Origin of the sequence: Streptomyces sp. NPDC012508 (assembly GCF_042902595.1) — a bacterium.
Lineage (GTDB): Bacteria > Actinomycetota > Actinomycetes > Streptomycetales > Streptomycetaceae > Streptomyces.
The window spans coordinates 621,507-677,676 of the sequence record NZ_JBIBEO010000004.1; the positions used below are offsets into that span (position 1 = coordinate 621,507).

The following is a 56,170-nucleotide window of genomic DNA, read 5'->3' on the forward strand; positions in this document are numbered from 1 at the left end:
ATGTGGACGACGGGGCCGATGGCCGAGCCCCGCACGCTCCTGGGGATCCCGGTGCCGGGTCCCGGCGGCCGGGTGCTGATCGGGGCCGAGGACCGGGAGTACGTGAGCGTCGACGGCGGCCGCAGCTTCCGTCCCTCTGGCGAGGGCACGGCCTTCACCCGTCGTACGCCTGCCGGGCTGCTCCGCCACAACGCCGGCTGTCTCTACGACATATCCGTCGACGGCGAGCGCTGGGCGGAGTTCGCTCTGGGGTGCGAGGGCGAGTCGTTCTGAGGATCGCGCCGGCTCAGTGGTGGAAGGAGGTGGCGGCGGCCTTGTTGTCGATCGACGGGCCGGACTGTCGCCGCAGTTCGGGCAGGACCCGGTTCAGGTCCTCGATGAACAGCGTCGCGAGATCGGCCGAGAAGCCGTTGCGGCAGACCACGCGCAGCACGGACAGGTCCTCCCGGTTGGCGGGGAAGGTGTAGGCCGGCACGAGCCAGCCGCGTTCCCGCATCCGGCGCGAGACGTCGAAGACGTCGAAGCTGCTGACGTCGGAGGCCGTGGTGAACGCGAAGACCGGCAGTTGGTCGCCGTAGGTGAGAAGGCGGAAGTCGCCCATCGCCTCGATCCGTTCGGAGAGTCCGCGGGCGACGTCCCGGGTGGTCTGCTGGACCGCCCGGTAGCCCTCGCGGCCGAGCCGAAGGAACGTGTAGTACTGCGCGACCACCTGGGCGCCCGGCCGGGAGAAGTTGAGGGCGAAGGTCGGCATGTCGCCGCCGAGGTAGTTGACCCGGAAGACGAGTTCCTCGGGGAGCTCGGCGGGGGAGCGCCACAGCGCCCAGCCGACGCCCGGGTAGACCAGGCCGTACTTGTGACCGGAGGTGTTGATCGAGGAGACCCGCGGCAGCCGGAAGTCCCAGACCAGATCCTCGTCCACGAAAGGGGCGACCATCGCGCCGGACGCGCCGTCGACGTGGACGGGGATGTCGAGGCCGGTCCGTTCCTGGAGGGCGTCGAGCGCGGCGCAGATGTCCGCGACCGGTTCGTAGGAGCCGTCGAAGGTCGACCCGAGGACGGCGACCACACCGATGGTGTTCTCGTCGCAGAGCTCGGCGGCCGACTGCGGGTCCAGATGGAAGCGGTCGCCCTCCATGGGGACGAGCCGGGCCTCGACCTCCCAGAAGTTGCAGAACTTCTCCCAGCAGACCTGGACGTTGATGCCCATCACCAGGTTGGGCCGGGCGCTGCCCGGATAACGGTCGGCGTTCTTCTTGGCCCAGCGGCGCTTGAGAGCCATGCCCGCGAGCATGCACGCCTCGCTGGAGCCGGTGGTGGAGCAGCCGACGGCGGTCGAGGGGTCCGGGGCGTTCCAGAGGTCGGCGAGCATGGCGACGCAGCGCCGCTCCAGTTCGGCGGTGCGCGGGTACTCGTCCTTGTCGATCATGTTCTTGTCGCGGCACTCGGCCATGAGGACGCCCGCCTGCGGTTCCATCCAGGTCGTGACGAAGGTGGCGAGGTTGAGGCGGGAGTTGCCGTCGAGCATCAGCTCGTCGTGGACCAGCTGATAGGCGCTCATGGGCGGCACAGGACCGTCGGGGAGCCGGTGGATCGGCGGCGCTTCGGTCATGCCACCGACCGGGTTGGCCTGACCGTAGAAGGGGTTGAGGGCGAGGTGCCGGTCGGGCTCGGGCTCGGCGTGACCCTTGTGCAGCGGCATGGGAATCCTTCCAGGGGTGTTCAGTGCAGTGCGTTGCCCGACTCGTCCAGTTCGAGCTGGGGGCGGCCGGTGACGACCAGCCAGGCGGGCAGGGAGGCCAGACAGAGCAGGGAGAGCATCGTGGGCGAGGAGGCGAGCACGGCGGCGACGAAGAGACTCAGCCAGCCCTGCCGGGTGGTCGCGAGCAGCACCCCGAGTACGCCGGAGGAGACGGCGACGGCCGGGTGGATCTCGGGGACGAGGGCCTGGGCGAGCATGCCGAACGCGCACCCGATGAAGACGGCGGGGAAGATCCGGCCGCCCACGAAGCCGCAGGAGGCGGCGACCAGCAGGGCGGCGAGCTTGACCACGGCCATCTTGGCCAGCTCGCCCGAGGACCAGCCGCCGATGTTCGCGGTGAGTTCCTTCATCTGCTCCAGGCCCTTGAACAGCGTCAGGGACCCGCCGAGCGCGCCCAGCAGACCGAGGACCAGACCGCCGGCCGGCAGCATCAGCATCGGGTGCTTCAGCCGGCGGAAGGCCCGGTGGACATAGGGGAGCCCGTAGCAGCAGAGGAGGCCGAAGACTGCCGCGGCGGTGGCTACGACCATCGAGGCGAGCAGATCGCTCCAGCCCGGCTCGGGCAGCGGCGGCAGCGACAGGTCGAAGCTGGGGTGCGCCAGGAGTGTCGTCGTCATCGCCCCGGCCCCGGCGGCCATCAGGGGGGCGAAGAGCCGGTCCCACAGCGAGCCGTGCCCCTCGCCCGGCTTGTGGACGAGGGCCTCGGAGATGACCAGCGCCGCGGCGACCGGGGTGCCGAAGAGGGCTCCGACGGTGCCGGCGGCGGCGAGTGCGACCCAGAACGCGCCCGGTACGGACGGTGCCGCCTTGCGGCCGAGCCAGTAGGCGAGCGCCCCGTTGGCCACGATGATCGGGTTCTCCGGGCCGAGGCTGACGCCGCCGGCCAGCGTGAGGGTGCCCGCGATCAGCAGCCCGGGGACGACCATCGGTGCCACCGGGGCGCTGTCGAGTCCACCCTCCGCCGGATCCCCGCCGGCGTGCCCGGGGACCTTCCAGATGACGAGCCCGACCACGATCCCGGTCGCGGTGAGCATGACGATCGTCCAGAGGGAGGAGAAGCCTCCGATGCCCAGGGCGTCCGGAAGGGAGTCCCACAGGACGTCCTTGAGCTCTTCGGAGAGCCACTCGATGGCGAGGAACAGCAGACTCGCGCCGACCCCGATCACCAAGGCGGGCAGGACCTGCGGCAGCAGCGCTCGTGCGGGCGTCCGGGGGACGGGGGGCGGGGGCGCGGACGACGGGTTATCGGTGGCCACCGCCCCACCATAGGGGCACAAAAGCCGCATAACACCCTGAGAGTTGAGGGTGTCGCGGTCCAGTCAGGCGCGAGGTGCGATCACCGCCGCGGTGCCGTACGCGCAGACCTCCGTCCCCACGTCCGCCGCCTCCGTCACGTCGAAACGGAACATCAGCACGGCGTTGGCACCGCGCGCCTTCGCCTGCTCCACCAGCCGTTCCATCGCCTGGTTGCGGGTCTCCACCAGAGTCTTCGTCAGACCCTTCAGCTCCCCGCCGATCATCGACTTCAGGCCGGCGCCGATCTGGCTGCCCAGATGCCGGGAGCGCACGGTCAGCCCGAAGACCTCACCGACGATCTGCTGGACCTCGTAGCCGGGAACGTCGTTCGTGGTGACGACCAGCACGTCGGCGTGCGGTCCCTGACCGCCTCCGTACTCCTCGATGCCCATACGCATCCACCTCCTGGCCACCAGCGTCGGCCCGGCCGCGCACCACCGCACCCCGAAGGGGGCCGGTGGGATGCCCTTGGAACCCGGAGCCGTAAGAATGCGTTGATACTTTGGGGCAGCCGTCCCCCCGCCCCCACCGAACCGCAGGAGCCCGGAACCCGTGAATACGCTTGCCCTCGGACCGAGCTGGCTGGACCCGGACTATCTCATTCAGACCTTCGGTCTGATCGGCGTCCTCGTCATCGTCTTCGCCGAATCCGGACTGCTCATCGGGTTCTTCCTGCCCGGCGACTCGCTGCTCTTCACCACCGGCCTGCTGGTCACCACCGGCAAGCTCGACACGCCCCTGTGGCTCGTCTGCACCCTCATCGTGGCCGCCGCCATCATCGGCGACCAGGTCGGCTACCTCTTCGGCCGCAAGGTCGGCCCCGCCCTCTTCAAGCGCCCCGACTCCAAGCTCTTCAAGCAGGAGAACGTGGAGAAGGCGCACGAGTTCTTCGAGAAGCACGGCCCCAAGTCGCTGATCCTGGCCCGCTTCGTGCCGATCGTGCGCACGTTCACGCCGATCATCGCCGGTGTGAGCCGGATGAACTACCGCTCGTTCATCACCTTCAACATCATCGGCGGTGTGCTGTGGGGCGCGGGCGTCACCCTGCTCGGCGCCTCCCTCGGCAAGATCGACTTCGTGCACGAGCACATCGAGATGATCCTCATCCTGATCGTCGCGATCTCCGTGGTCCCGATCGTGATCGAGTACCTCCGCGCCCGCTCCCAGTCCAAGAAGGCCAAGGCGGCCCAGGAGGACGAGACCGGCCACGACGGCCCCGGCACCCCGAACCCCCCGGGCGGCCGCGGCCGCCACGCGCGCCGATAACGGCCGGGGCCCGAAGCCCCGGGCCGACGAAGGCCGAGGCCCGAAACCCCGGGCCGACGAAGGCCGGGGCCCGAAACCCCGGGCCGACGAAGGCCGAGGCCCGAAACCCCGGGCCGATAGTGGCCGAGGACAGAAGCCCCCAGCCGATAGTGGCCGGGGCCAGAAGCCCCGCGCCCACGAAGGCCGGGTCAGAAGCCCCTCGTACGCTTCGCCGCGCGGCGGGCCGCCGCCGCGCGCGGAGCCTGCATGAAGAGGCGGGCCAGCTCGCCTCCCAGGTTCACCCCGATCGCGATCGCCAGGGCCAGGGCCGCCGCCTTCGCCAGGGAGGCGAAGCCCTGGTCCAGGTTGTTCTGGGCGATGCCCAGCACCCCGAAGTACGTCGCGGAACCCGGCAGCAGCGGCCCGATCGCCGCCGTCACGTACGGGAGCGACGAGGTGTGGTTGTAGCGGGCCGCCAGCTGCCCGAACAGACCCACAAGACCCGCCGCCACCGCCGTCGCCATCACCGCCGAGCCGCCGGCCGTCACCGCGATCGACGCGTAGATCACCCACGCCACCCCGCCGTTGAGCGTCGCGAAGAGCACCGTCTGCCGCGACTGCTGCAGCAGGATCGCGAACGTCGCACACAGCACCATCGACGCCAGGATCTGCACCACCGGCCGCTCGACCGGGTTGAGCACCCCGTCCGGGTTCAGCTGCGCGTCGAACTGCACCGCCAGATACAGCACCGACAGCACACCCACCACGATCGCCACGAAGAAGTACCCGACCTCCAGGAGCCGGGCCGAGGCCGTGATGTAGAAACCTGTCAGACCGTCCTGCACGGCTGCCACCAGCGCCCGTCCCGGGATCAGCGCGAACAGGCCACCCGTGATGACCGCGGAGGGCCGCAGATCCGCGTGGAGCAGCGTCAGCAGCACCCCCATCGCGGCCGGCGGCATCGCCGCCACCAGGAACTGGTAGAACTCCGGCAGCCCGCGCCCCGCGCAGAGCCACGCCAGCCGGTCGCCGAGCACCGCACCGAGCGCCGCCACCATGAAGACCGTGAACCCGCCGCCGAGCAGCACCGAGGCCGCGCCCGCCAGCACACCCGCCGCCGACGACAGCACCCATCCGGGGTACGGGTGCCGGTTGCGCCGGATCTCCGCCAGCCGCCGGTACGCCTCCTCCGGGGTGACCTCGTGCGCCTCCGTGTTGATGTCGGCGAGCAGCTGGTAGACCGCCTCCAGCCGGGTGTAGTCCGTGCCCCGGCGCCGTACGGTCCGGTTCGCCGTGACCGGGTCGTCCACCAGCGACGGCTGATGCGTGATCGACAGCAGCGTGAACGTCACCGTCGGCTCGCACCGGTCCAGACCGTAACTGCGGCAGATCGCGAACATCGCCGCCTCGACGTCCTCCGCGCCCTCCCCGCCCGCGAGCAGCAGCTCACCGATACGCAGGGTCAGGTCGAGCACACGGCCCACCGCGGGCCCCGCCTCGTCCTCCTTGCGTGCCGTCTCCGGCACCGGCCGCTCTCCGACCGGCAGCCGCAGCATCGTCCGCATCCGGTCCTGCCACGGCGCGTCCGCCGGCAGCCGCACCAGCGGCATGCCATGGGCGGGCGTGAAGGCGGGCGGCGCGTTCTTCGCGGAGTACGTCGACGGCGGCGCGAACGCCGAGCCCTCGGGCTCCGGGGGCGGCTCGGGAGCCAGCCCGTCGGGAACGGCGAACTCGGAGGTCGGATGCTCCTCCTCCGGCACCACCGGCTGCTCGACCCCAGCCGGCGGTGTGAAGGCGCTGCGCGCCTCGTCCGACTGCGGCTTCCGGTCCTCCGGGCCGTCCGCCTCCGCGACCACTGTCTTCGCCCTCACTCCCATTCGCGCCGTCTGCCCAGTATGGGCACGGGCATACGACAGCACGCGAGACGGGCGGCGCACCCGCACGAGGTGCACCGCCCGTCACAGCTTCAGCCAAGACCCACTCAGTGGGCGCCGCCCTGCGCCTCCAGGCGCTTGTAGGAGGCCTCGATCTCGGCCTCGGCCTCGGCGCGGCCCACCCAGTTGGCGCCCTCGACCGACTTGCCGGGCTCCAGGTCCTTGTAGACCTCGAAGAAGTGCTGGATCTCCAGACGGTCGAACTCCGACACGTGGTGGATGTCGCGCAGGTGCTCCACACGCGGGTCCGACGCGGGGACGCAGAGCAGCTTGTCGTCGCCGCCGGCCTCGTCCGTCATACGGAACATGCCGATGGCGCGGCACTTGATCAGGCAGCCCGGGAAGGTCGGCTCGTCAAGAATGACCAGCGCGTCCAGCGGGTCGCCGTCCTCGCCGAGGGTGTTCTCGACGAAGCCGTAGTCGGCCGGGTAGCTGGTCGAGGTGAAGAGGCGACGGTCCAGGCGGATACGACCCGTCTCGTGGTCGACCTCGTACTTGTTCCGCGACCCCTTCGGGATCTCGATGGTGACGTCGAACTCCACGGGTGGCTCCTCCTGAATCAACACATGTGAATGCCTGCGGCAACGCGCAGTGATTAAGTGTCCCTCACGCCTGTGTGTGATCGCGAAAGGGGCTGGTCAGCAATGCCGGAGCCGAGGACCTGGCAGCTCACGGCGTGCTCTGCCGTACTCGGTCTGGCCCTCTCCGCCGCAGCGGTGACCGCCGCCGGCCCGTGGGACAACGGTCAGCGTAAGGCCGAGCGCGCCCGAGCGGCCGCCGCGACCCCGACAGGTGGCGCACATCACGCGGAGCAGCGGCCCCCCGCCGGCCCCCCGCGCCGCCCCGCGCCCGCCCCCAGCGCCGCCGGGGTGCTCCGCGCGCTGGACACGCCCAGGGCCGCCCTGAGAGACGACCTCGCCGCCGTCCTCGTACCGCTCCTGGCCGACCCCGGCCTCGGACCGCTGCGCACCGCCTCGGTCGTCGACGCCACCACCGGCAAGCAGCTGTACGGGGAGGGCGCCACGACCCCGATGACCCCCGCCTCCACCATCAAGATCGCCACCTCGGTCGCCGCCCTGTCCGCCCTGGGCCCCGACCACCGCATCCCCACCACCGTCGTGGCCTCCCCCGACGGCCGCACCGTCACCCTCGTCGGCGGCGGCGACCCCACCCTCGACCGTGCCCGCCTCAAGGCCCTCGCCACCGCCACGGTCCGCGCCCTGAAGGGCCGGGGCGTCACCGTCGTACGGATCACCTACGACGCGAGCCTCTACCGCGGACCCGCCCGCCACCCCATCGGCCCCAACGAGAACATCGCCCCCGTCAGCGCCCTCATGCTCGACGAAGGGCGACTCGACAAATCCAAGGCCGGGCCCGCTCCCCGGGCCGCCGACCCGGCCCGCGACACCGCCACCGCCTTCGCCGAACTCCTCACCAAGGCCGGTACGAAGGTCCAGGGCGCCCCCGCCCCAGGCACCGCCCCCAAGACGGCCCAAGGCCCCGAGACGACCCGAGGCCCCAAGACGGCCCAAGGTCCCAAGACAGCGCAGGGCGGCCCCGAGACGGCCCGAAGCCCCGAGGCGGCGCAGGGCCCCGGGCCCGCCGACGGCCCCGACGCCGCACAGGACGCGAAGACCGCCCTCCTGGCCCGTACCGAGTCCGCCCCGCTCTCCGACCTCGTCGAGCGCACCCTCACCCACAGCGACAACGACCTCGCCGAGGCCCTCGCCCGCCAGACCGCCCTCGCCCGCAAGCAGCCCGCGAGCTTCGCCGGCGCCGGCAAGGCCGTCCGCGCCGAACTCACCACCCTCGGCCTGCCCACCACCGGCACCCGCTTCGCCGACGGCAGCGGCCTCTCCCGCGACAACCGGCTCTCCGCCGCCCTGCTCACCGGCCTCCTCACCCGAGCGGCCGACCCCGCCCGCCCCGCCCTGCGCCCCGTCCTCACCGGCCTGCCCGTCGGCGGCTTCAGCGGCACCCTCGAAGGCCGCTTCGACACCGGCCCCGCCACCACCGGCGCCGGACTCGTCCGCGCCAAGACCGGCACCCTGACGGGCGTCAACACCCTCGCCGGAACCGTCGTCACCGCCGACGGCCGACTCCTCGCCTTCGCCTTCCTCGCCGGCCGCACCCCCTCCCCGTACACCGCCCAACCCGCCCTCGACCGGCTCTCCGCCGCCCTCGCACCCCAGCGCTGATGGCGACCGAACACTCACCGAACGGGCGACGAGAACGTACGGTTGACGCATGACGAGCATCGGTGGTGCCGAGATGGTCGACTGGAATCTCGCGGTCGCGACCGCGACCCGACTGGTGAAGCCGGGGCCGGAGGTGAGCCGGGAAGAAGCCCGCGACGTCGTCGCGGAACTCCGCAGGCACGCCAAGGCCTCCGAAGAACACGTCAGGGCCTTCACCCGGATGATCCCCGAAGGCCACGAACCACGGGACACCCCCGTCCTCGTCGTGGACCGCGCCGGCTGGATCAAGGCCAACGTCGCCGGCTTCCGCGAACTGCTCTCCCCGCTCCTCGACAAAATGCAGGAACGGCGCTCCAACACCCCCGGCGGCGCCATGCTCGGCGCCGTCGGCGGCAAGGTCACCGGCGTCGAACTCGGCATGCTGCTGTCCTTCCTCGCCTCCCGCATCCTCGGCCAGTACGAGACCTTCGCCCCCGCCACCCGCGAGCTGCCCGCGGGCGAGAACGGCGGCGGCCGCCTCCTGCTCGTCGCGCCCAACATCGTCCACGTCGAACGCGAACTCGCCGTCGACCCCCACGACTTCCGCCTCTGGGTCTGCCTCCACGAAGAGACCCACCGCACCCAGTTCACCGCCGTCCCCTGGCTGCGCGACCACCTCCAGGGCGAGATCCAGTCATTCCTCGGCGCCACCGAGGTCGACCCCTCCACCGTCGTCGAACGGCTCCGCGAAGCCGCCCAGGCCCTCGCCGGCAGCCGCCCCGAAGGCGAGGAGGGCGAACCGAGCCCCTCCCTCGTCGAACTCGTCCAGACCCCCGAACAGCGCGAGATCCTCGGCCGCCTCACCGCCGTCATGTCCCTCCTCGAAGGACACGCCGACTACGTGATGGACGGCGTCGGCCCCGACGTCGTCCCCTCCGTCGCCGACATCCGCGAGAAGTTCCAGCAGCGCCGCGCCCGCGGCGCCTCACGCCTCGACCTCGCCCTGCGCAAGCTCCTCGGCCTCGACGCCAAACTGCGCCAGTACCGCGACGGAGAACGCTTCGTACGGGCCGTCGTCGACGAGGTCGGCATGGACGGCTTCAACCGCGTATGGACCTCCCCCAACACGCTCCCCACCAAGACCGAGATCGCCGCCCCCGCCGAGTGGATCGCGAGGGTGCACCGTAAGGCAGACTCGTGAGACGGGTGCGACGTACGACGGAAGAACACACCGCCAATCACCCATCCGAGGGACCGTAGACCAGGGGTGGGGCGTGCAATGCTCGGGTAACGGCCAGGTTCTGTCACCATCGACGCACTCTGAGTGACCGAACCCCCTCTTCCGACCGTTAAGACTCCGACCGAGGCACCCCACTCCTTCACGAAGGGCACCGGACATGGGTCCCCATCCTGCGGTCGCGGCGATACGCCTGGCGGTCCGCCGCGTACTCCACGACGTCCTCACCGAACACAGCACCGACTCCGCACACAGCACCGACTCCGCACACGGGATCGACGCCGCGCACGGCACCGGCCCCGCCGCGCCGACCACAGCCGACAAGCAGCCCCTCGTCCTCGTGGCCTGCTCCGGCGGCGCCGACTCCATGGCGCTCGCCTCCGCACTCGCCTTCGAGGCCCGCAAGCTCGCCGTCCGCGCCGGCGGCATCACGGTCGACCACGGCCTCCAGGACGGCTCCGCACAACGAGCCGCCGAGGTCGCCGGACGCATGTCCGCACTCGGCCTCCACCCCGTCGAAGCCGTCACCGTCACCGTCGGCCGCGAAGGCGGCCCCGAAGCCGCCGCCCGCGACGCCCGCTACGCCGCCCTCGACGCCGCCGCCGAACGCCACGGCGCCACCGCCGTCCTCCTCGGCCACACCCGCGACGACCAGGCCGAAACCGTCCTCCTCGGACTCGCCCGCGGCTCCGGCATCCGCTCCCTGTCCGGCATGGCCGCCGTCTCCGGCGCCGCCGGCCGCTACCGCCGCCCCTTCCTCGAGCTCGACCGGCAGACCGTCCGCAAGGCATGCGTCGCCCAAGAACTCGCCGTCTGGGACGACCCCCACAACGCGGACCCCGCCTACACCCGCTCACGACTCCGCCACGAAGGCCTCCCCGCCCTCGAGAAAGCCCTCGGCAAAGGCGTCGTCGAAGCCCTCGCCCGAACGGCCCAGCTCTCCCGCGACGACGCGGACGCCCTCGACTCCTGGGCCGCCGACGCCGAAACCGCCGTACGCGACGACGCCGGCCGACTCGAATGCGCCAAACTCTTCGGCCTCCCGCCCGCCGTACGCCGCCGCATCCTGCGACGCGCCATGATCGCCGAAGGCGCACCCGCCGGCTCCCTCTTCGCCCGCCACATCGAAGAAGTCGACCGGCTCATCACCGGCTGGCGCGGCCAGGGCGCCATCAATCTGCCCGGCCGCGTCGAGGCACGGCGGCAGGGTGGCAGACTGGTCATTCGGCAAGGCTGACGCAAGCTGCAACGAAAGTGACCCGGGTGAACGAGAAGGACATGGGCACCGACCTCAAGTCGGTGCTCATCACCAAGGAAGAGATCGACGCGAAGCTGGCCGAGCTGGCCGCGAAGATCGACGCGGAGTACGCGGGCAAGGACCTGCTCATCGTCGGAGTCCTCAAGGGCGCCGTGATGGTGATGGCGGACCTGGCGCGCGCGCTGTCCACCCCCGTCACCATGGACTGGATGGCCGTCTCCTCCTACGGCGCCGGCACCCAGTCCTCAGGCGTCGTCCGCATCCTCAAGGACCTCGACACCGACATCAAGGGCAAGCACGTCCTGATCGTCGAGGACATCATCGACTCCGGCCTGACGCTGTCCTGGCTGCTGTCCAACCTCGGCTCGCGCGAGCCCGCCTCCCTCGAGGTCTGCACCCTGCTCCGCAAGCCGGACGCCGCCAAGGTCGCGATCGACGTGAAGTGGATCGGCTTCGACATCCCCAACGAGTTCGTCGTCGGATACGGCCTCGACTACGCCGAGAAGTACCGCAACCTCCCCTTCGTCGGCACACTCGCACCGCACGTCTACGGCGGCTGAGGCACGGGAACCCGTACCGCCCTCCCGCCGTTGGAGCAAGGGAAGGCGGTCACGGGCCACCAGCCTGAGGTACCGTCCGAAGAACAGCTTTTTCTCATAGCAGCTCTCACAGCAGCATTTACCTACGGGCAGGAGGGACGGAGCGTTCTCGCTCCGTATGGATGGACGTGAAGCGATACTTCCGTGGGCCGGTCATGTGGATCGTGCTGGCCGTCCTCGCCGTGGTCGTGCTGATGCAGGTCGTCGGCTCGTCCGAGGGCTACAAGACGGTGGACACCAGCAGGGTCGTCCAGGCGATCAATGACAAGCAGGCCGACCAGGTCAAGCTGACGACCGGCGACGAGCAGGTCATCAAGGTCGAGCTCAAGAAGGGCGCCGACAAGGACAAGTACGGCGGCAGCACCAAGATCCAGGCCAGCTACATCGGTGACCAGGGCGCCAACCTGACCACCACGCTCCAGGAGCAGTCCGCCTCCGGCGACCTCGACAAGGGCTACACCGTCTCTCCCGAGCGGCAGAGCCCGTTCCTGTCGGTGCTGCTCTCGCTGCTCCCCTTCGTCCTCATCGTGGTCGTCTTCCTGTTCCTGATGAACCAGATGCAGGGCGGCGGCTCCCGAGTCATGAACTTCGGGAAGTCCAAGGCCAAGCTGATCACCAAGGACACCCCGAAGACCACCTTCGCCGACGTGGCGGGCTCCGACGAGGCCGTCGAGGAACTCCACGAGATCAAGGAATTCCTCCAGGAGCCGGCGAAATTCCAGGCCGTCGGCGCCAAGATCCCCAAGGGTGTGCTGCTCTACGGCCCGCCCGGAACCGGCAAGACCCTCCTCGCACGCGCCGTCGCGGGCGAGGCCGGTGTGCCGTTCTACTCGATCTCCGGCTCCGACTTCGTCGAGATGTTCGTCGGTGTCGGTGCCTCCCGTGTCCGCGACCTCTTCGAGCAGGCCAAGGCGAACGCCCCGGCGATCGTCTTCGTCGACGAGATCGACGCCGTCGGCCGACACCGCGGCGCAGGCCTCGGCGGTGGCCACGACGAGCGCGAGCAGACCCTCAACCAGCTCCTCGTCGAGATGGACGGCTTCGACGTGAAGGGCGGCGTCATCCTGATCGCCGCCACGAACCGGCCCGACATCCTCGACCCGGCGCTCCTGCGCCCCGGCCGCTTCGACCGGCAGATCGCCGTCGACCGCCCGGACATGCAGGGCCGACTGGAGATCCTCAAGGTCCACCAGAAGGGCAAGCCGGTCGCCCCGGACGTCGACCTGGGCGCAGTGGCCCGACGCACGCCGGGCTTCACCGGTGCCGATCTCTCCAACGTCCTCAACGAGGCGGCGCTCCTCACCGCCCGCTCGGACAAGAAGCTGATCGACAACCACTCCCTGGACGAGGCGATCGACCGCGTGGTCGCGGGCCCGCAGAAGCGGACCCGGATCATGTCGGACAAGGAGAAGAAGATCACCGCGTACCACGAGGGCGGCCACGCCCTGGTCGCGGCGGCCTCGCCGAACTCCGACCCGGTCCACAAGATCACCATCTTGTCCCGCGGCCGGGCCCTCGGCTACACGATGGTGCTCCCGGACGAGGACAAGTACTCGACCACCCGCAACGAGATGCTCGACCAGCTGGCCTACATGCTGGGCGGGCGCGCGGCCGAGGAGCTCGTCTTCCACGACCCCACCACGGGCGCGGCGAACGACATCGAAAAGGCCACGACCACCGCTCGCGCGATGGTCACGCAGTACGGCATGACCGAGCGGCTCGGAGCGATCAAGTTCGGCGGCGACAACACCGAACCGTTCCTCGGCCGCGAGATGGCGCACCAGCGCGACTACTCGGAAGAGGTCGCCGCGCTGGTCGACGAAGAGGTCAAGAAGCTCATCGAGACCGCGCACAACGAGGCGTGGGAGATCCTCGTCGAGAACCGGGACGTCCTCGACAACCTGGTCCTGCAGCTCCTCGAGAAGGAGACGCTGGGCAAGGAGGAGATCGCCGAGATCTTCGCCCCGATCGTCAAGCGCCCGGCCCGCCCGGCCTGGACCGGCTCGTCCCGCCGCACGCCCTCGACCCGCCCGCCGGTGCTCTCCCCCAAGGAGCTGGCACTGACGAACGGCGCGAACGGCTCGTCGGCGACGACGGCGACGGTGGAGACCACCAAGGCCATCGAGGTCGCCCCGGAGGAGACCCCGGAGTCCTGACCCCGGCCCCCCGGAATGGAAGCCGCGCCCCCACAGGTTTTAGCCTGTGGGGGCGCGGCTCATTTTCGCGCACAACAGTCAGACGGAACGAGGCACAGATGACCGACCCGGTGACACTGGACGGCGAGGGCACGATCGGCGAGTTCGACGAGAAGCGCGCCGAGAACGCCGTACGAGAGCTCCTCATCGCGGTCGGCGAGGACCCGGACCGCGAGGGCTTGCGGGAGACGCCGGCGCGCGTGGCGCGGGCGTACAGGGAGCTTTTCGCGGGGCTGTGGATGAAGCCCGAAGAGGTCCTGACGACGACGTTCGACCTGGGCCATGACGAGATGGTCCTTGTGAAGGACATCGAAGTGATGGCGACCTGTGAGCATCACCTCCTCCCATTTCATGGCGTAGCTCACATCGGTTACATTCCGGCTGAATCGGGCAAGATCACAGGGCTGTCCAAGCTGGCGCGTCTCGTCGATGTCTTCGCCCGGCGTCCGCAGGTGCAGGAGCGTCTGACGACGCAGATCGCAGACTCCCTCATGGAGATCCTGGAGGCTCGTGGCGCGATCGTCGTCATCGAGGCCGAGCACATGTGCATGTCCCTGCGTGGAGTCCGCAAGCCGGGCGCGAAGACGACGACCTCGGCGGTGCGCGGGCAACTTCGTGACGCTACTACACGAGCCGAAGCTATGTCCCTGATATTGGCTCGCTAGTAGCGAGCTGTCCGCCTTGCTCCATACCGTCCCCGATCAGTGGAGTTGATCGCTGATCAAGGGGGATCGGTATGGGGTACGGGCTTTCCAGCAAGCAGCTGGTGAACCTGGTTGACGGCTGCGTCCAGGCGAAGAACGTGGCTCCCGGCAGCGCGATGTGGACGCTGGACGGTGACCGGACGGTGCAGACCACCGTCGTGGGCGTCACCGCGGTCAAGGGGCGCGATGCCGTCGAGGTGGTCACGGACCATACGGCCTTCGTGGCGAGCCCCGACCTGCTGCTAGCCACGCCGGAGGGGTGGACGCGCGCCGCAGAGACGGCGGGTACGACGGTCGCCTGGACGCATGCGCGGAAGCTGTGCCGGGAACAACTGACGATCAAGCCGGGGTACGAGTTCGGCTACTTCGTGGGCGCGACCTGTGCCGACGGGACAGTCGGCAAGAACTACGTGTCCTTGATCGTGAACGAGGAGGACTTCGCGGCGCGGTACGCGACCGCGCTGACGGCCTGCACGGGGCTTCCTGCCCACCTTGAGGCGGTGACCCGGCCGTCCGGCTATCTGAAGCGGGATCTGCCCGGCTTCCGTGTGCGGGTGGTCTCGTCGTACCTCTCCGACGCCCTGCGGCACTACGTGGGCGGGGACGCCCATCACATGCGGCAGCGCTTTCCGCGGGTGGTTCTGCGGGACATGGAGACGTTCAACGGCTTCCTCGACGGATACATCGACGGTGATGGCTGCCGTATCAAACATTGGGCCGGCCGAATGATCCTGAGCGCCAACGTTCCTTTCCTGGCCGAGATCGCTCCCATCATCGGAGCACGGTTCACGCCGGCACGGACGGGGGCTTCCCGGCTCTGTGTGTCGGACCGCTGGGCGAGCCGGGGCACTTTCCGCCCCGAGCACCACCGCGTCGACCCGCCCGAATCGTCCTGGATCCAGGTCCGCGAGGTGCGCCCCCGCCCCGCCCTCGGCACGAAGCCCTTCACGTTCTACAGCTACCGACTCGAACCCCACCCCACCTTCCTGGTGAACGGCCATCTGGTGCGGGAGCCCTGGTAAGCCCTGATGTCAGCGGCGGCCGTTAACCTGCGGGCATGATCGATACGACCGGTGATGAGCGCCGCTTTCCGACCGCCCTCGCCGAGGTGGCCCGTACGGAGTTCGACTACGACGAGGGCGAGGGCATCGACTTCGAGCCGTACGACGCGTTCGACTCCGCCGAGGAGACCACCGACTGGCTGCGGCACTGGACCGGCAACCACGAGCTGGACGGCGGTGCCTACCGCGTCTTCGGGCAGGACGGGACCGGCGGGCTCGCCGCGATCTGGTGTACGCGGCCGGGGCGGCCCCTTGTGGAGCAGCCCGTGGTGTTCATGGGGTCCGAGGGCGAGCGGGGGGTGGTCGCCGGGAACCTGTCCGACTTCCTCTGGGTGCTGGCCGATGGGTTCGGGCCGATGGAGGCCGCGCTGTACGTGGAGCGCGAGGCGCGGCCGGACCGGGCTCTGGCCGGGCTCGCGGAGCGGCACGCCACCACTCCGCGCCGGCCCGCCCGGGAGATCGTCGTCGGGGCCCGGGCGGAGTTCCCGGGCTTCTCCGACGGCATCGACGAGCTCTGTCGCTGAGCCTCAGGCCACCGGCGCGGTGCCCTTGCCGTTGTGGTTGTCGTCTTCCGGGAGTTTGCAGACTCGTTCCAGGAAGAGCGCTGCCGCGATCACGCCGATGCCGGCCAGGACCGAGAAGCCGGCGTAGATCGCCTGGTCGCGGCGGGCCGGGATGTCCAGGGAGCCGAGGAGGAAGACGCCCGCGCCGCCGTACATGCCGGCGACCAGGGCGGCGACCAGGGCGCTCGCCTGGCCGAAGACCACGGCGCGGGCCGCCATGAGCGGTTCGACGCCCTTGGCGCCGGGGCGGCGCTCGCGCTGGGCCTTCAGGCGGGAGCGGATGGAGAGCGCGGTCGCGGTCAGGACGACCGCGATGGACGCGAGGACGATGGGTGCCGCGAGCGGCACGCTCGGCAGGGTGCCGACCGCGTCCCAGAGGCGCGCGGCGCCCCAGGACAGGATTCCGGCGACGATGAACAGTCCGGCGAGAACCTTGAGCCGCAGTTGTTTCACCGGGTGTCCTTCGTGTCGTCTCGCGGTCGGTCTTGCACGAGCCTAACGACTACTCGGGCAGACGGAGTTCCAGGTCGGCGCGTGGCATGACGCCGGTCCGGCCGACCATGGCGAGCAGGTCGGCGACCGTGCCGTGTCCGGGGAGCTGGGCGTCGGGGTCGACGTCGTGCCAGGGGGCGAGGACGAAGGCGCGCTGGTGGGCGCGGGGGTGGGGGAGGGTGAGGACGGGGTCGTCGGAGACCACGTCGGCGTACGCGACGATGTCGACGTCGATGGTGCGGGCGCCCCAGCGCTCCTCGCGGACCCGGTGGAAGGCTTCCTCGACGGCGTGCGCGCGCTCCAGGAGGGAGCTGGGCGGCAGGGTGGTCTTCACGAGGGCGACCGCGTTGAGGTAGGAGGGCTGGCTGCCGGGGTCGACGCCCCAGGGCTCCGTCTCGTAGACGGGGGAGACGGCCTTGACCCGGAGGCCGGGGGTGTCTTCGAGGGCGTCGACGGCGCCCTGGAGGGTCTCCAGGCGGTTGCCGAGGTTGGCGCCGAGGGCGATGACGGCCCACTTGGGGTTGGAGAGGGTCACGTCGGCGGCGTCGACCGTCTCGACGACGGAGGCCGGTACGGGCTGCACGGTGGGGTCGCTGTGCGTGGCTTTCATACTCGGCTCCGGGTGATGGTGATGGTCACGTCGTCGAAGGGGACCGTGATCGGTGCGTCCGGCTTGTGGACGACGACCTCGACCTCCTGGACGCCGGTGTGCTTGAGGCACTGCTCGGCGATCCGTTCGGCGAGGGTCTCGATCAGGTCCACGGGCTCGCCCTGGACGACGTCGACGACCTCTTCCGCGACGACGCCGTAGTGGACGGTCTTCGTCAGGTCGTCGTCGGCGGCCGCGGGGCGGGTGTCCAGGCCGAGGACGAGGTCGACGATGAAGGTCTGGCCTTCCTCGCGTTCCTTGGGGAAGACGCCGTGGTGTCCTCGGGCCTTGAGGCCGCGCAGCGCGACACGATCCACGCGAATCACTCCTGCTGTCGTAGTTCTTGTGGCCACGCAGCCGGGTGCGGACGGCCGGGTGTCCGATTCGAATCTACCTGCGAGCACCGACAGCGCTTGCCCATGGGGGTTCGGGGCGGCGGCCACAGGTGCTGGGAGCGGCCCCTACCCAGAGGGCCGGATTCCAATCCCCTGCGTCACCCGATCGGTCCCGGGATCCCGGTCAGGGGCTGGGTTCCTCGTCTTCTTCGTCGTCCGTTTCGGTGAGGACGGGAGAGCCGTGGTGGGACCAGATCTTCCAGCCTTCGAATGTGCGGCGGAACACATTGGTGGCGACGACGAGCTGGCCGACGAGGGGGCCGAGTTCGGCGCCGTCCTCGGCGGGGCCGCCGCTGAGGATGTTCTCTGTGCAGGTGACGACGGCCACGTCGCCGGCGAGGGAGACCTTGACGTCGGTGAGGAAGAACTGGATGTACTCGGTGTTCGCCATGATCAGCGCGTACGAGCGGAGGACCTCGCCGCGTCCGGAGAGGACGGGCCAGCCGGGGTGGACGCAGCTGATGGGGGTGGCGCCGTCGTCGAGCCAGAGGGTGGAGATCTCCTCGAAGTCGCCGCGTTCCATGGCCTCGTAGAAGGCGGTGTTGGCGGCCTCGACCGCTGCGGTGTCGGTCTGGTGGGTCACCGGGCTCCTTCGACGGCTCTGGCGACTCGGACGGCGTCGGCGGTGGCTCTGACCTCGTGGACGCGGACGGCCCAGGCGCCGTCGTGGGCGGCGATGGCGGAGACGGCGGCGGTGGCGGCGTCGCGTTCGCGGGCGGGGGGCGGGGTGGCGCCGTCGCGGGTGAGGACGTGGCCGAGGAAGCGCTTGCGCGAGGCGGCGACGAGCAGGGGGCGGCCGAGGGCGCGCAGTTCGGGGAGGTGGGCGACGAGGGCGAGGTCGTGGGGGGCGAGCTTGGCGAAGCCGAGGCCGGGGTCGATGACGATGCGCTCGGGCGGGATGCCGCCTTCGACGACGGCCTCCATGCGGTGGCGCAGTTCGGTGAGGACTTCGCCGACGACGTCGTCGTAGACGGCGAGGCTGTTCATGTCCTGGCTGAAGCCGCGCCAGTGCATGACGACGAAGGGGACCTCGGCGGCGGCGACGGCGGGGACCATGTCGGGGTCGGCGAGGCCGCCGCTGACGTCGTTGACGAGGGTGGCGCCCGCTGCGACGGCGGCTCGGGCGACGGAGGCGCGCATGGTGTCGACGGAGACGGTGACGCCTTCGGAGGCGAGGCCGCGGACGACGGGGACGACGCGGCGGAGTTCTTCCTCCTCGTCGACGCGGCTGGCGCCGGGGCGGGTGGATTCGCCGCCGACGTCGACGAGGTCGGCGCCTTCGGCGACGAGGTGGAGCCCGTGCTTGACGGCGGCGGTGGTGTCGAACCAGCGGCCACCGTCGGAGAAGGAGTCAGGCGTCACGTTGACGACGCCCATGACCGCGCAGCGGTCCCACTCCGGCAGGCCCAAGGGCGTGCCCCGACCGATCGACGTACTCATATGCCCAGCGTAGGGCCCGGGGCGTCGGTCGGGCCCCGCGGACCTGTCGGGATGGCCGGGTGGGGACCCCTGGGTGGGGCCGCGCGGGGTCACGCGGCGCTGATCTCCCGGTCGGTCCGGGGGGTGACGATGTGGGCGCAGGGGCGGGGTTCTGCGGCGGCCCTGCGGCGGGCGAAGGGGCGGGGGAGCTGGAGGTTCACGAAGCCTTCGGCCTGCATGGCGGCGAAGCCGATGCGGGGCAGGTCGCGGCTCTTGCGGTAGACGACGAAGCGGGGTTCCCAGCGGGGCCGGAACTTGGCGTTGAACTTGTACAGGGATTCGATCTGGAACCAGCGGGAGAGGAAGACGAGCAGTCCGCGCCAGAGCCTGAGGACGGGGCCGGCGCCGATCTTCTCGCCGCGGGCGAGGGCGGCGCGGAACATGGCGAAGTTGAGGGAGACGCGTTCGATGCCGAGGCGTGGGGAGTCCTGGAGGGCGGCGACGATGAGGAGCTCGTTCATGCCGGGGTCGGCGGAGCGGTCGCGGCGCATCAGCTCCAGGGACATCCCGTCGGGGCCCCAGGGGACGAAGTGGATGATTGCCTTCAGGTCGCCGTACGGGGAGGGGGAGCCGTCTTCGTCGATCTTGTGGGCGGTCGCTATGACGGCGTCTCCGTCGCCGGGGTCGCCGATGCGGCCCAGTGCCATGGAGAAGCCGCGTTCGGTGTCGGTGCCGCGCCAGTCGGCGGCGGCGCGGCGGACGCGGGCGAGTTCGCCGTCGCTGAGGTCACGGACGCGGCGGACCTTGGTGGTGTAGCCGTTGCGTTCGATCCGCTTCACCATCTGGCGCACGTTGCGCATGGCGCGCCCGGAGAGGGAGAAATCCGCGACATCCACCACCGCCTCGTCGCCGAGTTCGAGGGCGTCGAGTCCGGTCTCGCGGGTCCAGACCTCGCCGCCGGTCTCGGAGCAGCCCATGACGGCGGGGGTCCAGGAGTGGGCCTGGGCTTCGTCCATGAAGCGGTCGATGGCGCCGGGCCAGGCTTCGACGTCGCCGATGGGGTCGCCGCTGGCGAGCATGACGCCGGAGACGACGCGGTAGCAGACGGCGGCCTTGCCGCTGGGGGAGAAGACGACGCCCTTGTCGCGGCGGAGGGCGAAGTGGCCCAGGGAGTCGCGGCCGCCGTGCTTGTCGAGGAGGGCGCGGAGCCGGGTCTCGTCGTCCTCCGTGAGCCGGGCGGCGGGGTGTTCGGGGCGGAAGGCGAGGTAGATGGTGGTGAGGGCGGTGAGCATGCCGAGGGCGCCGAGGGAGTAGCCGACGGTCCAGTCGGCGCCGCCGGTGTAGCCGACGGGGCCTTCGAAGCCGAAGAGTCCGTACAGGACGTGTTCGAGGCGGTCGGTGAGGCTGGGGCTGCCGATGACGCGGCGCGGGTGGGCGCTGACGATGACGAGGCCGAGGAGGATCGACCCGGCGCCCATGAGGACGAAGTTGGCGACCGCTTTCCAGCGGCTGCGGGGGTCGGGCAGGGCGGCGAACTGGTTGCGGTGGCGCAGCAGCAGGGCGAGCAGCGCGAGGGAGAGCAGGACGCCGACGACGGAGTGGCGCCAGACGAACTGGGCGACGGCACCGAGCGGCAGCAGGACGACGGCGGCGCGCCAGGCGCGGCGCTTGTGGCGCTTGAGGCCGTGGGCGAGGAGCAGGAGCAGGACGCCGGCGCTGAGGGAGAGGGCCGCGGAGAGCGGTCCGAGGGTGCCGGGCAGGACTTCGGCGAGGGCGTGCATCCGGCTGGCCCGGAAGCGCGGGAAGACGCCCGCGGCGATGTCGATCAGGCCGATGAGGGTGCAGGCCGTTCCGACGAGTGAGGGGACCTTCTCGGGGCGTGGTCCGCTCAGAATCCGGCGTACTCGAACCGGAACCAATCCTGATTTGTCCCCATCTACCGTGACAGACATCGCTTCCCGTGCTTCCCGTGGCTCCGCGAAAGATTCGTTCTCCGGTGGCCGCGCGGTGGTCAGGGGCGGGCCGTTCCGGAGGTTTTGCGCTTTCTAGGACGGCGGTGCGGGGGAGCGGGTTCATTCAGCCACAGGAAATTCTCAGGAAGAGGGCTCGGGCGTCTCATGGGTCTCACCAGCAACAAGGTTCTGGCGCTGGCCGTCGTGCTGGCGGTGGTGCTGTTCGCGGCCACGGTCTGGCTGTGGCCACGGCTGGCCCGGGGTGGGGTGAAGGCTGTGCTCGGCAGGATCGGGCTGCTGCTCGCCACGCAGCTGGCGCTGTTCGCCTCGGTGGGGCTCGCGGCGAACAACTCCTTCCTCTTCTACGGGTCGTGGGCCGATCTCCTGGGGCAGGAGCAGGACATGGGCGTGGTGGTCGACCACTCGGCCGGCTCGAAGGACGTCAAGGTGGTCGGGAAGCAGGCGCTGGACGTGCCCGGCGCGTCCCGGCCCTCGGTCGGGGGCCAGATCCAGAAGGTCGTGATCACGGGCCGGAAGTCGGGCATCGACTCGCCGGCGTACGTGTATCTGCCGCCGGAGTACTTCCAGAAGGAGTACGCGGCGAGCACGTTCCCGGCCTCGGTGGTGCTGACCGGCTACCCGGGTACGGCGGAGAACCTGCTCAAGGGGCTGAAGTACCCGAAGACGGCCTTCACGCAGGTCAAGGAGAAGAAGATGCGGCCGATGATCCTGGTGATGCTGCGGCCGACCGTGGCGCCGCCGCGGGACACGGAGTGCGTGAACGTGCCGGGCGGGCCGCAGACCGAGACCTTCTTCGCCGAGGACCTGCCGAAGGCGGTATCGGAGACGTACCGCGTGGGGACGAAGGCGCGGAACTGGGGGTTCATGGGGAACTCGACGGGCGGCTACTGCGCGCTGAAGATCGCGCTGCACCACCCGGACCGGTTCGCGGCGGGCGCGGGCTTCTCGGCGTACTACAGGGCGGCCGAGGACGTGACGACGGGCGATCTGTTCCACGGTGACGACAAGGCGCGCAAGCGGGCGGACCTGCTGTGGAGCCTGGACCGTCTGCCGCAGGGGGCGTCGTCGTCGTTCCTGGTGACGACGTCGAAGCAGGGCGAGGGGAACCTGCGCGGGACGCTCGACTTCATCAAGAAGGTGAAGGCCCCGGCGCGGGTCTCCTCGATCACGCTGGAGAGCGGCGGGCACAACTTCAACACCTGGAACCGGGAGATCCCGCCGGGCCTGGTCTGGATGAGCGGCCGGCTCAGCGCGAACTGAGCTGCTTGGAGGACCCGGGGGACTCCGGCGACTCGGGCGGCTTGGGCGATTCCGGGGACCCGTCGGCCGCCGGGGAGGCCGCGCGCAGGGCGCGGTGGATGGCGGACGGGGTGAGTACGCCGGCGTACCGGCCGCCTTCGGAGGGGTCGGTGACGGGGATCCAGCCGGTGTCGTTCTGCAGGAGCGCGGCCAGTGCCTCCCGGAGGGTGGCGCCGAGCGGGACCGGCTCGGGGGCCGGGCGGGTGCGGCCGGGATCGTCCGCGGACACCCAGCCGGTGACGCGGCCGTCGGTGTCGAGGACGACGGACCAGGGGGCGCCGGAGGCGGGGGTGCCGGGCGCGGTCTCGCCGGCGCGCAGGACCGGGACGTCCTCCAGGGCGGCGGTGTCCACCGCGGTGACCGAGAGCCGCTTCAGGCCGCGGTCCGCGCCGACGAAGTCGGCGACGTAGGGGGTCGCGGGGGCGCCGAGGACGGTGGCCGGGGTGTCGAACTGCTCGATCGTGCCCTGTCCGTAGACGGCGATACGGTCGCCGAGCCGGACGGCCTCCTCCAGGTCGTGGGTGACGAGCAGGACGGTCTTGCGGACCTGCGACTGGAGGCGGAGGAACTCGTTCTGGAGGTGCTCGCGCACCACCGGGTCCACGGCGCCGAACGGCTCGTCCATGAGCAGCACCGGCGGGTCCGCGGCGAGCGCGCGGGCGACGCCGACGCGCTGGCGCTGTCCGCCGGAGAGCTGTTCGGGGTAGCGGCCGCCGTAGACCTTCGGGTCGAGGCCGACCAGGTCGAGGAGTTCGGCGGCGCGGGCGCGGGCCCGGGCGCGCGGGGCGCCGAGGAGATGCGGGACGGTCGCGGTGTTGTCCAGGACCGTGCGGTGCGGGAAGAGGCCGACCTGCTGGATGACGTAGCCGATCCGGCGGCGCAGCTGGACCGGGTCGATCGCGGATATGTCCTGGCCGTCGAGGAGGACGCGGCCCTCGGTCGGCTCGATGAGCCGGTTCACCATCTTCATCGTGGTGGTCTTGCCGCAGCCGGACGGGCCGACGAGCGTGACCAGTTCACCCTCGGCGACCTCGAAGGAGAGGTCGTCGACGGCGGTGGTGCCGTCCGCGTACCGCTTGGTCACATGCTCGAACCGGATCATGTTCACCATTCTGACGCGTGCGGGACGGGTGCGTGTGAAGGGCGTGTTGCCGCCCTGTGGCGGTCCTCGGCGATTGTCGGTGCCGGGGGTTAGGGTCGACCAGACACGTGTTCGGCAACGCGGCGATCGGGGGGAGGGTACATGAGCGCGGCGAACTGTCTGGTGACGAACGACTGGATCTGCGGGGAGTATCTGCGCACCCGTAGCGAGGAGTTGACCGACGCGCTGCTCCAGCATGTGGGGATCACGGCCGCCTCGGTGCTCATCGGTGTCGCGGTCGCCTTCCCGCTGGCGCTGCTCGTGCGGGCGCGGCCCCGGTTCGCCGGACCGGTGCTCGGCCTGACGACGCTGCTCTACACGATCCCGTCGCTGGCGATGTTCTCGCTGCTCCTGCCGCTCTTCGGGCTCTCCGCGGCGCTGGTCGTGACGGGCCTTGTGCTGTATTCGCTGACGATTCTCGTACGGAACATGGTGGCCGGTCTGGACGCGGTGCCCGCCGAGGCGCGGGAGGCGGCGCGGGGCATGGGGTACGGCTCGGCGCGGATGCTGTGGGAGGTCGAGCTGCCGCTGGCGCTGCCCGCGTTGATGGCCGGAATACGGATGGCGACGGTCTCCACGGTCGCGCTCACGACGGTCGGCTCGATCGTCGGGCGAGGCGGTCTGGGCAACCTCATCGAGGACGCGCTGCCGACGTTCTTCAAGGCGCAGGTGCTCGCCGCCTCGGTGCTGTGCGTCCTGCTCGCGGTGGTCGCGGATCTGCTGCTCCTCGGCGTGCAGCGACTGCTCACGCCGTGGGCCCGCATACGGACGGCGCCGGGGGGCGAGTGAGACATGGGGATCATCTCGGACGCCTGGAGCTGGCTGGCGACCGGCGCCAACTGGGCGGGTGACGGCGGGGTGTGGCACCGCCTCGGTGAGCACGTGTACGTCAGCGGGGTCGCGCTGCTGCTGGCCTGTGCCGTCGCGCTGCCGCTGGGTCTCGGGCTCGGTCACGTCGGCCGGGGAGGTGCGCTCGCGGTCAACATCTCCAACGTGGGCCGGGCGATACCGGTCTTCGCGGTGCTGGCCCTCTTCATGGTGTCGCCGCTGCGCAACGCCGGCTATGTCCCCACGGTGATCGCGCTGGTGCTCTTCGCGGTGCCGCCCCTGCTCACCAACGCGTACGTGGGGATGCGCGAGGTCGACCGGGCGGTGGTCGAGGCCGCGCGGGGGATGGGCATGTCGGGCGGGCAGGTCTTCGTGAAGGTCGAACTGCCGCTCGCCCGGCCGCTGATCATGACGGGGTTGCGCTCGGCCGCCGTGCAGGTGGTCGCCACGGCGACCATCGCGGCGATGGTCGGCCAGGGGGGCCTCGGCCGGATCATCACCGCCGGGTTCAACACGTACGACACCCCGCAGGTCGTCGCGGGCGCCCTGCTCGTGGCCCTGCTCGCCCTCGTCGTGGAGCTGGTGCTCGTGGGGGCGGACCGACTGCTCGGACGGCGCGCCTGAGAACCGCCGGAACCGCTTGTGACGACGGAACGACGACTAGAGCTACTAGGAGTGATCTCGTGAGCAGGACCTCGCGTATCGCGGGTGCGGTACTGGGTACGGCGGCGCTGACCGTCTCGCTCGTCGCGTGCGGCGGCGACAGCCTTGAGGAGGGCAAGGCGGGCGGCAGCGGCGGCGCGTCCGGTTCGGCGAAGGGCAGGCTCGTCGTGGGCGCGGCCGCGTTCACCGAGTCAAAGGTGCTCGCGGAGCTCTACGCGCAGGTGCTGAACGACGCCGGATACTCGGCGACCGTCACGACGGTGAAGAACCGCGAGCTGTACGAACCGTCCCTGGAGAAGGGCGAGATCGACGTCGTACCGGAATACGCGGCGACGATCGCGGAATTCCTCAACGCGAAGGTGAACGGCCCGAAGGCGCCCGAGGAGAAGCCGGTCGCTTCCGGCGACGCGGCCGCCACGGTGGAGGCACTGAAGAAGCTCGCGGAGCCCCGTGGACTGAAGGTCCTCGCGGTCGGCGAGGCCGTCGACCAGAACGCGTTCGCGGTGTCGAAGGAATTCGCCGAGAAGAACAAGCTGAAGACGCTTTCGGATCTCGGCGCGGCCAAGCTGAAGGTGAAGATCGCGGCCGGCGACGAATGCGAGATACGGCCGTTCTGCGCCCCGGGTCTGAAGAAGACCTACGGGATCGACGTGACCGGTATCGACCCCAAGGGCGTCGGCACCCCGCAGTCCAAGCAGGCGGTCAAGGACGGCGTGGACCAGCTGGTGCTGACCACCACGACGGACGCGACGATCGAGAGCTTCGGACTGGTCTTCCTCGACGACGACAAGAAGCTGCAGAACGCCGACAATGTGCTGCCGGTGGTCAATGCCAAGGACGCCGGTTCGCCCGAGATCGCGGCCGCACTCGACAAGATCACAAAGGTCCTCACCACGGCCGATCTCGCCGAACTGAACCGCAAGGTGGACGCCGAGCGGGCGAAGCCCGAGGACGTGGCGAAGGCCTATCTGGAGTCGAAGGGCCTGGTCAGCAAGTAAGCACCGGGTAAGGGGAGTCGGCCCGGTCGATACCGGGGCTCGGTCACGGCGACGAGAAGTGGCCAAGAGATTGCCGGGCCGACACCCCATACGGCGCCTACGCACGGTAAATTTCAGGCCATGCCACGTGGACGCCACCGCCATTCACCTCCCCTGCACAAGCTTCTGCCGCCCTCCGCGGTGGCCGGAGCGTCGGCCGTCTGTGCCGCGGGCGCCTGGCTGCTCGCCGATCCCGTGGCCCTGCGGCTGCTCGTGGCCGCCGCCGCGGCGGCCGCGGTCACCGGTGGCGTCATCATGCGCAGTTGGGACCGGAGTGCCGGACGCCAGGTCGCCGAGCTGACCCGGGCCCGTACCGCGGACCAGTGGAAGACCGAGGAGCGCATAGCCGAGCTCGAGGCCGACCTGGACGAGTCCCGCGAGCTGCGGGCCAAGCTCGACGCCAAACTGCGCGCCAAGCGGGTCGAACTCGCCGGACTGCGCGGTGAGCACGCGGCGCTGCTGCGCCGGTACGCCAACGCCGAGACCGAGCGGGCCAGCGCCCTCGAAGGCCGCAGGCAGCTCGCCCTCGAGGCGACCACGCCGGCCAAGGAGCTGCCGGCCGCCGGCTCCACGCCGACCCCGGCCGCCTACCGCCAGGCCGCCGATGCCCTGCGCAACCTGTCCCGCAACGCAGCCGCGCAGGAGGCCCGCCGAACGGCGGAGGCCGCCCGCAGCCGCGATCTCGCCGAACGCGCCCGTGAGACGGAGGAGCCGCAGGGGAAGCACGCGGCGGCCGCCGGGAGCGAGCAGCACGCTCGACCGTCGACCGCCGTCGTCCCCGCGCCCTCCGCCCTGCCCGCGGTCCGCGCCGTCCCGGCCGCGAGCGCCATAGTCCCCTACGCCGGCCGACGCGCCATGCGCCCCGAGGGAGGCTTCGACTTCTTCGGGACGCAGAAGGAGGCGGCCGCCATCGAGGCCGTCCAGGACGCCGACCTCGCGGACGTGGTGGGCGAGGAGGTCCTCGCGGCGGTCGCGCGCCGTACGCCCGAGCAGCGGGCGATCGGCAACGTCATCGACCTGACCGCGCACGACGAGACCGAGCAGATCGACGTGGCGGAGCTGCGCGGCGCCGTCGGCTCGTGACCATCAGGGCGCTCGCCGCGGAGGAAGTGACGGCGCTGCGGGACGAGTTGATCGCCCTGTGCGCGCAGGCGTTCTGCGGCCCGCCCTGGCACGAACCCCCGCGCGGGGCGGTGCGGACGGTGGACCGGCTGCTCGGCCGGGTGTCCGTCGGGCAGCGTGGCTTCCGCTGCGTCGCCGCGTACGACCCGGAGGGCGCCCTGACCGGGTTCGCGGCCGGCTGGCGTGACACCGCGCTCTCCGGCGGGCCGGAGGCGTTCGAACTCGCCGAGCTCGTCGTCGCCCCCGCCCACCAGGGCCAGGGCCTCGGCCGCGCCCTGCACGACAGCCTTCTCGCGCAGGCCCCCGCGCCCCGCCTGCTGCTGACGCTCGACGTGCCCGAGCTGCGCGACCGCTACGAGGGCTGGGGCTGGCGCGTGGTGGAGCACCGGCGCCCGGAGAAGGACCGGAGACAGTTCGTAGTCATGGGCGAGGACGACCGGCCGCCCGGCGGCTGACTACTTGTCGATGTCGCCGACGACGAAGAAGAGCGAGCCCAGGATCGCCACCATGTCGGCGACGAGTGTGCCCGGCAGCAGCTCGGTCAGCGCCTGGATGTTGTTGAACGACGCCGAGCGCAGCTTGAGCCGGTACGGCGTCTTCTCGCCCTTGGAGACGAGGTAGTAGCCGTTGATCCCGAGCGGGTTCTCGGTCCAGGCGTACGTGTGACCTTCCGGCGCCTTGAGCACCTTGGGGAGCCGCTGGTTGATCGGCCCCGGCGGCAGCTCCCCGAGCCGGTCGAGGCAGGCGTCGGCGAGATCCAGGGAGTTGTGGGTCTGGTCGAGGAGGCACTCGAATCGGGCGAGGCAGTCGCCCTCCTCGCGCGTGACGACCTGGAGCGTGTCCTGGAGTTCCCCGTAGGCCAGATACGGCTCGTCACGGCGCAGGTCGAAGTCGACACCGGAGGCGCGGGCGATGGGCCCGGAGACGCCGTAGGCGTGCGCCGTCTCCGCCGTCAGGACACCGACGCCCCGCGTACGGCCCCGGAAGATCTCGTTGCCGACGACCAGTTTGTCGTACACGTCCATACGGGAGCGCACGTCGGCGACGGCCGCCCGCGCCCGTCCGAGCCACCCGGCGGGGAGGTCCTCCTTGAGCCCGCCGACCCGGTTGAACATGTAGTGCATCCGGCCGCCGGAGACCTCCTCCATCACGGCCTGGAGCTCCTCGCGCTCCCGGAACGCGTAGAAGACCGGGGTGATACCACCCAGTTCGAGGGGGTACGACCCGAGGAACATCAGGTGGTTGAGCACCCGGTTCAACTCGGCGAGCAGCGTCCGCGTCCAGACGGCGCGCTCGGGGACCTCCATGCCGAGCATGCGCTCGACGGCCATGACGACACCGAGCTCGTTGGAGAAGGCGGAGAGCCAGTCGTGACGGTTGGCGAGCATGACGATCTGGCGGTAGTCGCGCGCCTCGAAGAGCTTCTCGGCGCCGCGGTGCATGTACCCGATGACCGGCTCGGCCCGCTGGATGACCTCGCCGTCCAGAACCAGCCGCAGGCGGAGCACGCCATGGGTCGAGGGATGCTGCGGCCCGATGTTCAGCACCATGTCGGTGCTCTCCGCCGCCCCGCCGATTCCGACCGTCGTCTCCGTCATGGGGCCCAGTATCCCCTGCCCCTCGATCGTCGTGGGCAACTGTTCCGCAGGGCGGTCCCCCACCGCCCCAGGACCGTCCCCCACCGCCCCGGGACCGTCCCCCACCGCCCCGGGACCGTCCCCCACCGCCCCGGGACCGTCCCCCACCCGGGGACCCTCGCCTACCGCCCCGGGACGCTCCGCGTCAGCCACAGGAAGTCGCCGAGCCCACCGCGCGCGGTCAGCTCGGCCGCCTCGCCCGCGGCGCCGAGCGCCCGCACGTACGCGCCCGGGTCGCTGGACGCCAGAGCGAGCGGCGGCCGATCACCACGAACGCCGAGGCCCCGCAGCGCCTCCCGCTGGGTCACCAGCTCTCCGCCGGCCGAGGCGACCGCGTCCATCGCCACATGCGCCGTGACATCGCACGATCCGTCCGGCACCACCGCCACCTCCCGCCCCGCCCGGAACCCGGTCAGCGTCCCGAACGGCGGCCTGGACTCCCGTACATGCCCGTAGTCCACCGTCACGGCCGTCCCTGCCGCCAGCGAGCCGACCGCCGCCGCCCACGCCTCGTCCCGCGTCCGCCCGATCTCGGCCCGCTCACCGGGCTCCGTGAGCGGCCACCACCGCTCCAGCCACTCCGCGTCCGGGCCCTCGACGGGCCGCCCCAGCCGCTCCGCCCCGTCGGCGGCCCGCACCTCGACGTACCGCGCGACCCCCTCCTCGTCGACGCTCGCGACGTCGACCGGCACGTTGTCGAGCCACTCGTTCGCGAAGAGCAGCCCCCGGATGCCCTCCGGTACCCGGTCCGTCCACTCCACCCGCCCGTCGAGCCCCGCCGGCCGGTCCGCGCGCTCGACGCCGTACGCCCGTACCGAAAGCCCCACCGGTACGGCGGCCAGGACGCCCGACAGCAGCTCGCCGCGCCCCGCGCCCATGTCGACGAACGCGACCTCGTCCGTCCCCAGCTCCTCCGCCACCCCGGTCAGCAGCCGCGCGACGGCCCCCGCGAAGAGCGGCGAGGCGTGCACCGAGGTACGGAAGTGACCGGCCGGGCCCTCGGGGCGCAGAAAGAAGCCCCCCGGGCCGTACAGCGCCTGCTCCGTGGCCTCGCGCCACCCCTGCCACTGACACGTCTCATCCGTCACACGGTCCAGTCTCCACCTTGCGGAGTACGGCCCTCACGTCAAGGATCGACCCCACGGTTGACCCCTGCACCTATCCACCTTCCCTACGCTGGGTCACGTGCAGCGCCTCTACGACTTCATCCGCAGACACCCGACGGGCGTCGACACCTTCTGGGCCGTCGTCCTCCTCGGGTTCTCCGTGCTGTGGGTGGGCACCTCCTACCCGGCGGTCGACAACGCCGCCGCGTACGGAGTGGTCGGCGCGCTGTTCTCGGTCGTCGTCGCGCTGCGCCGCCGCGCCCCCGAGAAGATGCTGCTCCTCGCCGTCGCGCTCGGCCTCGTCCAGCTCGGCTTCGGGCTGCAGCCCTTCCTCGCGGACTTCGCCATGCTGGTGATCATCTACACCGTGGCCGCGCACGACGGACCGCGCTGGGCGTCGCGTCTCGCACTCGTCGGCGGGCTCAGCGCCGCCACGCTCTCCATGCTGAGATGGCCGACCGAGACCAGCCCGGGATCGGCTCTGGCGCATGTCTTCTTCACGGTGATCATGACCGTGCCGTTCGCCCTCGCCTGGGTGCTCGGCGACTCCGTGCGCACCCGCCGCGCCTACTTCGCGCAGCTGGAGGAGCGCGCCTCCCGTCTGGAGAAGGAGCGCGAGGCGCAGGCCAAGGTCGCCGTCGCCGCCGAGCGCGCCCGGATCGCCCGCGAGCTGCACGACGTCGTCGCCCACAACGTCTCCGTGATGGTCGTCCAGGCCGACGGCGCCGCCTACGTCCTGGACTCCTCCCCGGAGACGGCCAAGCAGGCCCTGGAGACGATCTCCTCGACCGGCCGGCAGGCGCTGGCCGAGATGCGCCGGCTGCTCGGCATCCTGCGCACGGGCGAGCACCAGGAGGCGGGGGAGTACGTGCCCCAGCCGGACGTCGAGCAGATCGAGGACCTGGTCGAGCAGGTCCGCGGGGCCGGGCTGACCGTGGACTTCCGGATCGAGGGCACGCCGCGTCCGCTGCCCAGCGGCGTCGAGCTCACGGCGTACCGGATCGTGCAGGAGGCCCTCACCAACACGCGCAAGCACGGCGGCCCGGACGTCGGGGCCAGCGTCCGGCTGGTGTACTTCGACGACGGTCTCGGGCTGCTCGTCGAGGACGACGGGCGGGGCGCGACCCACGAGATGTACGAGGACGGGGGCGCCGACGGCCGCGGCCACGGCCTGATCGGCATGCGGGAGCGGGTCGGCATGGTCGGCGGCACCCTGGACGCGGGACCGCGCCCCGGGGGCGGCTTCCGTATCAGCGCCCTGCTCCCCCTGAAGCCCGCCCACTGACGATCCGAAGGAACCACATGTCCATTCGCGTGATGCTCGTCGACGACCAGGTGCTGCTGCGCACCGGATTCCGTATGGTGCTCGCCGCCCAGCCGGACATGGAGGTCGTGGCCGAAGCGGGCGACGGTGTGGAGGCGCTGGAGGTGCTGCGCTCCACGGCCGTGGACGTGGTGCTGATGGACGTACGGATGCCCAAGCTCGACGGGGTCGAGACGACCCGCCGGATCTGCGGGGAACCGGGGGCGCCCAAGGTGCTGATCCTGACCACGTTCGACCTGGACGAGTACGCCTTCTCCGGGCTGAAGGCGGGCGCGAGCGGCTTCATGCTGAAGGACGTGCCGCCGGCCGAACTGCTCGGCGCGATCCGCTCCGTGCACAGCGGCGACGCGGTGGTGGCTCCGTCCACGACGCGCCGGCTCCTCGACCGTTTCTCGCCGATGCTGCCGTCCTCGGGCCGCGAGCCGCAGCACAAGGAGCTCGACCGGCTCACCGACCGGGAGCGCGAGGTGATGCTCCTGGTCGCCCAGGGCCTGTCGAACGGCGAGATCGCGGCCCGGCTGGTGCTGTCGGAGGCGACGGTGAAGACGCACGTCGGCCGCATCCTGACCAAGCTGGGCCTGCGGGACCGTGTGCAGGTGGTCGTCCTCGCGTACGAGACGGGCCTGGTGCGGGCGGGCGGCGGAACGGTCTGAGACCCGTGACGCTGCTGTGGATCAACGGCCCGTTCGGCGGGGGGAAGACGCAGACGGCGTACGAGCTGCGGCGGCGGCTGCCGGGCAGCGTGGTGTGCGATCCGGAGCATGTCGGCTTCGGCCTCCACCGCACGCTGCCGCCGGCCCTCAGAGGTGACTTCCAGGACCTCGCCGCCTGGCGGCAGGGCGTCCACGAGGTACTCGACCTGGCGCTGCGGGAGCACACCGGCGGGCCGGTGATCGTGCCGATGACGCTCGTGGAACCGGCGTACTTCGAGGAGGTCGTCGGGCGGCTGCGCGAGGCCCACGGCGCGGACCGGGTGCGTCATTTCACGCTGCTCGCGGAGCGGGAGACGGTCCTGAAGCGGCTGACGGAGCGGGGACTCGGGCGCGGTCCGAAGCGGGAGAGTTTCGCGGTGGCCAGGCTCGACCTGTGTCTGGAGCGACTGGGCGGGCCGGAGTTCGCGCACCACATCCGTACGGACCGGCTGACGGTTCCGCAGGTCGCGGACGAGGTGGCGCGCACGGCGGGGCTGCGGCTCGTACCGAACACGGACGGGCCGGTGCGGCACCGGCTGCGGCGGCTTCGGGTGGGGCTCGCCCACCTCCGCTTCGACTGAGGTTTCCGGGCCCCCTGCCCGGTGTGGTCGCGTCAGCGCAGGACGGCTTCGAGGAAGTCGCTGCCCAGGCGGGCGACGACCGTCACGTCGAGCTGGTGCAGGACGTAGCGGCCGCGGCGCTGGGTGGTGAGCAGTCCCGCCTTCTTCAGGACGGCGAGGTGCCGTGAGATCTCCGGAGCGCTGACGCCGTACGCGTCGGCCAGTTCGCTCGTCGTGTACGAGGCGCGGGCGAGGTTGCGGCACATCCGCATCCGCATGGGGTGGGCGACGGCCTCCAGGCGGAGCTTGACCGTCTCCACGGGGGCGGTGCCGGCCAGTTCGCGGGTGGAGACGGGGTACTGGATCACCGGCTGCCAGCCGCGTGCGTGCAGGGCGATGAGGTGCGGCCGGCCGAAGGCGGTCGGCAGGAAGGTGAGCGCCGAGCCCTCGGTGTGCGTACGGCCGTGGACCAGCTTGTCGATGACGATCCGCGAGCCCTGGGCGTCCTGTTCCAGGCTCATCGCCCCGGAGACGGCGGCCACGGCGTCGGCGAGACCCTTGCGGCGCAGGAGTTCGGTCTTGTGCCGGGCGTCGGCGGCGAGCTGGAGCCGGACGCGACGCCAGGTGTCGGCGAAGAACGCGTCGTCGCAGTCCTCCAGGAGCCTGCGGATCCACGCGCGCGTGCCGGTGGGATCGGCGAGCATCCGCTCCACGAACGCGTACTGCCGTGGGCCGCGCGCGGCGGCCAGGTCGAGCGCGCGGCGGCGGGAGTGGGGGTCGACGAGCGGGGAGGGCAGGCCGTCCGCGTACTGCGTGCTGCACGAGATCTCCAGCGCCGCCCCCACGTACCTCTCGTCGTCCATCCGGTCGAGGTCGTCGAGCTCCTCGGCGAGCGTCTCGCGCGGCTGGGGCGGCAGCAGGAAGTCGGACCGGGTGGACCGCCACATGAAGTCGGCCTCGTGGAGCCGGTCGGCGAGCTCGGGCTTGAGCGCGGCGGTGGTGGTCGTGGCCCAGCCGTGCAGCCCGGGGTGGTGCCCGGGCTCGGACAGCGCGTGCAGCGCGGCGCCGAGCTCGGCCAGCGGCGAGGGGCCGAACGAGATGCGCTCGTACGGCAGTCCGGTGATGTCGATGGTCAGGCTCACCCCCCTATGGTGCGGGGCGGCCCGGGGGCGGTGTCGCGCCGTTTGACGGCGCCCGTCAATCGGCGCGATCACGGAGCCCGCCGGTGCCCGGAAAGCGGCGGCGGCTCGGCGCGGGTGGAGCCCCTGCGGGGGATCACGCCACGTGCGACAGGAACTCCCGTACCGCCTCGCGGACATCCTTCTCCGTCCACCGCAGACCCGGTTCCGTCACGGTCACCTCGGTCACGGCCACGCCTGGCGGGCCGCCGGGGCCCGGGGCGCTCCAGCGGCGGAAGAGGACCGTGTCCGTCGCCTCGGTGAGGGCCAGGGAAGCGGCCGTGAGGACCTCGGGGTCGTACGGCAGCCAGACCTGGAACTGGTGGGTGTGGGGCGGGTCGGGGTGCACCCGGAACCACGGCACGCCCGCCTCCTCGAACCCCGCCCGGAGTCCTGCCGCCACCACGCGCGCGTGCGTCACGTACGACGGCAGCTTCGGCAGCTCCCGCTCCAGGCCCCGCAGCGCCGAGACCGCCGCCGGGTACTGCTGGAAGACCTGGCCGCCGTACCGGTGCCGCCACACCCGGGCCTCCTCCATCACGTCCTCCGGGCCGGCCAGCGCGGCACCCGAGAGACCGCCCAGGGACTTGTAGAACGACACGTACACGCTGTCCGCGAGCCCCGCGATCTCCCGCAGCCCGCGCCCGAAGTGCGGGGCGCACTCCCACAGCCGCGCGCCGTCGACGTGCACCACTGCGTCCCGCTCCCGGGCCGCCTCCACGACCGCCACCAGGTCCTCCCAGGCCGGCAGCACGAACCCGGCGTCCCGCAGCGGCAGCTCCAGCATCAGCGTCCCGAACGGCTCCGGGTGCTCCCGTACCTCCTCGGCCGTCGGAAGCCTCGGGCCGTCCGACGGATGGACCGTGCGCAGCCCGCTCACCGCCGCGAGCGCGCCGCCCTCGTGGACCTCGGGGTGGGCGAGCGGGTGCAGGGCGACGACAGGGTTTCCGGTCCGGCCCGCCCAGCAGCGGAGCGCCACCTGCTGGGCCATCGTCCCGGTCGGGAAGAACACGGCGGCCGGGAAGCCGAGTTCCTCGGCGACCCGCTGCTCGACCAGCTCGACCGGCCCGTCCCCGTACATGTCGAGGGGGCCGCCGTCGCCCTCCGCCGCCCCCGCCCAGTCGGCCAGCTCCCGCAGACGCTCCCCGACCGTGCCCTCGACCGGCGAGTGCCACAGCGCACGCCGCGCACCGCCCCACACCTTCGTCCGGCGCAGCCGTGCTTCCGTTTCGTCCATGGGCCGATCATCACACCCCACCCACACCCTGTGGACAGTCACGGAGGAGCGCGAAACGCTGGCGTAGCATGACCAGAAATCGTCCGGTACCCCCCGCGGACTGGAACGGAAGGCCGTTGCCGCGTGAACCAACCAGCAGAACCCCGAGCGGAAGACCGTCCCGCGCGACTTGCCGTCGGAGTCGTCGGAGCCGGCCGGGTGGGACCCGCCCTCGCCGCCGCCCTCCAGCTCGCGGGACACCGCCCCGTCGCCGTCTCCGCGGTCTCCGACGCCTCCGTGCGGCGGGCCGGGACGCTGCTCCCGGACGTACCGATCGTGCCGCCGGCGGAGGTGCTCGCCCGCGCCGAGCTGGTGCTGCTGACCGTTCCCGACGACGCCCTGCCCGGCCTGGTCGAGGGCCTCGCCGAGACCGGGGCCGTGCGGCCGGGGCAGCTGCTCGTGCACACCTCCGGGCGGTACGGCGTGAAGGTCCTGGACCCCGCCCGCCGCGCCGGTGCGCTGCCGCTCGCCCTGCACCCCGCCATGACGTTCACCGGCAGCTCCGTCGACGTCCAGCGCCTGGCCGGCTGCTCCTTCGGCGTGACCGCGCCCGACGAGCTGCGACTGGCCGCCGAGGCCCTGGTCATCGAGATGGGCGGCGAGCCCGAGTGGATCGCCGAGGAGGCCCGCCCGCTCTACCACGCGGCCCTCGCCCTGGGCGCGAACCACCTGGTCACCCTGGTCGCGCAGTCCATGGACCTGCTCCGTACGGCCGGGGTCGCCGCCCCCGACCGGATGCTCGGACCGCTCCTGGGCGCCGCTCTGGACAACGCCCTGCGTTCCGGCGACGGGGCCCTCACCGGCCCCGTGGCGCGCGGGGACGCGGGCACGGTCGCCGCGCACGTCGCCGAGCTGCGCAAGCACGCGCCCGGCACCGTCGCCGGTTATCTGGCGATGGCCCGCACGACCGCCGACCGGGCGCTCGCGCACGGCCTGCTCAAGCCCGAGCTGGCCGAGGATCTGCTGGGCGTGCTCGCCGACGGGGAGACCAACCGATGACATCGACGACCTTCGCCCTGGTCCGCACGGCGGCCGAACTCCAGGCGCTCGCCGCCGCCCACGCGCCTGTGTCGCCCGCACCCGCGGCTGCCTCCCCCGCGTCCGGCGCCCCGGCGTCCGCCGCCCCCGGCGTGGCCGGAAACCGTCGTACCGCCGTCGTCATGACCATGGGCGCGCTCCACGAGGGCCACGCCACCCTCGTCCGTACCGCCCGCGAGTACGTCGGACCCGACGGCTTCGTCGTCGTCACCGTCTTCGTCAACCCGCTCCAGTTCGGCGCGGGCGAGGACCTCGACCGCTACCCCCGCACGCTGGAGGCCGACCTGAAGACGGCCGAGGGGGCCGGAGCCGACGCCGTCTTCGCGCCCTCCGTCGACGAGGTCTACCCCGGCGGGGAGCCCCAGGTCCGGATCAGCGCCGGCCCCATGGGCGAGCGCCTCGAAGGCGCCTCGCGGCCCGGCCACTTCGACGGCATGCTCACGGTCGTCGCCAAGCTGCTCCATCTCACCCGCCCCGACCTGGCCTTCTTCGGCCAGAAGGACGCCCAGCAGCTGGCCCTGATCCGCCGGATGGCCCGCGATCTGAACTTCCCCGCGGAGATCGTCGGCGTCCCGACGGTCCGCGAGGCAGACGGTCTCGCGCTGTCCAGCCGCAACCGCTATCTCTCCGACGGCGAGCGCCGCACCGCCCTCGCCCTCTCCCGGGCCCTGTTCGCCGCGGGCGACCGGCTGGCCGCCCAGTACGCGCTCCGCGCGCGGGCCGCCTCCCTGCCCGCTTCCCAGGGCCGTGCGGAGACCCGCGCGGAGGCGCTCTCCCGGCTCGGCGAGGCCCGCGCCGCGGCCGACGCCCACGCGGTCGCCCAGGCGTCCGAGTGCGGCGGCGCCGACGCCGTACGGGCCGCGGCCCGTACCGTCCTCGACGAGGCGGCGAAGGCCGAGCCGCCGCTCGTCCTCGACTACCTCGCCCTGGTCGACCCGGCCGACTTCACCGAGGTCGGCGACGGCCACGACGGCGACGCGATCCTCGCCGTCGCCGCACGCGTGGGCAGCACGCGACTGATCGACAACATCCCGCTGACCTTCGGAGCCACCAAGTGACCGGAATACGGCTGCACGCGCCCGCGCCGGGCTGGTCCATCGACGCCGATGTCGTCGTGGTCGGCTCCGGTGTCGCGGGCCTGACGGCGGCCCTGCGCTGCACCGCCGCCGGACTGCGTACGGTCGTCGTCACCAAGGCCCGCCTGGACGACGGCTCCACCCGCTGGGCGCAGGGCGGCATCGCCGCCGCGCTGGGCGAGGGCGACACCCCCGAGCAGCACCTCGACGACACCCTCGTCGCCGGCGCCGGGCTCTGCGACACGGAGGCCGTCCGGCTCCTGGTCACCGAGGGCCCCGACGCGGTCCGTCGGCTGATCGCCACCGGCGCCGACTTCGACAAGACCGCCGACGGCAAGATCGCCCTGACCCGCGAGGGCGGCCACCACCGCCGCCGGATCGCCCACGCCGGCGGCGACGCCACCGGCCTGGAGATTTCCCGCGCCCTCGTGGAGGCGATACGGGACGGCGGGCTGCGCACCATCGAGCACGCCCTCGTCCTGGACCTCCTCAAGGACGCCGAGGGGCGTACGGCGGGTGTGACCCTGCACGTCATGGGCGAGGGCCAGCACGACGGCGTCGGCGCCGTCCACGCCCCCGCCGTGGTCCTCGCCACCGGGGGCATGGGCCAGGTCTTCTCGGCCACCACCAACCCGGCCGTCTCCACCGGCGACGGCGTCGCGCTCGCCCTGCGCGCCGGGGCCGAGGTCTCCGACCTCGAGTTCGTCCAGTTCCACCCGACGGTGCTCTTCCTCGGCTCCGACTCCGAGGGCCAGCAGCCGCTGGTCTCCGAGGCGGTGCGGGGCGAGGGCGCCCATCTCGTCGACGCCGACGGGGTCCGGTTCATGGTCGGCCAGCACGAGCTGGCCGAGCTCGCCCCCCGCGACATCGTCGCCAAGGCGATCATGCGCCGGATGCAGGAGCGGGGCGCGGAGCACATGTACCTGGACGCCCGGCACTTCGGCGCGGAGATGTGGGAGACCAGGTTCCCCACGATCCTCGCCGCCTGCCGGGCCCACGGCATCGATCCGGTCACCGAGCCGATCCCGGTGGCCCCAGCGGCCCACTACGCCTCCGGCGGCGTCCGCACCGACCTGACGGGCCGGACCACCGTCCCGGGCCTCTACGCGTGCGGTGAGGTCGCGTGCACGGGTGTGCACGGAGCCAACCGACTGGCGTCGAACTCGCTGCTGGAGGGCCTGGTCTTCGCCGAGCGGATCGCCGAGGACATCGCCACCCGCGGCCCGCACCGCGAGGGCCTGCCCGTCGCGCCCGCGACCCCCTCCGTGCTGCCGCTGCTCGCGCCCGAGACCCGGGTCGGAATCCAGCGGATCATGAGCGCGGACGCCGGGGTGCTGCGGTCCGCCGAGAGCCTCGGGGACGCCGCCGACGCGCTGGAGGCGCTCAGCCTCTCGGCGGCGGAGGACCACCTGGGCAAGACGGCCGAGCCGGGCGTCGAGTCCTGGGAGACGACGAACCTCCTGTGCGTCGCCCGGGTGCTGGTCGCCGCCGCCCTGGAGCGCCGGGAGACCCGTGGCTGCCACTGGCGTGAGGACCACCCCGAGCGCGACGAGGACTGGCGGCGCCATCTGATCGTGCGCCTCACCCCGGACCGGCGGCTCGTGGTCCGCCGTACCGCCACCGCAGACTTTCCGCCCGTAACCGCCGACGCAACCAGGGAGCCGCAGTCGTGAGCACGCCCGAAGAAGCACGTCCGCAGCCCGTGGACGTTCCCCTGATCCAGATCAGCGCCCCGTCCGAGGAGGCGGGCGGCTGCGGTGACGGCTGCGGCTGCGCCGACGGCGACGAGGTCTACGAGTGCGGGCTCGACCCCGCGCTCGCGCAGCTGCTCGCCGACGCCGGGCTCGACCCGGTCCAGGTCGAGGACATCGCCCACCTGGCGATCGAGGAGGACCTCGACGGCGGCGTGGACGTGACGACCGTCGCGACCGTCCCCGAGGACGCGGTCGCCACCGCCGACTTCACCGCCCGCGAGGCGGGTGTGGTGGCCGGTCTGCGGGTCGCCGAGGCGGTGCTCTCCATCGTCTGTACCGAGACCTTCGAGGTCGAGCGGCACGTCGAGGACGGCGAGCGCGTCGAGGCGGGCCAGAAGCTCCTGAGCGTCACCACCCGCACCCGTGACCTGCTCACCGGCGAGCGCAGCGCGCTGAACATCCTGTGCCGTCTCTCCGGCATCGCCACCGCCACGCGTGCGTGGGCGGACGTCCTGGAGGGCACCAGGGCCCGCGTCCGGGACACCCGCAAGACCACGCCGGGGCTTCGCGCCCTGGAGAAGTACGCGGTGCGCTGCGGCGGTGGCGTCAACCACCGCATGTCGCTGTCGGACGCGGCGCTGGTGAAGGACAACCACGTGGTCGCGGCCGGCGGCGTGGCGCAGGCCTTCAAGGCCGTGCGGGAGCTGTTCCCGGACGTGCCGATCGAGGTCGAGGTCGACACGCTGCACCAGGTCCGTGAGGTCCTGGACGCGGGCGCCGACCTGATCCTGCTGGACAACTTCACCCCCCTGGAGACCGAGGAGGCCGTCGCGCTGGTCGCCGGCCGCGCGGTCCTGGAGTCCTCCGGCCGCCTCACGCTGGAGAACGCGGCGGCCTACGCGGCGACGGGCGTGGACTACCTCGCGGTCGGGGGGCTCACGCACTCCTCCCCGATCCTCGACATCGGCCTCGACCTGCGCGAGGTGCGGGCCTGATGCTGCTCACCATCGACGTCGGCAACACGCACACGGTCCTCGGTCTCTTCGACGGGGACGAGATCGTCGAGCACTGGCGTATCTCGACCGACCCGCGTCGCACCGCCGACGAGATGGCGGTCCTGCTCCAGGGCCTCATGGGCATGCACCCGCTGCTGGGCGTCGAGCTGAGCGACGGCATCGAGGGCATCGCGATCTGTGCGACGGTCCCCTCGGTGCTGCACGAGCTGCGCGAGGTGACCCGGCGGTACTACGGCGACGTCCCGGCCGTTCTCGTCGAGCCGGGCGTCAAGACGGGCGTCCCGATCCTCACGGACAACCCGAAGGAGGTCGGCGCGGACCGCATCATCAACGCGGTCGCGGCGGTCGAGCTCTACGGCGGGCCGGCGATCGTGGTCGACTTCGGCACGGCGACGACGTACGACGCGATCACCGCGCGCGGTGAGTACGCGGGCGGGGCGATCGCGCCCGGCATCGAGATCTCGGTCGAGGCGCTGGGCGTCCGGGGCGCCCAGCTCCGCAAGATCGAGCTCGCCCGCCCGCGCAGCGTGATCGGCAAGAACACGGTCGAGGCGATGCAGTCGGGCATCGTCTTCGGCTTCGCCGGTCAGGTCGACGGTGTGGTGGCCCGGATGAAGCGCGAGCTGGTCGGCCGCGACGGCGACCCGTCGGCCGTGACGGTGATCGCCACCGGCGGCCTGGCCCCGATGGTGCTCGGCGAGTCCACCCAGATCGACGAGCACGAGCCGTGGCTGACGCTGATCGGCCTGCGCCTGGTGTACGAACGCAACGTCTCGCGCATGTAGCGCGACGGGTCTCGCGTGGGCGGCGCCGGAGCGGGCCGGGCGCCGCCACACCGAGCTGATCGGTAAACGAAATTTGTCCGATTAGCGCGTATTGTCACCTCATGCCCACGCCATACGGATCTCGCGGCGGCATGGCGTTCAGCGCGGACGAGCTGCGTGTGCTCCGACGCGCCCTTGCCACCGCCCTCAACCCCGCCCCCCTTCAGGACGAGGACATCCAGGACTGCCTGCGGCTCGCCGCGTCCGTGGACGACGCCGTCCGCGAGGCCGGCCGGCTGCGCGCCTTCCTCCTCGCCGACCTGACCCGGTACCGCGAGGCCCTGCCCGGCTCGCTCCCCGGCTATCTGGATCTCCTCCAGGACGCCCTCGGCGCCGGGTACGACCCGGGGGCCGACGACCTCGCCGCCCTGCGCGCCCTGCGGGCCCACCCCCGGGCCGCCGGCCTCCTGGAGCGCTGCCAGGTCCTCGCGGAACGTTCCGTACGCGCCCGCCTCGCCCGCGTCTCCCAGGCCGTGGCCCCCGCGCCCCGCGTCCGGCTGCTGGCCCTCCCCGGCGGCCGCGCCGCCGCCGACGAGCCCAAGCCGGCCACCCCGAAGCAGCCGCCCGCCCCGACGAAGCGGCCGGCGCCCAAGCCGTCCGAGGTCTTCCCGCCACGCCGGCGCCCCGTACCTCCGCCCCCGCCCGAGGAACGCGCCGCCGGATAGCTACCCTGGTCGCTATGGACTACGTATCCGCGCTCCTGCCCCCCATCGTGATGGCCGTGTTCTTCACCGCGCTCGTCGTCACGATCGTGAAGAGCCAGGGCGGCCCGAACAAGGCCAAGGAAGACGCCGCCGTGGACGCCGCCCTCGCCCGGGCCGAAGCCACCCGCCAGGCGGACGGCAGCGCCTCGTAGCCCCACCCGCACCGAAGGACGTACGACAGCTTTCAGGTCGTACGTCCTTTTTGTTGCGTTTCCTCCGCCAATAGCGGGGACATTCCCGCTTCGCCGACTATGGTGGCGGTGTGCCCCGCCAATTGGGAGAGCTCGAAGACGCCGTCATGACACGCGTCTGGCAATGGAACCGCCCGGTGACCGTCCGGGAAGTCCTGGAGGATCTCCAGCAGGAACGGTCCATCGCCTACACCACCGTCATGACGGTAATGGACAATCTCCATCAGAAGGGCTGGGTGCGCAGGGAAGTCGACGGCCGCGCCTATCGATATACCGCGGTCTCCACCCGCGCCGCCTACTCGGCCGCACTCATGAACGAAGCGTGGGCCCAGAGCGACAACCCGGCGTCCGCCCTTGTCGCCTTCTTCGGCATGATGTCGAGCGAGCAGCGAGAGGCCCTCACCGACGCCATCCGAATCGTCGGCCACAACGTGCCCGAGACCCCCGCTCCGCAGGCCGAGACGGCCCGCGGGAGCACGGGTGAGGCGGCCGACGGGAGCGGATCGGAGGAGACGCGTCCGGGCGCCGTGGAGGGTGCGTCCGGGCCCGAGGGCAACGGGCGATAACGTCCCCCCATGCCGTCGTCCTCCGCCACTCCGAAAGCCGTCACCGTTCGCCGCGCCCGCACCAGTGATGTCGCCGCGGTACGCCGCCTTGTCGACCCGTACGCCCGCCGGGGCATCCTGCTCGACAAAGCCGACGTGACGCTTTACGAGGACATCCAGGAGTTCTGGGTCGCCGAACGCGACGAGGACGGCGTCGTCGTCGGCTGCGGGGCACTCCATGTGATGTGGGAAGACCTCGCCGAAGTCCGTACTCTCGCCGTCGATCCCGAGTTCAAGGGCGCCGGCGTCGGACATCACGTGCTCGACAAGTTGCTGCACACCGCCCGTTGGCTCGGCGTGCGCCGGGTATTCTGCCTGACCTTCGAAGTCGACTTCTTCGCGAAGCACGGCTTCGTCGAGATCGGCGAGACTCCGGTCGACGGAGATGTGTACAGCGAGCTCCTGCGTTCCTATGACGAGGGTGTCGCCGAGTTCCTGGGTCTCGAACGAGTGAAGCCGAACACCTTGGGCAACAGCCGGATGCTTCTGCATCTGTGATCGTGACGAGCACACGGAACCCTATGTCCGAATCGCGCACGTTTCCCGCACTGCCGGGCTTCTGAACCTCTCCCAGGGGTTTGTGTTTTTCCGGGAAAAGCGGTTTCCTTTCCGCGTACTGCATTTTCGATGAAAGGAAATCCGGTGGCACAGAAGGTTCAGGTCCTTCTTGTCGACGACCTCGACGGCGTCGAGGCGGACGAGACCGTGACGTTCGCGCTGGACGGCAAGACCTACGAGATCGACCTCACCACCGCCAACGCGGACAAGCTCCGTGGCCTGCTCGAGCCGTACACCAAGAGCGGTCGGCGCACCGGTGGCCGCAGCGCCGGTACGCGTGGCAAGGGCCGGGTCGCCACCGGTGGCAGCCCGGACACCGCGAAGATCCGCGCGTGGGCCAAGGAGAACGGCTACAACGTGAACGACCGCGGCCGCGTTCCGGCGGAGATCAAGGCGGCCTACGAGGACGCGAACCGCTGAGGAGTCAGCTGCTGAGCGACCGGCCTCGCGGAACGCTCCACGGGCCGCCCCTCGGGGCGCCCGGGCAGGCCTTCACGGGACCGCGCACTCAGCAGCCGCATCCGATGGCACTCCGCCGCGGCCGCGGCCACGAGCCGTACGAGACAGGGGGCGGCCGCACCACCCCGCGTCGCGGTCCAGAGGGCCGGCAGCGAGGGCTCCACGTCACGGCCGGGTTCGGGGGCGCGCAGCCACACCGCGGCGCCGGGCGCGCCGGAACCGCTCCATCCTGGGGGAACAGGGGCGGTCATCCGGCTGCCGGCGCCCAGGGCGACGAGATCCAGCGAGATCCCGCCCCACTCCAGCCATTCGAGCAGCCCCGGCAGCTCCTCCGCGCTCCCCGCGGCCACCAGTAGCCGCATCGTCCGCCCCATGAGGGCCACCGGTCCGGTGGCACCCGTGCCCGTCCTGCGCAGCAGCGCGCGGCCGGCCGCGGCGGGCAGCTCCAGGACGTCGAAGCGCAGACCCGTCACCAGGCCCACCGGCGGGCCGGCCACCGTCGCCCAGCCGAGCCCCTCCTCGTACCACCGCGCCCGGCCGTCGACCGGCGAGCGGGGCGGCGGCACGCGCGGTGCGGTGAAGGACATGTCCGGGGAACGCCCTCGGGGCTCTCTTGGTTACGCCACCGTCGACCCTGCGTCCTCGATCCACTGCGCACTGTGTCCGCGATGGGGGCGTACGGGTGCATTCGGCAGCGCAAGGATGTTCGCCCGTAGCGGAGGGAACCGGGGTGTGCCGCATGGAGTGTCAGTGCGGACGGGTAAGACATTCCTAGTGAGGAGGGGCGACTCGCGGGCTTTCGCGTCTCACGTTCGCCATCGGCGTACTGAAGGCACGGGTAACTGCTTGGCCTGCGGGAACATCGTCTCGCACCATCGAGTTGGAGCATTTGTCGGCTGTTCGGCAGCAGGTCTCCCCACGGACAAGGGGGTGATCCGGACGGATGTCGGCAGTTGGAATGAGCGGTCCCCGCTTGCGGGACTAAGCTGCGGAAGGACAGGGAGGGGATCGACCCCTAACTGACTGACCGCTCTGAGGAGCGATTAACGATGTTCGAGAGGTTCACCGACCGCGCGCGGCGGGTTGTCGTCCTGGCTCAGGAAGAAGCCCGGATGCTCAACCACAACTACATCGGCACCGAGCACATCCTCCTGGGCCTTATCCACGAGGGTGAGGGTGTCGCCGCTAAGGCCCTGGAGAGCCTCGGGATTTCGCTCGAGGCGGTCCGCCAGCAGGTTGAGGAGATCATCGGCCAGGGGCAGCAGGCCCCGTCCGGCCACATCCCCTTTACCCCGCGTGCCAAGAAGGTCCTGGAGCTGTCGCTCCGCGAGGCCCTCCAGCTCGGCCACAACTACATCGGCACGGAGCACATCCTGCTCGGCCTGATCCGCGAGGGCGAGGGCGTCGCCGCCCAGGTCCTCGTGAAGCTGGGCGCCGATCTCAACCGGGTGCGGCAGCAGGTCATCCAGCTGCTCTCCGGCTACCAGGGCAAGGAAGCCGCCACGGCCGGCGGTCCTGCCGAGGGCACCCCCTCGACGTCCCTGGTCCTCGACCAGTTCGGCCGCAACCTCACCCAGGCGGCCCGCGAATCCAAGCTCGACCCGGTCATCGGGCGCGAGAAGGAGATCGAGCGGGTCATGCAGGTGCTGTCCCGCCGTACGAAGAACAACCCGGTTCTCATCGGCGAGCCCGGCGTCGGCAAGACCGCCGTCGTCGAGGGCCTGGCGCAGGCCATCGTCAAGGGCGAGGTGCCCGAGACCCTCAAGGACAAGCACCTCTACACCCTGGACCTCGGCGCGCTGGTCGCCGGCTCCCGCTACCGCGGTGACTTCGAGGAGCGCCTGAAGAAGGTCCTCAAGGAGATCCGCACCCGCGGCGACATCATCCTGTTCATCGACGAGCTCCACACCCTGGTGGGTGCGGGTGCCGCCGAGGGCGCGATCGACGCCGCCAGCATCCTCAAGCCGATGCTGGCCCGCGGTGAGCTCCAGACCATCGGTGCGACCACGCTGGACGAGTACCGCAAGTACCTGGAGAAGGACGCGGCCCTCGAGCGCCGCTTCCAGCCCATCCAGGTCGCGGAGCCGTCGCTGCCGCACACGATCGAGATCCTCAAGGGTCTGCGCGACCGGTACGAGGCCCACCACCGGGTCTCCATCACGGACGAGGCCCTCGTCCAGGCCGCGACCCTGGCCGACCGGTACATCTCGGACCGCTTCCTGCCGGACAAGGCGATCGACCTGATCGACGAGGCCGGATCCCGGATGCGCATCCGCCGGATGACCGCGCCGCCGGACCTCCGCGAGTTCGACGAGAAGATCGCCGGCGTCCGCCGGGACAAGGAGTCCGCGATCGACTCCCAGGACTTCGAGAAGGCGGCGTCTCTCCGTGACAAGGAGAAGCAGCTGCTGGCGGCGAAGGCCAAGCGGGAGAAGGAGTGGAAGGCCGGCGACATGGACGTCGTCGCCGAGGTCGACGGCGAGCTGATCGCCGAGGTCCTCGCGACCGCCACCGGCATCCCGGTCTTCAAGCTGACCGAGGAGGAGTCGAGCCGCCTGCTGCGCATGGAGGACGAACTCCACAAGCGCGTCATCGGTCAGAAGGACGCGGTCATCGGGCTCTCGCGGGCGATCCGTCGTACGCGAGCCGGTCTGAAGGACCCGAAGCGTCCCGGTGGCTCGTTCATCTTCGCCGGTCCGTCCGGTGTCGGTAAGACCGAGCTGTCCAAGGCGCTCGCCGAATTCCTCTTCGGCGACGAGGACGCGATGATCTCCCTCGACATGTCGGAGTTCAGCGAGAAGCACACGGTTTCCCGTCTCTTCGGTTCTCCCCCCGGATACGTGGGCTACGAAGAGGGCGGCCAGCTCACCGAGAAGGTGCGCCGCAAGCCGTTCTCCGTCGTCCTCTTCGACGAGGTCGAGAAGGCCCACCCCGATATCTTCAATTCCCTTCTCCAGATCCTGGAGGACGGTCGTCTGACCGACTCCCAGGGCCGGGTCGTGGACTTCAAGAACACGGTCATCATCATGACGACCAACCTCGGGACCCGGGACATCTCGAAGGGCTTCAACCTGGGCTTCGCGGCCCAGGGCGACACGAAGTCCAACTACGAGCGGATGAAGGCCAAGGTCAGCGACGAGCTGAAGCAGCACTTCCGCCCGGAGTTCCTGAACCGTGTGGACGACATCATCGTCTTCCCGCAGCTCACCGAGGCCGACATCCTGCAGATCGTCGACCTGATGATCAGCCGGGTGGACGAGCGCCTGAAGGACCGGGACATGGGCATCGAGCTCTCCCAGTCCGCGAAGGAGCTCCTCGCCAAGAAGGGTTACGACCCGGTCATGGGCGCCCGGCCGCTGCGCCGGACGATCCAGCGCGAGGTCGAGGACTCGCTCTCCGAGAAGATCCTCTTCGGCGAGCTGCGCCCCGGCCACATCGTGGTCGTGGACACCGAGGGCGAGGGTGAGGAGAAGAAGTTCACCTTCCGCGGCGAGGAGAAGTCGGCTCTGCCGGACGTCCCGCCGATCGAGCAGGCGACGGGCGGAGCGGGCCCGAACCTCTCGAAGGACGCGTAAGCGTTCGCTTGCCTGACAGGGGCGGCCCCGGACTCGGAAGAGTCCGGGGCCGCCCCTTTTCCGTGACCGGGCCCCCTGGACCGCCCGCCGCCCTGGACCGCCCGCCCGGACCGCCCGCCGCTCAGGGTTCGATACGGAGTTCCAGGCCGGGGCGCTTGCGCAGGGCGGCGAGATTCAGGCCCTTGGTGTCCACCGAGGTGAGCCGCAGCTCCTTCAGCCGGGGCAGCCGGGCGAGGGCTTTCAGATCGGCCTGGGCGACCGGAACGCACCGCACCTCGATCGCCTCGACCTCCGCGAGCGCGGCGAGCGGTTCGAGCCCGTCCGGCCGGCAGGCGTCCAGCTGCACCTGGCGGAGCCCGGCGCCGGCATCGGGAAGCCAGCGGAGGTCGGTGACCAGCTCGTTGTCGACGATGCGCAAGGAGCGGGGCCGTACGAGCGTCACGGCGTCGGCCAGCTCCGCCATCGTGAAATCGCCGACGAACCCCAGGGACGTCGGGCGGGTCAGCGACAGATACCGGAGCTCCTCCGGGCGTGAGACGAGCACGGGATAGTCGCCCGTGAGGTGCGCCAGTACCTCGTGGGCGTAGGAGGCGGCCGGGAAGGCGTGCCAGCCGAGGCCCAGCTCGAAGGCCCGGCGCGAGCCGACGAAAGCGCGGGCGTAGGGGACGGCTTCGGCGCCGCCGATCTCGGTGATCAGGGCGATCACCCGGGTGTCCTGCTCGGTCTCCTCGCTCGGGCCCGGCAGCAGGGGCAGCACGTACCCCCTCAGCCGGGCCAGCTGCTGCCGCTGCGTGGTGGTGCGGGGGACGACGACCGACTTCACGGCCTTGGCGACCCTCCGGCCCAACGTCTCCGGCAACCAGGCCGCGTGCTGGGCGCACAGGGCGGCGAGGACGTACAGGGTCGTCTTCAGATCCCGGTCCCGGCTCGCCGAGCCGGCGGCGAGGAGGCCTTCCACCAGGACGGGGAGCTCACGGCGTGAGCAGTGGCCGGCGGCGAGCAGGAGCACGTCGTGCCACTGCTGCTCCCGCGCGTGGCGCAGGAGCTCCGGTATGAGGTCGTCCTCGACGAACTCCTTCGCCGCGAGGAAGTCCTGGAACGTACGGTGCGCGAACTGGAACACGTCCTCCGAGCGCTCCTGAAGGAGGCCGCTGCGGTTCAGGAGGTGGGTCAGGACCTCCTCCGCCGACCCCTGCGTCGCGACCTGCGGCATCCCCGGCAGCGCCCGGTTCAGCTGGTGCAGCGCCTGGTCCCGCGTGAACTCCGTCTGGCCGCCCCGGACGAGCCAGGCCGCCAGACGCTGGAGGAGCTGCCTGCTCTCCTCCACCGACATCCGGATGCCGTCGGGGGCGTCGATCCGGCGCCGGTCGTCGCGGGTGCCCAGCAGCATCTGGAGGGCGGAGTCGTACAGCGCCCAGCGGGTGTCGGGCAGGAAGCCCTCCCGTAACCGGTGGAGCGCGCAGATCACCGCGCACAGCAGCGGGGTCCGGGCGAGGTCGGAGAGGGCCGGGTTGTGGCGGAACTGCTGGGCGAGGTCCTGTGCCAGCGCGGTCAGGTGGTCGGCGTCGCCGTCGAGTCTCGCCGCGTCGTGCCAGGCGGTGACGAAGGCCTGGACGTCCTGGTCCCGCAGGGGCAGCAGGGTCAGCTCCTCGAAGCCCTCGGCTGCCAGCCAGTCCGGCTCCACGGCGAGGGGACGCACGGTCGCCACGCAGCGGGTACGGGGGAAGCGGGCGAGGAGCCCGGAGAGCCAGGCGTGGGCGGCCTCGCGGTCCTTCTCGGGGACCTCGTCGAGACCGTCGACGAGGAGCAGCGCCCGGCCCGCGGCCAGGACCCGGCCTGCCCAGCCGTCGGGCGGAGTGTCGACCATCAGGCCCGCGACGCCGGGGAGTTCGGCGGGGGAGGGGAACCCGGAGCCGCGGGCACGCAGGGTCCGGAGCGGGACGACGAAGGGGACGAGGCCGTTCAGCGCGGCGAGTTGGGGACCAAGGGTGCCGGCGGCGGCATGGGCGGCGAGCCACCAGACGAGGGTCGTCTTTCCGGCACCGGCGTCCCCGCGGAGGAGGACGCGCGGGCGGGAGGCGAGGAGTTCGTCGATGCGGTGCGGGACGGGCGTGGACCCGGACTCCTTGGGCGAGGCCTCCAGGGAGAGGTAGGCGGCGTCCAGGTCCCAGGAGGCGGCCCGCCTGCCGAGTTCGTCGAGCCCGAAGATCCGCGTACGGCGGTAGGAGGCGCCGATGGCCTCCCCGTACTCCTGCTCGTACGGGGAGTCGGCCGTGCTGTGCCGGGTGAGGGCGGTGAGCGAGGGGAAGCCCCGTCCCGTGGCCTGGGTGAAGGCGACGAGGAAGTCGGCGTCGGCGGCGACGGCGCTCAGGGGCACACACTCGACCCGCCGGTGCCCGCGGCCCCGCGGGACCTCCCTGACGATGCCGAGCAGCCCGTCGCCCGCCACGACGGGTCCGCCGGAGAGCCCGGCGAGCGGCGAACCGCCGTCGGTGGACTCGTCGGCCGGCGGCGCGTCGAGTTCGAGGACCATCGTGCGGCGGACGAGCCCGGCGAGGGGGAGCAGGGTGCCCCGGTACTGGTCGCTCTCCAGCTTCCGGCCCTCCCCGTACCGCTGCACACGCGGATAGCCGAGGATCTCGCAGCCCGGCAGGGGCCGGTCGGTGGCGACCCGGCCGATCGCGGCGCGGTAGCCACCGAGGCCGTCCAGGCTCTCCGGGCCGTGGAGGAGCGCCGCGTCGAGGCGCTCGTCCGACCAGAGCACCTGACAGAGGACCGACTCGCTCCGGCCGGGCACGGACACCCAGGCCGTGTAGGCGTTCCGTAGGACATGTGCGCAGGTGAGGACGGTGTCGGAGGTGAGCAGGACCCCGCTGCCCTGCCGGCCGTGCTGCTCGGACCGGACGACGACGGGAAGCCGTACGGAGGGGTGCGGAGGGTTCTGTACGGGGGTGGTCAACGCGCCGGCCCGCCACCGAAGTCGGAGGTGTCGCCGGCGTCCTCGTTGCCGACGAGCCAGGGGCCGTTCGTCGCGGCGTTGCGGGGCTTGAGGGTGAAGGAGACGCGGTGGGTGTCGCCCCGGGTGCGGGAGGCGTCGGCACCGGCCTCGACGACCCAGGCCTTGACCTTGGTCCCGCCCTTCACCTCCTTGCGCAGCTCGATCGTGAACTCCATCTCGATGTCGCCCACTTCGAAGGCGACAGCCTTCCCGGCGGCGCGGGCGGCGGCCTCCACGAGTTGGTCGCGTACGGATTCGACGGCGTCGGCGAGCTCGATGTCGGTCATGATCGTGAACGTACCGGGGGAGGGCGGGGGCGGTCAGCTCATGACCGGACTTCGACGGCGGGGGAGAGGTGTTCGGTGCCGACGGCGTGGGTCCCGGAGACGTCGATGTATTCGAGGTGCTCCAGTCGGCCCAAGGCGGCGAGGTCCAGACCCTGCTCGCTCGGCCCCCGGCTGAGGATCAGCCGGCGTAGCCCGGGGAAGGCTCGGGTCACCCACTCGATCGGAGAGTCCGCGCCGGGGTAGATCTCCAGCGTCAGTCGCTCGACATGAGGCAGCCGGAGGCCGACGGGAACGTGGCGGAGCGCGGGGGAGGTGACGTGGAGGTGGCGGAGCGACCCGAGCGTCGCGATGCCCTCCCAGTCGTCCGACGACAGCGATGAGGCCTGCCACAGGTCGAGTGCGGACAAGCCGGGAAGGTGGGCGAGCGCACCAAAACCCTCCTCGGGGGCGCCCGCAGCGGAGAGACGGCGAAGGCCGTCTCCTCGGAGCACGGATGCGGCCCGCCAGTGGCCGTACCGGGCGACATCGAGGGCCTCCACCTCGGCGAGGGCGGGGGCCAGCGCGGCCAGGCCGATCTCCGAGAGACCGATCCGAAGGTCGAGCCCGGGCGGGCGCAGGCCCAGACGTACGAGTTCGCCCGCCTGCTCGTCGGAGTTGACGGTGAAGAACAAGCCGGTGGGGTCGAGGTGGGCGATGACGTCTTCGGCGTAGGCGCGACTGTCGAACCGTCGCCATCCCCAGACGAGTTGCGAACGAATCGCGATCTCCGGGTGACCGGTGAACCGAGCGAGATAGGGGAGAGCGGCCTCCGACTCGACGTGGGTGGCCGTCACCACGGCCATCAGTGCATCAGTGTCACCCAGTCCGTCCGGGTCGGGCAGCAGGTCGACCACGCCACGCCCGGCTGAGCCGAGGATACGGGCCTCGTGCATGTCGCGCGGCGGAATCACCTCCGCCGTCCGCGCCAGGATCCGTTCCCGGATCTCCGGCGCCACCTCCGTCGCGTGGTCCAGCGCCGTCGCCGCCACCACCAGCACGCGGAGTTGCGTGCGGCGGTCCGGCGCCGCGTCGACCGCTTTCAGCAGTTCCTGGAACATCTCGGCGCATTCGCGGGGGCGCGCGTGGCCGACGGCCATGCGGATGACGTCCTCCCACTGGTCGTCCGCCGCGTGCTGGATCAGGACGCCGATGTCCCAGCGGTCCACCAGGGCCTTCGCCGCGAGGTAGTCCTGGAAGGTGCGGTGCACGAAGTCGACCGTGTCCGCTGTCGGTTCGCGCAGGAGGCCGCTGCGGTGGAGCAGGTGGGTGAAGACCGTGCCGGGGTCGTGACCGGCCGCCTCCGTGATCGCGGGCACCGCCTCCCGTACGACCGACTCCGCGTGCGAACGGTCCATCGTCGTGCGGCCGTTGAGCGTGAGCCAGTACGCGATCCGCTGGATCAGCTGGATCTGGGGGGCCTCGCCCAGCTCGATGCCGTACGGCGTACCCATGTCCCGCTCCCGGTCCCGCCGGGAGAGCAGCATCGACAGCGCCGCGTCGTACAGCGCCTTCCGGCCGCGCGGCAGAAAACCCCGGCGGCTGCGGTGCAGGGCGCAGATCAGTCCGCACATCAGGGGGTTGGTGGCGAGCTGGGCGACGTCGGAGGTCGTGCGCAGCGAGTCGAGGAGGGGCTGCTCGTACGGTGCGGCCTCCGGCCCGGCCGCCTGGTGCCAGCGGCGGACGAAGGTGCCGACCTCGGCGGTGGACATGGGGGAGAGGGTGAGCTCGGTGAAGCCGTCGGAGGCGAGCCAGTCGTCCCGTACGGCGGTGGGGCGCGAGGTCACCAGCCAGCGGTTGCCGTCGTAGGAGTCGAGGAGGTCGCGGAGCCAGCGGCGGCCGCGTTCGCGCTCGGCCTCCGGGATCTCGTCGATGCCGTCGACGAGGACGAGGCCGCGTCCGGCGGCCAGGACCCGGTCGGCCCAGCCGTCGGGCGGGGTGAGCGGGCAGCCGACGGCGGAGAGGAAGCGGTCGGGGGCGGGGAGCCGTTCGCCGTGGCGGGTGAGCGTACGGAGGGGGAGGACGAAGGGGATCCGGTCGCGGAGGTACGCCATGTCGTCGGCGAGGTCCTCGCGCGTGGCCGAGACCGCCAGCCACTGGACGAGGGTCGTCTTGCCGGAGCCGGCGAGGCCGCGCAGGAGCACCTTGTCGTGCCGGGCGAGGGCGAGATCGGCGCGGCCGCCGAGGCGCATGTGCCGGAGCGCACGTTCGGCCGCCGCGAAGACGGCCTCGCGCTGCTCGGGTGTGATCGTGAACGCCACGTGGCCGTCGTCGCCCGTGTCCGGGAACCCGAGCGTGTCCGCCTCCGCCAGGGCTGCCTGGCGCACGCGGCGCTCCGCATCGGCGACGCCGTCTCCCAGGAGGCGGGTCCACTCCCTGATCCCGTCCTCCGTCGCCGACGACGGGCTCAGCCCCGTCCCCGTCGCCGACGACGGGCTCAGCCCCGTCCCCGTCGCCTCCAGCGACAGATACGCCACGTCCAGCGGCCACTTCTCCGGCGCGCCCTCCAGGTCCACCCCGTAGATGGTGAGGCTGCCGTGCTTCCGTGCCACGTACGCCAGGTACCGCCGCTCGAACTCCGCGTCCCGCGCGTCCACCCGTGGCGTACGGCGGATGACCTCGTCGACCTTGGCCGTCAGCTCCGCCTGGCCGCGGGTCTGCTCCACGAGGGTCCTGGGCACGAAGGTGGTCCGCTGGGTGAAGAACTCCAGGATGTGGACGCAGGCCCACTCCGTGAGCGAGTCGAGGAAGAGGACGGAGTCCGTCGACAGGCCGTCCGGGGGCGGGGCCGCCGCGCGCAGGGCGCGGGCGAGGGCCGGGGCGCCGAGGTGGACGGCCTGGACGTCGTCCATGTCGAGGTCGCCGAGGGCGAGGAGCGTCGCGGCCAGCGTGGCGGAGAGCGCCTCGGTCTCGTCGCAGGGGAACGGTGGCTCGCCGGGGCCCGCCATGGCGCGTTCGACGAGGGTGGCGGCGAGCTTGTGGACGTCCTTCTCCGTGAGCGTGCGCTTCTCGCCGCGGAAGGAGACGCGCCCGGAGAGCCGGATGCCGCGGGCCGCGCCCGGCAGGCCTGCTCCTGGGCCGTCGCTGACCAGGAGTTTCTTCAGGAGCGGGCCCATCGCCGACGCGGCGAGGCGGGTGCCCACGAGTGACGGATCCATTGGTGTCCCCCCGGTGGTTCGCGACGTCGTCAGCGTAGTGCGGGACGTGATCGAAAAGGCCTTGGTTGCGTGACCCAGGTCGCATTGGGAGCGCGTGCGCCGTGACAAGGCGCACAGGCGTTTTGGGGGGTACTAACGGGATTAGTGCTGGTGTTTGGTGGCGATTCGGGACGTTCAGGACGCCGGTGTCGGGACTTTGGTCCCAAGAGGGGGCGAACCGCATGGGAGGCGGCCTGTCGGGCCTATGGGGATGGGTCCGACGTGCGGATAAACAGAATCTCTTGTGCCGCTTTGTCCGACTTCAAGGAGGGGTGTCCGAGGCCGTCAAGACCTGAACTTCCGAGGAGATCGCTACGACGCAATGTCGTAGATGGGGTGTTTTACGCCGGATGGGTGCCCGGGTTACCAAGGATGAGCAACAGCCCGCCCGGCGCAGCGAACGCGTCGGGTCCCGTTCTGTCCGGAGGTTTTCCCCCGTATGTCGAAGCGCGTTATGAACCCCGCCGCCCGTATCACCGCCGTCGCTCTCGCCACCGCGGGTCTGGGAGTGTCGCTGGTGGCCGGAGCAGGGTCCGCCTTCGCCGCCGAGGGCAAGGCCGCCACCATCGCGACTGCCGCGACCGGTGCGTCCGCTGCCGTCGCCGCGCAGGCCGATGCCCAGGCCCAGGCCGCCGTCAAGGCCGCTGTGGCCAAGCAGGCCGCCGCCAAGAAGGCGACCGTCGCCAAGGCCGTGAAGGCCGCTCCGGTCGCCGCCAAGAAGGCCCCCTCCTGGGTCAAGCCGGTCGGTGGCTACACCCTGACCGCCAGCTTCAACCAGGGCGGCGCCATGTGGGCCCACAAGCACTCCGGCCAGGACTTCGCCGTCCCGGTCGGCACCCCGGTCAAGGCCGCCGGCGCCGGCACCGTCGTGAAGGCCGGCCCGAACGGCGGCGGCGACGGCCCCGCGTACGGCAACGCCATCGTCGTCAAGCACGCCAACGGCAAGTACTCGCAGTACGCGCACCTGTCGAAGATCAACGTGCACCTCGGCCAGAAGGTCGGCGCCGGTCAGAAGATCGCCCTGTCGGGCAACACCGGCAACTCTTCCGGCCCGCACCTGCACTTCGAGATCCGTACGACCCCGAACTACGGTTCCGCCCTCAACCCGGCCGCGTTCCTGCGCTCGGTGGGCGTCACCATCTGACCTGAAGAACGCCTCACCGCGCGCTGTGCGCCTGGGTGATCAGATCGAGGGCGACCTCGAGGACGGCTTCACGCTTCTCCTCGGGGTCGCCCTCGACGTTGTCCATGAAGAACATCCCCGAGTGCAGGGCGAAGATCGCGCTCACGCAGCGCACGCGGTCGATGACGGCGAAGTCCGGCTCCTGGATCAGGCCGCTCAGTTCGAGCAGCCGCTCCTTGAAGGTCAGGCCGATGCTCAGCTCGCGGACGGCCGCCTGGTTCTCCTGCATGAAGCGGAACAGCGGGGCCGCGCCGATCAGGGACTCCTGGTAGCGGCGCAGGATCTCCTCCTTGACCTCCAGCGTCCGCGGCTGCTCCCCCGCCCATGCGATCAGCTCGTCCATGGGCCGGGTGAGGTCCTGGAAGATGCCGATGATGATGTCTTCCTTGGTCTTGAAGTGGTAGTACAGCGCGGCCTTGGTGACGTCGAGGTGCTCGGCGATCTCGCGCAGCGAGGTCTTCTCGTAGCCCTGTGCGGCGAAGAGCTCGAGGGCCACGTCCTGGATGCGCTGGCGGGTGTTGCCTCGGGCCATGGCTGCTCTCCACTTTCCACAAAACTTACTTGACGACCGGCAAGTTACACGTCTACCGTCCCCAGTGTAGTAACTAGCCGGGCGGCAAGTAAGGGAATGACATGGCTGCGCAGTCGACCACCACCACACCGAACGAGGTGACGGAGCCGCCGCCGCGCAGCGTCCGCGTCGTGCTCCTCGCCCTCATGATCGCGATGCTGCTCGCGATGCTGGACAACATGATCATCGGCACGGCCATGCCCACGATCGTCGGCGAGCTCGGCGGCCTGGAGCACCTCTCCTGGGTCGTCACCGCCTACACCCTGGCCACCGCCGCCTCCACCCCGATCTGGGGCAAGCTCGGCGACATGTTCGGCCGCAAGGGCGTCTTCCTCACCTCGATCGTGATCTTCCTGATCGGCTCGGCGCTGAGCGGCATGGCCCAGGACATGGGCCAGCTCATCGGCTTCCGCGCGATCCAGGGCCTCGGTGCCGGCGGCCTGATGGTCGGTGTCATGGCCATCATCGGCGACCTCATCCCGCCCCGCGAGCGTGGCAAGTACCAGGGCATGATGGCCGGCGTGATGGCCCTCGCCATGATCGGCGGCCCGCTCGTCGGCGGCACCATCACCGACCACTGGGGCTGGCGCTGGTCCTTCTACATCAACCTGCCGCTCGGCGCCGTCGCCCTCGCCATGGTCACCACCGTCCTGCACCTGCCGAAGAAGAAGCGCGCCACCGGCACCCGGATCGACCTCCTCGGTGCCGGACTCCTGACCGTCGGCATCACCGCGATCGTCCTCGTCACCACCTGGGGCGGCACGGAGTACGCCTGGGGCTCGGCCACCATCGTCGGCCTCGCGGTCGGCGGCGCCGCCGCGCTCGCCGCCTTCCTGTACGTGGAGACGCGAGCGAGCGACCCGATCATGCCGCTGCACATCTTCCGCAGCCGCAACTTCACGGTCATGTCGCTGATCGGCTTCATCACCGGCTTCGTGATGTTCGGTGCGGTCCTCTACCTGCCGATCTTCCAGCAGTCCGTCCAGGGCGCCTCGGCCACCAACTCCGGACTGCTGCTCCTGCCGATGCTGCTGGCGATGATGGCCGTCTCGCTGCTCGTCGGCCGCTTCACCACCAGCACCGGCAAGTACAAGATCTTCCCCATCGTCGGCGGCGCGCTGATGATGGTCGGCCTCTTCCTGCTCTCCACGATGGACACCGGCACCTCGCGACTGGTCTCCGGGGTCTGGATGGCTCTCCTCGGCGCCGGCATGGGCTTCCTGATGCAGATCACGATGCTCGTCGCGCAGAACAGCGTCGAGATGAAGGACATGGGCGTCGCCTCCAGCTCGACGACCCTCTTCCGTACCCTCGGCTCCTCCTTCGGTGTCGCGATCAT

Annotated in this window: 53 protein-coding genes (2 of these 53 only partly in view); 32 read left to right on the forward strand and 21 right to left on the reverse strand. The window is 71.2% G+C overall.

What is annotated here, in order from left to right:
- Positions 1 to 273, forward strand: the end of a protein-coding gene (locus ACFY8U_RS17190; RefSeq protein ID WP_389570771.1) for a WD40/YVTN/BNR-like repeat-containing protein. The gene continues 705 nt to the left of window position 1, outside the view; the window shows 273 of its 978 coding nt (coding positions 706-978); the start codon falls outside the window, past its left edge; it ends in the stop codon at positions 271 to 273.
- Between the two features lie 13 nt (positions 274 to 286).
- Here ACFY8U_RS17190 and ACFY8U_RS17195 read toward each other — a convergent pair whose 3' ends face one another.
- The 3 genes from ACFY8U_RS17195 to ACFY8U_RS17205 all read right to left on the reverse strand — a co-directional run bounded on the left by ACFY8U_RS17195 (position 287) and on the right by ACFY8U_RS17205 (position 3,447).
- A complete protein-coding gene (locus ACFY8U_RS17195) occupies positions 287 to 1,699 on the reverse strand; it encodes a glutamate decarboxylase (protein ID WP_361604276.1) in 1,413 nt (470 codons plus the stop codon).
- Between the two features lie 20 nt (positions 1,700 to 1,719).
- A complete protein-coding gene (locus tag ACFY8U_RS17200) occupies positions 1,720 to 3,015 on the reverse strand; it encodes an ion channel protein (RefSeq protein ID WP_389570774.1) in 1,296 nt (431 codons plus the stop codon).
- Positions 3,016 to 3,078: 63 nt separating this feature from the next.
- Positions 3,079 to 3,447 carry a YbjQ family protein gene (locus ACFY8U_RS17205; protein ID WP_389570777.1) on the reverse strand — a complete coding sequence of 123 codons (369 nt, stop codon included), beginning with the start codon at positions 3,445 to 3,447 and terminating at the stop codon, positions 3,079 to 3,081.
- Between the two features lie 160 nt (positions 3,448 to 3,607).
- On the opposite strand from ACFY8U_RS17205, the gene ACFY8U_RS17210 reads away from it, so the two are divergent.
- Positions 3,608 to 4,321 carry a VTT domain-containing protein gene (locus ACFY8U_RS17210; protein WP_361676961.1) on the forward strand — a complete coding sequence of 238 codons (714 nt, stop codon included), beginning with the start codon at positions 3,608 to 3,610 and terminating at the stop codon, positions 4,319 to 4,321.
- A gap of 188 nt (positions 4,322 to 4,509) precedes the next feature.
- Here ACFY8U_RS17210 and ACFY8U_RS17215 read toward each other — a convergent pair whose 3' ends face one another.
- Both ACFY8U_RS17215 and ACFY8U_RS17220 read right to left on the reverse strand, forming a co-directional pair.
- Positions 4,510 to 6,156 carry a threonine/serine exporter ThrE family protein gene (locus ACFY8U_RS17215; RefSeq protein ID WP_389570956.1) on the reverse strand — a complete coding sequence of 549 codons (1,647 nt, stop codon included), beginning with the start codon at positions 6,154 to 6,156 and terminating at the stop codon, positions 4,510 to 4,512.
- A gap of 125 nt (positions 6,157 to 6,281) precedes the next feature.
- Complete coding sequence (locus ACFY8U_RS17220; RefSeq protein WP_019888410.1) at positions 6,282 to 6,776, reverse strand: inorganic diphosphatase; 495 nt, start codon at positions 6,774 to 6,776, stop codon at positions 6,282 to 6,284.
- A gap of 102 nt (positions 6,777 to 6,878) precedes the next feature.
- Between ACFY8U_RS17220 and dacB the strand changes: the two genes are divergently transcribed.
- The 8 genes from dacB (at position 6,879) to ACFY8U_RS17260 (ending at position 15,989) form a co-directional block, all read left to right on the forward strand.
- Positions 6,879 to 8,432: a D-alanyl-D-alanine carboxypeptidase/D-alanyl-D-alanine-endopeptidase gene (gene dacB, locus ACFY8U_RS17225; protein WP_389570779.1), complete on the forward strand. Its 1,554-nt coding sequence runs from the start codon at positions 6,879 to 6,881 to the stop codon at positions 8,430 to 8,432.
- Between the two features lie 49 nt (positions 8,433 to 8,481).
- A complete protein-coding gene (locus ACFY8U_RS17230; RefSeq protein WP_389570782.1) occupies positions 8,482 to 9,612 on the forward strand; it encodes a zinc-dependent metalloprotease in 1,131 nt (376 codons plus the stop codon).
- Positions 9,613 to 9,808: 196 nt separating this feature from the next.
- Positions 9,809 to 10,885 carry a tRNA lysidine(34) synthetase TilS gene (tilS, locus tag ACFY8U_RS17235; protein WP_389570785.1) on the forward strand — a complete coding sequence of 359 codons (1,077 nt, stop codon included), beginning with the start codon at positions 9,809 to 9,811 and terminating at the stop codon, positions 10,883 to 10,885.
- Between the two features lie 41 nt (positions 10,886 to 10,926).
- Positions 10,927 to 11,466 (forward strand): hypoxanthine phosphoribosyltransferase, encoded by a 540-nt coding sequence (gene hpt, locus ACFY8U_RS17240; RefSeq protein ID WP_132917781.1) that lies wholly within the window; start codon positions 10,927 to 10,929, stop codon positions 11,464 to 11,466.
- A 161-nt stretch (positions 11,467 to 11,627) separates the two neighbouring features.
- The gene (ftsH, locus tag ACFY8U_RS17245; RefSeq protein ID WP_361442251.1) at positions 11,628 to 13,661 is read left to right on the forward strand and encodes an ATP-dependent zinc metalloprotease FtsH; all 2,034 of its coding nucleotides are present in this window, start codon (positions 11,628 to 11,630) and stop codon (positions 13,659 to 13,661) included.
- 98 nt (positions 13,662 to 13,759) lie between these two features.
- Positions 13,760 to 14,365: a GTP cyclohydrolase I FolE gene (gene folE, locus ACFY8U_RS17250; RefSeq protein WP_389570787.1), complete on the forward strand. Its 606-nt coding sequence runs from the start codon at positions 13,760 to 13,762 to the stop codon at positions 14,363 to 14,365.
- 71 nt (positions 14,366 to 14,436) lie between these two features.
- Positions 14,437 to 15,426: a hypothetical protein gene (locus ACFY8U_RS17255; protein ID WP_389570789.1), complete on the forward strand. Its 990-nt coding sequence runs from the start codon at positions 14,437 to 14,439 to the stop codon at positions 15,424 to 15,426.
- Positions 15,427 to 15,461: 35 nt separating this feature from the next.
- Positions 15,462 to 15,989, forward strand: a complete 528-nt coding sequence (locus tag ACFY8U_RS17260) for an SMI1/KNR4 family protein (protein ID WP_389570791.1) — start codon at positions 15,462 to 15,464, stop codon at positions 15,987 to 15,989.
- A 3-nt stretch (positions 15,990 to 15,992) separates the two neighbouring features.
- Here ACFY8U_RS17260 and ACFY8U_RS17265 read toward each other — a convergent pair whose 3' ends face one another.
- The 6 genes from ACFY8U_RS17265 to ACFY8U_RS17290 all read right to left on the reverse strand — a co-directional run bounded on the left by ACFY8U_RS17265 (position 15,993) and on the right by ACFY8U_RS17290 (position 20,935).
- Positions 15,993 to 16,481, reverse strand: a complete 489-nt coding sequence (locus ACFY8U_RS17265; RefSeq protein WP_361755144.1) for a DUF3180 domain-containing protein — start codon at positions 16,479 to 16,481, stop codon at positions 15,993 to 15,995.
- A gap of 49 nt (positions 16,482 to 16,530) precedes the next feature.
- Entirely contained in the window at positions 16,531 to 17,130 is a 600-nt protein-coding gene (gene folK / locus ACFY8U_RS17270; protein WP_389570794.1) for a 2-amino-4-hydroxy-6-hydroxymethyldihydropteridine diphosphokinase, read from the reverse strand.
- Positions 17,127 to 17,486: a dihydroneopterin aldolase gene (folB, locus tag ACFY8U_RS17275; protein WP_389570796.1), complete on the reverse strand. Its 360-nt coding sequence runs from the start codon at positions 17,484 to 17,486 to the stop codon at positions 17,127 to 17,129. The genes folK and folB overlap by 4 nt, the downstream gene beginning before the upstream one ends.
- Before the next feature lie 202 nt (positions 17,487 to 17,688).
- Positions 17,689 to 18,147: a nuclear transport factor 2 family protein gene (locus ACFY8U_RS17280; RefSeq protein WP_361604315.1), complete on the reverse strand. Its 459-nt coding sequence runs from the start codon at positions 18,145 to 18,147 to the stop codon at positions 17,689 to 17,691.
- On the reverse strand, positions 18,144 to 19,004 hold the full coding sequence (gene folP, locus ACFY8U_RS17285; RefSeq protein WP_389570799.1) for a dihydropteroate synthase: 861 nt from the start codon (positions 19,002 to 19,004) through the stop codon (positions 18,144 to 18,146). The genes ACFY8U_RS17280 and folP overlap by 4 nt, the downstream gene beginning before the upstream one ends.
- Before the next feature lie 89 nt (positions 19,005 to 19,093).
- A complete protein-coding gene (locus tag ACFY8U_RS17290) occupies positions 19,094 to 20,935 on the reverse strand; it encodes a phosphatidylglycerol lysyltransferase domain-containing protein (protein ID WP_389570802.1) in 1,842 nt (613 codons plus the stop codon).
- A gap of 165 nt (positions 20,936 to 21,100) precedes the next feature.
- Between ACFY8U_RS17290 and ACFY8U_RS17295 the strand changes: the two genes are divergently transcribed.
- Complete coding sequence (locus tag ACFY8U_RS17295) at positions 21,101 to 22,216, forward strand: alpha/beta hydrolase (RefSeq protein WP_389570805.1); 1,116 nt, start codon at positions 21,101 to 21,103, stop codon at positions 22,214 to 22,216.
- Here ACFY8U_RS17295 and ACFY8U_RS17300 read toward each other — a convergent pair.
- Positions 22,203 to 23,357: an ABC transporter ATP-binding protein gene (locus ACFY8U_RS17300; RefSeq protein ID WP_389570808.1), complete on the reverse strand. Its 1,155-nt coding sequence runs from the start codon at positions 23,355 to 23,357 to the stop codon at positions 22,203 to 22,205. The genes ACFY8U_RS17295 and ACFY8U_RS17300 overlap by 14 nt on opposite strands.
- A gap of 141 nt (positions 23,358 to 23,498) precedes the next feature.
- On the opposite strand from ACFY8U_RS17300, the gene ACFY8U_RS17305 reads away from it, so the two are divergent.
- From ACFY8U_RS17305 to ACFY8U_RS17325, 5 genes are all read left to right on the forward strand, one after another.
- On the forward strand, positions 23,499 to 24,185 hold the full coding sequence (locus ACFY8U_RS17305) for an ABC transporter permease (protein WP_361442284.1): 687 nt from the start codon (positions 23,499 to 23,501) through the stop codon (positions 24,183 to 24,185).
- A 3-nt stretch (positions 24,186 to 24,188) separates the two neighbouring features.
- Entirely contained in the window at positions 24,189 to 24,848 is a 660-nt protein-coding gene (locus ACFY8U_RS17310; RefSeq protein WP_361442287.1) for an ABC transporter permease, read from the forward strand.
- Between the two features lie 59 nt (positions 24,849 to 24,907).
- Complete coding sequence (locus ACFY8U_RS17315) at positions 24,908 to 25,885, forward strand: ABC transporter substrate-binding protein (protein ID WP_389570810.1); 978 nt, start codon at positions 24,908 to 24,910, stop codon at positions 25,883 to 25,885.
- A 120-nt stretch (positions 25,886 to 26,005) separates the two neighbouring features.
- Positions 26,006 to 27,007, forward strand: coding sequence for a hypothetical protein (locus ACFY8U_RS17320; protein WP_389570812.1), 1,002 nt, complete (start codon positions 26,006 to 26,008; stop codon positions 27,005 to 27,007).
- Complete coding sequence (locus ACFY8U_RS17325) at positions 27,004 to 27,501, forward strand: GNAT family N-acetyltransferase (RefSeq protein WP_389570814.1); 498 nt, start codon at positions 27,004 to 27,006, stop codon at positions 27,499 to 27,501. Before ACFY8U_RS17320 ends, ACFY8U_RS17325 begins: the two co-directional genes overlap by 4 nt.
- Here ACFY8U_RS17325 and ACFY8U_RS17330 read toward each other — a convergent pair whose 3' ends face one another.
- Both ACFY8U_RS17330 and ACFY8U_RS17335 read right to left on the reverse strand, forming a co-directional pair.
- Positions 27,502 to 28,644: an NADH-quinone oxidoreductase subunit D gene (locus ACFY8U_RS17330; protein ID WP_361604339.1), complete on the reverse strand. Its 1,143-nt coding sequence runs from the start codon at positions 28,642 to 28,644 to the stop codon at positions 27,502 to 27,504.
- Positions 28,645 to 28,805: 161 nt separating this feature from the next.
- Positions 28,806 to 29,771: an SAM-dependent methyltransferase gene (locus tag ACFY8U_RS17335; RefSeq protein ID WP_389570816.1), complete on the reverse strand. Its 966-nt coding sequence runs from the start codon at positions 29,769 to 29,771 to the stop codon at positions 28,806 to 28,808.
- Between the two features lie 97 nt (positions 29,772 to 29,868).
- On the opposite strand from ACFY8U_RS17335, the gene ACFY8U_RS17340 reads away from it, so the two are divergent.
- The 3 genes from ACFY8U_RS17340 to ACFY8U_RS17350 are packed head-to-tail and all read left to right on the forward strand — an operon-like array spanning position 29,869 to position 32,386.
- The gene (locus ACFY8U_RS17340) at positions 29,869 to 31,074 is read left to right on the forward strand and encodes a sensor histidine kinase (RefSeq protein WP_389570819.1); all 1,206 of its coding nucleotides are present in this window, start codon (positions 29,869 to 29,871) and stop codon (positions 31,072 to 31,074) included.
- A 17-nt stretch (positions 31,075 to 31,091) separates the two neighbouring features.
- Positions 31,092 to 31,766 (forward strand): response regulator transcription factor, encoded by a 675-nt coding sequence (locus ACFY8U_RS17345; protein WP_361442308.1) that lies wholly within the window; start codon positions 31,092 to 31,094, stop codon positions 31,764 to 31,766.
- Between the two features lie 5 nt (positions 31,767 to 31,771).
- Positions 31,772 to 32,386: an AAA family ATPase gene (locus ACFY8U_RS17350; RefSeq protein ID WP_389570822.1), complete on the forward strand. Its 615-nt coding sequence runs from the start codon at positions 31,772 to 31,774 to the stop codon at positions 32,384 to 32,386.
- Positions 32,387 to 32,418: 32 nt separating this feature from the next.
- On the opposite strand, the gene ACFY8U_RS17355 is transcribed toward ACFY8U_RS17350, so the two are convergent.
- Together ACFY8U_RS17355 and ACFY8U_RS17360 are read right to left on the reverse strand one after the other, a co-directional pair.
- Entirely contained in the window at positions 32,419 to 33,507 is a 1,089-nt protein-coding gene (locus tag ACFY8U_RS17355) for a DUF5937 family protein (protein WP_389570824.1), read from the reverse strand.
- A gap of 133 nt (positions 33,508 to 33,640) precedes the next feature.
- On the reverse strand, positions 33,641 to 34,780 hold the full coding sequence (locus ACFY8U_RS17360; protein ID WP_389570826.1) for a threonine aldolase family protein: 1,140 nt from the start codon (positions 34,778 to 34,780) through the stop codon (positions 33,641 to 33,643).
- Positions 34,781 to 34,903: 123 nt separating this feature from the next.
- Between ACFY8U_RS17360 and ACFY8U_RS17365 the strand changes: the two genes are divergently transcribed.
- The 10 genes from ACFY8U_RS17365 to ACFY8U_RS17410 all read left to right on the forward strand — a co-directional run bounded on the left by ACFY8U_RS17365 (position 34,904) and on the right by ACFY8U_RS17410 (position 42,945).
- A complete protein-coding gene (locus tag ACFY8U_RS17365) occupies positions 34,904 to 35,818 on the forward strand; it encodes a DUF2520 domain-containing protein (protein ID WP_361604354.1) in 915 nt (304 codons plus the stop codon).
- A complete protein-coding gene (gene panC, locus ACFY8U_RS17370; RefSeq protein ID WP_361604357.1) occupies positions 35,815 to 36,915 on the forward strand; it encodes a pantoate--beta-alanine ligase in 1,101 nt (366 codons plus the stop codon). Before ACFY8U_RS17365 ends, panC begins: the two co-directional genes overlap by 4 nt.
- Positions 36,912 to 38,606, forward strand: a complete 1,695-nt coding sequence (locus ACFY8U_RS17375; RefSeq protein ID WP_389570830.1) for an L-aspartate oxidase — start codon at positions 36,912 to 36,914, stop codon at positions 38,604 to 38,606. The genes panC and ACFY8U_RS17375 overlap by 4 nt, the downstream gene beginning before the upstream one ends.
- Positions 38,603 to 39,622, forward strand: a complete 1,020-nt coding sequence (nadC, locus tag ACFY8U_RS17380; RefSeq protein ID WP_389570833.1) for a carboxylating nicotinate-nucleotide diphosphorylase — start codon at positions 38,603 to 38,605, stop codon at positions 39,620 to 39,622. Before ACFY8U_RS17375 ends, nadC begins: the two co-directional genes overlap by 4 nt.
- A complete protein-coding gene (locus tag ACFY8U_RS17385) occupies positions 39,622 to 40,428 on the forward strand; it encodes a type III pantothenate kinase (protein WP_361676876.1) in 807 nt (268 codons plus the stop codon). The genes nadC and ACFY8U_RS17385 overlap by 1 nt, the downstream gene beginning before the upstream one ends.
- 131 nt (positions 40,429 to 40,559) lie before the next feature.
- Positions 40,560 to 41,132 carry a hypothetical protein gene (locus ACFY8U_RS17390; protein WP_389570958.1) on the forward strand — a complete coding sequence of 191 codons (573 nt, stop codon included), beginning with the start codon at positions 40,560 to 40,562 and terminating at the stop codon, positions 41,130 to 41,132.
- Positions 41,133 to 41,146: 14 nt separating this feature from the next.
- Positions 41,147 to 41,323: a hypothetical protein gene (locus ACFY8U_RS17395; protein WP_361442335.1), complete on the forward strand. Its 177-nt coding sequence runs from the start codon at positions 41,147 to 41,149 to the stop codon at positions 41,321 to 41,323.
- A 110-nt stretch (positions 41,324 to 41,433) separates the two neighbouring features.
- A complete protein-coding gene (locus ACFY8U_RS17400) occupies positions 41,434 to 41,928 on the forward strand; it encodes a BlaI/MecI/CopY family transcriptional regulator (protein ID WP_361604368.1) in 495 nt (164 codons plus the stop codon).
- Between the two features lie 9 nt (positions 41,929 to 41,937).
- Positions 41,938 to 42,465 carry an amino-acid N-acetyltransferase gene (locus ACFY8U_RS17405; protein WP_361442341.1) on the forward strand — a complete coding sequence of 176 codons (528 nt, stop codon included), beginning with the start codon at positions 41,938 to 41,940 and terminating at the stop codon, positions 42,463 to 42,465.
- A gap of 144 nt (positions 42,466 to 42,609) precedes the next feature.
- Positions 42,610 to 42,945: an Lsr2 family protein gene (locus ACFY8U_RS17410; protein WP_215072751.1), complete on the forward strand. Its 336-nt coding sequence runs from the start codon at positions 42,610 to 42,612 to the stop codon at positions 42,943 to 42,945.
- Here the strand turns inward: ACFY8U_RS17410 and ACFY8U_RS17415 are convergent.
- Positions 42,924 to 43,571, reverse strand: coding sequence for an SCO3374 family protein (locus ACFY8U_RS17415; RefSeq protein WP_389570838.1), 648 nt, complete (start codon positions 43,569 to 43,571; stop codon positions 42,924 to 42,926). The genes ACFY8U_RS17410 and ACFY8U_RS17415 overlap by 22 nt on opposite strands.
- Positions 43,572 to 44,033: 462 nt before the next feature.
- Between ACFY8U_RS17415 and ACFY8U_RS17420 the strand changes: the two genes are divergently transcribed.
- Positions 44,034 to 46,559: an ATP-dependent Clp protease ATP-binding subunit gene (locus tag ACFY8U_RS17420; RefSeq protein ID WP_361442350.1), complete on the forward strand. Its 2,526-nt coding sequence runs from the start codon at positions 44,034 to 44,036 to the stop codon at positions 46,557 to 46,559.
- Positions 46,560 to 46,680: 121 nt separating this feature from the next.
- Here the strand turns inward: ACFY8U_RS17420 and ACFY8U_RS17425 are convergent, their stop codons facing one another.
- Genes ACFY8U_RS17425 through ACFY8U_RS17435 form a run of 3 tightly spaced genes read right to left on the reverse strand, consistent with a single transcriptional unit; the run spans position 46,681 to position 53,038 of the window.
- Complete coding sequence (locus tag ACFY8U_RS17425) at positions 46,681 to 49,518, reverse strand: NACHT domain-containing protein (RefSeq protein ID WP_389570841.1); 2,838 nt, start codon at positions 49,516 to 49,518, stop codon at positions 46,681 to 46,683.
- The gene (locus ACFY8U_RS17430) at positions 49,515 to 49,844 is read right to left on the reverse strand and encodes a trypco2 family protein (RefSeq protein ID WP_361604377.1); all 330 of its coding nucleotides are present in this window, start codon (positions 49,842 to 49,844) and stop codon (positions 49,515 to 49,517) included. Before ACFY8U_RS17430 ends, ACFY8U_RS17425 begins: the two co-directional genes overlap by 4 nt.
- 38 nt (positions 49,845 to 49,882) lie before the next feature.
- The gene (locus ACFY8U_RS17435) at positions 49,883 to 53,038 is read right to left on the reverse strand and encodes an NACHT domain-containing protein (protein WP_389570844.1); all 3,156 of its coding nucleotides are present in this window, start codon (positions 53,036 to 53,038) and stop codon (positions 49,883 to 49,885) included.
- A 478-nt stretch (positions 53,039 to 53,516) separates the two neighbouring features.
- On the opposite strand from ACFY8U_RS17435, the gene ACFY8U_RS17440 reads away from it, so the two are divergent.
- Positions 53,517 to 54,221 carry a M23 family metallopeptidase gene (locus tag ACFY8U_RS17440; RefSeq protein ID WP_389570847.1) on the forward strand — a complete coding sequence of 235 codons (705 nt, stop codon included), beginning with the start codon at positions 53,517 to 53,519 and terminating at the stop codon, positions 54,219 to 54,221.
- A 13-nt stretch (positions 54,222 to 54,234) separates the two neighbouring features.
- On the opposite strand, the gene ACFY8U_RS17445 is transcribed toward ACFY8U_RS17440, so the two are convergent.
- Entirely contained in the window at positions 54,235 to 54,792 is a 558-nt protein-coding gene (locus tag ACFY8U_RS17445) for a TetR/AcrR family transcriptional regulator (protein WP_389570849.1), read from the reverse strand.
- A gap of 101 nt (positions 54,793 to 54,893) precedes the next feature.
- On the opposite strand from ACFY8U_RS17445, the gene ACFY8U_RS17450 reads away from it, so the two are divergent.
- Positions 54,894 to 56,170, forward strand: the 5' portion of a protein-coding gene (locus ACFY8U_RS17450; RefSeq protein ID WP_389570852.1) for an MDR family MFS transporter. Its footprint extends 301 nt past the window's final position; 1,277 of the gene's 1,578 nt are visible here — the first part of the coding sequence; the start codon lies at positions 54,894 to 54,896; its stop codon lies off the right edge, out of view.

Bases quoted from the DNA above. Each gene is read 5' to 3' on its own strand.
- ACFY8U_RS17260 (WP_389570791.1), top strand. From the start codon at position 15,462: ATGATCGATACGACCGGTGATGAGCGCCGCTTTCCGACCGCCCTCGCC.
- ACFY8U_RS17290 (WP_389570802.1), bottom strand. From the start codon at position 20,935: ATGTCTGTCACGGTAGATGGGGACAAATCAGGATTGGTTCCGGTTCGA.
- ACFY8U_RS17230 (WP_389570782.1), top strand. From the start codon at position 8,482: ATGACGAGCATCGGTGGTGCCGAGATGGTCGACTGGAATCTCGCGGTC.
- ACFY8U_RS17360 (WP_389570826.1), bottom strand. From the start codon at position 34,780: ATGGACGAAACGGAAGCACGGCTGCGCCGGACGAAGGTGTGGGGCGGT.
- panC (WP_361604357.1), top strand. From the start codon at position 35,815: ATGACATCGACGACCTTCGCCCTGGTCCGCACGGCGGCCGAACTCCAG.
- ACFY8U_RS17320 (WP_389570812.1), top strand. From the start codon at position 26,006: ATGCCACGTGGACGCCACCGCCATTCACCTCCCCTGCACAAGCTTCTG.
- ACFY8U_RS17390 (WP_389570958.1), top strand. From the start codon at position 40,560: ATGGCGTTCAGCGCGGACGAGCTGCGTGTGCTCCGACGCGCCCTTGCC.
- ACFY8U_RS17445 (WP_389570849.1), bottom strand. From the start codon at position 54,792: ATGGCCCGAGGCAACACCCGCCAGCGCATCCAGGACGTGGCCCTCGAG.
- ACFY8U_RS17295 (WP_389570805.1), top strand. From the start codon at position 21,101: ATGGGTCTCACCAGCAACAAGGTTCTGGCGCTGGCCGTCGTGCTGGCG.
- ACFY8U_RS17330 (WP_361604339.1), bottom strand. From the start codon at position 28,644: ATGACGGAGACGACGGTCGGAATCGGCGGGGCGGCGGAGAGCACCGAC.
- ACFY8U_RS17305 (WP_361442284.1), top strand. From the start codon at position 23,499: ATGAGCGCGGCGAACTGTCTGGTGACGAACGACTGGATCTGCGGGGAG.
- ACFY8U_RS17415 (WP_389570838.1), bottom strand. From the start codon at position 43,571: ATGTCCTTCACCGCACCGCGCGTGCCGCCGCCCCGCTCGCCGGTCGAC.
- tilS (WP_389570785.1), top strand. From the start codon at position 9,809: ATGGGTCCCCATCCTGCGGTCGCGGCGATACGCCTGGCGGTCCGCCGC.
- folP (WP_389570799.1), bottom strand. From the start codon at position 19,004: ATGAGTACGTCGATCGGTCGGGGCACGCCCTTGGGCCTGCCGGAGTGG.
- ACFY8U_RS17435 (WP_389570844.1), bottom strand. From the start codon at position 53,038: ATGGATCCGTCACTCGTGGGCACCCGCCTCGCCGCGTCGGCGATGGGC.
- ftsH (WP_361442251.1), top strand. From the start codon at position 11,628: ATGGACGTGAAGCGATACTTCCGTGGGCCGGTCATGTGGATCGTGCTG.
- ACFY8U_RS17205 (WP_389570777.1), bottom strand. From the start codon at position 3,447: ATGGGCATCGAGGAGTACGGAGGCGGTCAGGGACCGCACGCCGACGTG.
- ACFY8U_RS17310 (WP_361442287.1), top strand. From the start codon at position 24,189: ATGGGGATCATCTCGGACGCCTGGAGCTGGCTGGCGACCGGCGCCAAC.
- ACFY8U_RS17430 (WP_361604377.1), bottom strand. From the start codon at position 49,844: ATGACCGACATCGAGCTCGCCGACGCCGTCGAATCCGTACGCGACCAA.
- ACFY8U_RS17385 (WP_361676876.1), top strand. From the start codon at position 39,622: ATGCTGCTCACCATCGACGTCGGCAACACGCACACGGTCCTCGGTCTC.
- ACFY8U_RS17300 (WP_389570808.1), bottom strand. From the start codon at position 23,357: ATGATCCGGTTCGAGCATGTGACCAAGCGGTACGCGGACGGCACCACC.
- dacB (WP_389570779.1), top strand. From the start codon at position 6,879: ATGCCGGAGCCGAGGACCTGGCAGCTCACGGCGTGCTCTGCCGTACTC.
- ACFY8U_RS17195 (WP_361604276.1), bottom strand. From the start codon at position 1,699: ATGCCGCTGCACAAGGGTCACGCCGAGCCCGAGCCCGACCGGCACCTC.
- ACFY8U_RS17345 (WP_361442308.1), top strand. From the start codon at position 31,092: ATGTCCATTCGCGTGATGCTCGTCGACGACCAGGTGCTGCTGCGCACC.
- ACFY8U_RS17255 (WP_389570789.1), top strand. From the start codon at position 14,437: ATGGGGTACGGGCTTTCCAGCAAGCAGCTGGTGAACCTGGTTGACGGC.
- hpt (WP_132917781.1), top strand. From the start codon at position 10,927: ATGGGCACCGACCTCAAGTCGGTGCTCATCACCAAGGAAGAGATCGAC.
- ACFY8U_RS17440 (WP_389570847.1), top strand. From the start codon at position 53,517: ATGTCGAAGCGCGTTATGAACCCCGCCGCCCGTATCACCGCCGTCGCT.
- ACFY8U_RS17405 (WP_361442341.1), top strand. From the start codon at position 41,938: ATGCCGTCGTCCTCCGCCACTCCGAAAGCCGTCACCGTTCGCCGCGCC.
- folE (WP_389570787.1), top strand. From the start codon at position 13,760: ATGACCGACCCGGTGACACTGGACGGCGAGGGCACGATCGGCGAGTTC.
- ACFY8U_RS17420 (WP_361442350.1), top strand. From the start codon at position 44,034: ATGTTCGAGAGGTTCACCGACCGCGCGCGGCGGGTTGTCGTCCTGGCT.
- ACFY8U_RS17395 (WP_361442335.1), top strand. From the start codon at position 41,147: ATGGACTACGTATCCGCGCTCCTGCCCCCCATCGTGATGGCCGTGTTC.
- folK (WP_389570794.1), bottom strand. From the start codon at position 17,130: ATGAAAGCCACGCACAGCGACCCCACCGTGCAGCCCGTACCGGCCTCC.